This is a genomic window from Kitasatospora sp. NPDC057518 (assembly GCF_042802075.1).
In the GTDB taxonomy this organism is placed as follows: Bacteria; Actinomycetota; Actinomycetes; order Streptomycetales; family Streptomycetaceae; genus Kitasatospora.
This window is the reverse complement of sequence record NZ_JBHVEU010000016.1, coordinates 1-43903: the sequence shown is the minus strand read 5'-3', so window position 1 is coordinate 43903 and position 43903 is coordinate 1. Positions and strand designations below refer to the sequence as shown.

At 72.7% G+C, this 43903-nt stretch carries 39 protein-coding genes; 31 read left to right on the top strand and 8 right to left on the bottom strand.

Annotated features, from left to right (window positions below):
- The first annotated feature begins 351 nt into the window (after positions 1-351).
- The 21 genes from thrB to ACFU7Z_RS03150 all read left to right on the top strand — a co-directional run bounded on the left by thrB (position 352) and on the right by ACFU7Z_RS03150 (position 21641).
- The gene (gene thrB, locus ACFU7Z_RS03250) at positions 352-1290 is read left to right on the top strand and encodes a homoserine kinase (protein ID WP_049655887.1); all 939 of its coding nucleotides are present in this window, start codon (positions 352-354) and stop codon (positions 1288-1290) included.
- Between the two features lie 602 nt (positions 1291-1892).
- Positions 1893-3995, top strand: a complete 2103-nt coding sequence (rho, locus tag ACFU7Z_RS03245; RefSeq protein WP_181970680.1) for a transcription termination factor Rho — start codon at positions 1893-1895, stop codon at positions 3993-3995.
- A gap of 140 nt (positions 3996-4135) precedes the next feature.
- Complete coding sequence (locus tag ACFU7Z_RS03240; protein ID WP_380775616.1) at positions 4136-5248, top strand: LCP family protein; 1113 nt, start codon at positions 4136-4138, stop codon at positions 5246-5248.
- Positions 5249-5386: 138 nt separating this feature from the next.
- Positions 5387-5608, top strand: a complete 222-nt coding sequence (gene rpmE / locus ACFU7Z_RS03235) for a 50S ribosomal protein L31 (protein WP_030057539.1) — start codon at positions 5387-5389, stop codon at positions 5606-5608.
- A 132-nt stretch (positions 5609-5740) separates the two neighbouring features.
- On the top strand, positions 5741-6820 hold the full coding sequence (prfA, locus tag ACFU7Z_RS03230; RefSeq protein WP_049658075.1) for a peptide chain release factor 1: 1080 nt from the start codon (positions 5741-5743) through the stop codon (positions 6818-6820).
- A 63-nt stretch (positions 6821-6883) separates the two neighbouring features.
- Positions 6884-7750: a peptide chain release factor N(5)-glutamine methyltransferase gene (prmC, locus tag ACFU7Z_RS03225; RefSeq protein ID WP_049658073.1), complete on the top strand. Its 867-nt coding sequence runs from the start codon at positions 6884-6886 to the stop codon at positions 7748-7750.
- A gap of 158 nt (positions 7751-7908) precedes the next feature.
- Entirely contained in the window at positions 7909-8556 is a 648-nt protein-coding gene (locus ACFU7Z_RS03220; RefSeq protein ID WP_049658072.1) for an L-threonylcarbamoyladenylate synthase, read from the top strand.
- Positions 8557-8570: 14 nt separating this feature from the next.
- Positions 8571-9230, top strand: coding sequence for a protein-tyrosine-phosphatase (locus tag ACFU7Z_RS03215; protein WP_369808349.1), 660 nt, complete (start codon positions 8571-8573; stop codon positions 9228-9230).
- A 118-nt stretch (positions 9231-9348) separates the two neighbouring features.
- Positions 9349-10629 carry a serine hydroxymethyltransferase gene (glyA, locus tag ACFU7Z_RS03210; RefSeq protein ID WP_049651808.1) on the top strand — a complete coding sequence of 427 codons (1281 nt, stop codon included), beginning with the start codon at positions 9349-9351 and terminating at the stop codon, positions 10627-10629.
- Between the two features lie 172 nt (positions 10630-10801).
- On the top strand, positions 10802-12091 hold the full coding sequence (locus tag ACFU7Z_RS03205) for an MraY family glycosyltransferase (protein WP_049651812.1): 1290 nt from the start codon (positions 10802-10804) through the stop codon (positions 12089-12091).
- 296 nt (positions 12092-12387) lie between these two features.
- A complete protein-coding gene (locus ACFU7Z_RS03200) occupies positions 12388-12831 on the top strand; it encodes a hypothetical protein (protein WP_049651807.1) in 444 nt (147 codons plus the stop codon).
- 285 nt (positions 12832-13116) lie between these two features.
- Entirely contained in the window at positions 13117-13929 is an 813-nt protein-coding gene (atpB, locus tag ACFU7Z_RS03195) for a F0F1 ATP synthase subunit A (protein WP_049651806.1), read from the top strand.
- Between the two features lie 96 nt (positions 13930-14025).
- Positions 14026-14262 (top strand): ATP synthase F0 subunit C, encoded by a 237-nt coding sequence (atpE, locus tag ACFU7Z_RS03190; protein WP_031074289.1) that lies wholly within the window; start codon positions 14026-14028, stop codon positions 14260-14262.
- Between the two features lie 35 nt (positions 14263-14297).
- The gene (locus ACFU7Z_RS03185; RefSeq protein ID WP_107086439.1) at positions 14298-14858 is read left to right on the top strand and encodes a F0F1 ATP synthase subunit B; all 561 of its coding nucleotides are present in this window, start codon (positions 14298-14300) and stop codon (positions 14856-14858) included.
- Positions 14855-15670 carry a F0F1 ATP synthase subunit delta gene (locus tag ACFU7Z_RS03180; protein WP_049651805.1) on the top strand — a complete coding sequence of 272 codons (816 nt, stop codon included), beginning with the start codon at positions 14855-14857 and terminating at the stop codon, positions 15668-15670. The genes ACFU7Z_RS03185 and ACFU7Z_RS03180 overlap by 4 nt, the downstream gene beginning before the upstream one ends.
- A gap of 156 nt (positions 15671-15826) precedes the next feature.
- Positions 15827-17401: a F0F1 ATP synthase subunit alpha gene (gene atpA / locus ACFU7Z_RS03175; RefSeq protein WP_049651804.1), complete on the top strand. Its 1575-nt coding sequence runs from the start codon at positions 15827-15829 to the stop codon at positions 17399-17401.
- A gap of 32 nt (positions 17402-17433) precedes the next feature.
- The gene (locus ACFU7Z_RS03170) at positions 17434-18348 is read left to right on the top strand and encodes a F0F1 ATP synthase subunit gamma (RefSeq protein ID WP_049651803.1); all 915 of its coding nucleotides are present in this window, start codon (positions 17434-17436) and stop codon (positions 18346-18348) included.
- 2 nt (positions 18349-18350) lie between these two features.
- Positions 18351-19796, top strand: coding sequence for a F0F1 ATP synthase subunit beta (atpD, locus tag ACFU7Z_RS03165; RefSeq protein ID WP_049651802.1), 1446 nt, complete (start codon positions 18351-18353; stop codon positions 19794-19796).
- A gap of 186 nt (positions 19797-19982) precedes the next feature.
- Positions 19983-20366 (top strand): F0F1 ATP synthase subunit epsilon, encoded by a 384-nt coding sequence (locus ACFU7Z_RS03160; protein WP_030235805.1) that lies wholly within the window; start codon positions 19983-19985, stop codon positions 20364-20366.
- A gap of 148 nt (positions 20367-20514) precedes the next feature.
- Positions 20515-21015, top strand: coding sequence for a DUF2550 domain-containing protein (locus tag ACFU7Z_RS03155; protein ID WP_049651801.1), 501 nt, complete (start codon positions 20515-20517; stop codon positions 21013-21015).
- Positions 21016-21068: 53 nt separating this feature from the next.
- Entirely contained in the window at positions 21069-21641 is a 573-nt protein-coding gene (locus ACFU7Z_RS03150; protein ID WP_049651800.1) for a cob(I)yrinic acid a,c-diamide adenosyltransferase, read from the top strand.
- 65 nt (positions 21642-21706) lie between these two features.
- Here the strand turns inward: ACFU7Z_RS03150 and ACFU7Z_RS03145 are convergent, their stop codons facing one another.
- A complete protein-coding gene (locus ACFU7Z_RS03145; RefSeq protein ID WP_380775615.1) occupies positions 21707-22327 on the bottom strand; it encodes a hypothetical protein in 621 nt (206 codons plus the stop codon).
- 157 nt (positions 22328-22484) lie between these two features.
- On the opposite strand from ACFU7Z_RS03145, the gene ACFU7Z_RS03140 reads away from it, so the two are divergent.
- The 5 genes from ACFU7Z_RS03140 to ACFU7Z_RS03120 all read left to right on the top strand — a co-directional run bounded on the left by ACFU7Z_RS03140 (position 22485) and on the right by ACFU7Z_RS03120 (position 28618).
- A complete protein-coding gene (locus ACFU7Z_RS03140; RefSeq protein WP_049651799.1) occupies positions 22485-23693 on the top strand; it encodes a sensor histidine kinase in 1209 nt (402 codons plus the stop codon).
- On the top strand, positions 23690-24340 hold the full coding sequence (locus ACFU7Z_RS03135; RefSeq protein ID WP_074001453.1) for a response regulator transcription factor: 651 nt from the start codon (positions 23690-23692) through the stop codon (positions 24338-24340). Before ACFU7Z_RS03140 ends, ACFU7Z_RS03135 begins: the two co-directional genes overlap by 4 nt.
- A gap of 201 nt (positions 24341-24541) precedes the next feature.
- Entirely contained in the window at positions 24542-25411 is an 870-nt protein-coding gene (locus ACFU7Z_RS03130; protein ID WP_049651797.1) for a 3-hydroxyacyl-CoA dehydrogenase family protein, read from the top strand.
- Positions 25412-25764: 353 nt separating this feature from the next.
- Positions 25765-26094: an STAS domain-containing protein gene (locus ACFU7Z_RS03125; RefSeq protein ID WP_049651796.1), complete on the top strand. Its 330-nt coding sequence runs from the start codon at positions 25765-25767 to the stop codon at positions 26092-26094.
- Between the two features lie 247 nt (positions 26095-26341).
- Positions 26342-28618 carry an ATP-binding protein gene (locus tag ACFU7Z_RS03120; RefSeq protein WP_380775613.1) on the top strand — a complete coding sequence of 759 codons (2277 nt, stop codon included), beginning with the start codon at positions 26342-26344 and terminating at the stop codon, positions 28616-28618.
- A gap of 4 nt (positions 28619-28622) precedes the next feature.
- Here ACFU7Z_RS03120 and nucS read toward each other — a convergent pair whose 3' ends face one another.
- Positions 28623-29282, bottom strand: coding sequence for an endonuclease NucS (gene nucS / locus ACFU7Z_RS03115; RefSeq protein ID WP_049655746.1), 660 nt, complete (start codon positions 29280-29282; stop codon positions 28623-28625).
- 480 nt (positions 29283-29762) lie between these two features.
- On the opposite strand from nucS, the gene ACFU7Z_RS03110 reads away from it, so the two are divergent.
- Complete coding sequence (locus ACFU7Z_RS03110) at positions 29763-30155, top strand: SCO5389 family protein (protein WP_030282024.1); 393 nt, start codon at positions 29763-29765, stop codon at positions 30153-30155.
- Positions 30156-30244: 89 nt separating this feature from the next.
- Here ACFU7Z_RS03110 and ACFU7Z_RS03105 read toward each other — a convergent pair whose 3' ends face one another.
- Positions 30245-31393 (bottom strand): LLM class flavin-dependent oxidoreductase, encoded by a 1149-nt coding sequence (locus ACFU7Z_RS03105; RefSeq protein WP_049655749.1) that lies wholly within the window; start codon positions 31391-31393, stop codon positions 30245-30247.
- Positions 31394-31783: 390 nt separating this feature from the next.
- On the opposite strand from ACFU7Z_RS03105, the gene ACFU7Z_RS03100 reads away from it, so the two are divergent.
- Positions 31784-32107 (top strand): hypothetical protein, encoded by a 324-nt coding sequence (locus ACFU7Z_RS03100; protein ID WP_049655743.1) that lies wholly within the window; start codon positions 31784-31786, stop codon positions 32105-32107.
- A gap of 20 nt (positions 32108-32127) precedes the next feature.
- Here ACFU7Z_RS03100 and ACFU7Z_RS03095 read toward each other — a convergent pair whose 3' ends face one another.
- The gene (locus ACFU7Z_RS03095; protein ID WP_074001455.1) at positions 32128-32895 is read right to left on the bottom strand and encodes an ABC transporter permease subunit; all 768 of its coding nucleotides are present in this window, start codon (positions 32893-32895) and stop codon (positions 32128-32130) included.
- 1 nt (position 32896) lies between these two features.
- Positions 32897-33901, bottom strand: coding sequence for an ABC transporter ATP-binding protein (locus tag ACFU7Z_RS03090; protein ID WP_049655738.1), 1005 nt, complete (start codon positions 33899-33901; stop codon positions 32897-32899).
- Positions 33902-33994: 93 nt separating this feature from the next.
- Here ACFU7Z_RS03090 and ACFU7Z_RS03085 point away from each other — a divergent pair, with 93 nt between their 5' ends.
- Positions 33995-34792, top strand: coding sequence for an alpha/beta fold hydrolase (locus ACFU7Z_RS03085; protein ID WP_380775611.1), 798 nt, complete (start codon positions 33995-33997; stop codon positions 34790-34792).
- Positions 34789-35109, top strand: a complete 321-nt coding sequence (locus ACFU7Z_RS03080; protein ID WP_049655736.1) for a hypothetical protein — start codon at positions 34789-34791, stop codon at positions 35107-35109. Before ACFU7Z_RS03085 ends, ACFU7Z_RS03080 begins: the two co-directional genes overlap by 4 nt.
- A gap of 102 nt (positions 35110-35211) precedes the next feature.
- Here ACFU7Z_RS03080 and ACFU7Z_RS03075 read toward each other — a convergent pair whose 3' ends face one another.
- The 3 genes from ACFU7Z_RS03075 to mce form a co-directional block, all read right to left on the bottom strand.
- Entirely contained in the window at positions 35212-36141 is a 930-nt protein-coding gene (locus ACFU7Z_RS03075; protein ID WP_049655735.1) for a cellulose-binding protein, read from the bottom strand.
- A gap of 117 nt (positions 36142-36258) precedes the next feature.
- A complete protein-coding gene (locus ACFU7Z_RS03070) occupies positions 36259-41349 on the bottom strand; it encodes a hypothetical protein (protein WP_380775609.1) in 5091 nt (1696 codons plus the stop codon).
- Positions 41350-41858: 509 nt separating this feature from the next.
- Positions 41859-42299: a methylmalonyl-CoA epimerase gene (gene mce, locus ACFU7Z_RS03065; RefSeq protein WP_049651447.1), complete on the bottom strand. Its 441-nt coding sequence runs from the start codon at positions 42297-42299 to the stop codon at positions 41859-41861.
- Between the two features lie 280 nt (positions 42300-42579).
- On the opposite strand from mce, the gene ACFU7Z_RS03060 reads away from it, so the two are divergent.
- The gene (locus tag ACFU7Z_RS03060) at positions 42580-43773 is read left to right on the top strand and encodes an acetyl-CoA C-acetyltransferase (RefSeq protein WP_074001457.1); all 1194 of its coding nucleotides are present in this window, start codon (positions 42580-42582) and stop codon (positions 43771-43773) included.
- The last annotated feature ends 130 nt before the right edge of the window (positions 43774-43903 follow it).

Sequence of the window (43903 nt, the reverse complement as noted above, 5' to 3'; positions counted from 1 at the left end):
GTATAAGAGACAGCCCTTTCGAGGGTCGGCCCGTCGGAGTTCCCCCCTGACACTTTTGTGTCCATTGGGTTCCGCATTGCGATCCTTTTCCACCCCTCCCGTCGACGGGGAGGGGTGAGCATTTCCGGCCAGAACGGCAACACACCAGATCGAAGGCCCACGGGGTGTACCGCTCGGGAACCTCTCTTCGATACTCTGGCTTCGGCCGTGTGGCACATGCCCCGGGCCCGGCGGGTCCGGGCCGCGCCGACACCGCGACCGCCCGCCCCCCGGAGGGGCCGCGGTCCGTTCCCACCCTCGCACCGACGACGCGCTCCGCGCCGCCCGATTTACCCCAGGAGAGTCCACCGTATGGCCGGTCCCGCGTTCCGTGCCGCCGCCGTCCGGGTCAGGGTTCCCGCGACCAGCGCCAACCTCGGCCCGGGCTTCGACGCCTTCGGGCTCGCGCTGGGTCTGTACGACGACGTGGTCGTCCGGGTCGCCGACTCCGGCCTCTCCGTCGACATCGCCGGTGAGGGCGCCGAGACGCTGCCGCGCGACGAGCGCCACCTGCTGGTCCGCTCGATGCGCGCCGCCTTCGACCGGCTCGGCGGCCAGCCCCGCGGCCTCGAAGTGGTCTGCGCCAACCGGATACCGCACGGCCGCGGCCTCGGCTCCTCCTCGGCCGCCATCTGCGCCGGCATCGTGGCCGCCCGCGCGGTGACCATCGGCGGCCGGTCCGCGCTGGACGACGACGCGCTGCTGGCCCTCGCCTCCGAGCTGGAGGGCCACCCCGACAACGTCGCGGCCTGCCTGCGCGGCAACTTCACCATCGCCTGGACCGACGAGGAGTCGGCCAAGGCGGTCGTGCTGGAGCCGTCCGAGCAGGTCGTCCCGGTGGTGTTCGTGCCGGCCGGCGAGGTGCTCACCGAGACCGCGCGCGGACTGCTGCCGAAGACCGTCCCGCTGGCCGACGCGGCCGTCAACGCGGGCCGTTCCGCACTGCTGGTGGAGGCGCTGACCAGGCGCCCCGAACTGCTCCTCGCCGCCACCGAGGACCGGCTGCACCAGGACTACCGCGCCTCCGCCATGCCGGACAGCGCCGCGCTGGTCGGCGCCCTGCGCGCCGAGGGCTTCCCCGCGGTCGTCTCCGGCGCCGGTCCGACCGTCCTGGCCCTCACCGACGAGGCGGGCGCCGACAAGGTGCTCTCCTTCGCCGGACACCACGGCCACGGCGGCGACCCGGCGTTCGCCGCGCACCGGCTGGACGTCGACCGCACCGGGGCCGTCGTGCTCCCGCTGGACGTCTGAGCAGCCCGAACGGGCCGCTCGGGACCCGGCACCGGCACCCTGCCGAGCCGGGTCCGACGGACACGATTGGCAAGCGCAAGGCTGGGGAATGTCTGAGGGGGTCGGTAGTGTTAACCTCATTGCTGCACCAGGTGCCCTCCGGGGCTAGGTGCGCCGCGTCCCGATCCCAGCGCTCCACGGCAGTGGAGTCCCGGCGATGCACGGGGCGACGATTCTCCGGGAGCCCACCGCAGCGCGTACGCAGCCTGCCTGCGCGACATGCGGCCGCATCCCGAAGCCGTGACGGCACCTGACTCCCACCCGCAGCCTCCCACCTGAGGCCAGGACGGGCGGAGCACGGGCCACCGTCACGCGACGGGGGCCCGGGATTCGCAGGAAGCGTGGGGGTTACGCCCTCAGGGGAGGTCGACACACGACCGGCCCACGCGCCACTCAGCACCACCGTGCTTCACGCACCGCACCTCGCACGTAACCCTCTCTCGACAGGCTCCCGCCATTCGAGGGATCACCGCCTCGGACCGACGCAGTCGAGCGTTGGTCAGGACAGCACAACCGGTCGCCGAGCCAGACAGGCCGACGTCCGCTCCAGGGAAGGACCCTTAGTGAGCGACTCCACCGATCTGATGGGCGCGCGCCCGGACGCAGAGGCGTCGGACGCAGCCGCCGCCCCCGCTGCTCCGGCGCGGCGCCGCCGCAGTGCCGCCGCGGGCCTGGACGGCATGGTCCTGGCCGAGCTCCAGAAGCTCGCCGCGGACCTTGGCATCACCGGTACCGGACGCATGCGCAAGAGCCAGCTGATCGAGACCATCAAGGAGAAGAGCGGCGGGGACCCGCTGCTCGCCGCCGGCGGCACCGCCCCGGCCGCCAAGCGCACCGCCGCCAAGGCGGACGCCGAGGCCCCGGCCGAGAAGCCGGCCCGCCGCACCAAGGCCGCCGCCGCCAAGGCCGAGGCCCCGGCCGCCGCCGAGCCGCAGGCCCAGATCGAGATCCCGGTCCAGGCCGCCGCGGAGACCGCCGCGCCCGCCCGTACCGAGCGCACCCGCCGCCGGGCCACCTCGGCCGCCGGCGCGCCCGTCGCCCCGGTCGCCGAGGCCGCCGCCGAGCCCGCCACCGTCGCGGTCGCCGAGCCGAAGCAGGCCGAGGCCCGCCCGGCCGAGACCCGCGGCTTCGAGGGCCGCGAGGACGGCCGCGAGTCGCGTCGTGACCGCCGTGAGCGCCGTGACCGCCGCGAGGGCACCGAGCGCACCGAGCGCACCGACCGCCAGGAGGGCGGCGAGGCCCAGGACGGCGACAGCCGCGAGTCGCGCCGCGACCGCCGCAACCGCCGCGAGCGCGCCGACCGCCAGCCCCAGCAGGGCGGCGGCCAGCAGCAGGGCGGCCAGGCCGAGCAGCAGGGCCGTCAGGGCCAGCAGACCCAGCAGCCGCAGGCCCAGCAGCAGGGCGGCTACGAGGACGACGAGTTCGGCGAGGGCCGCCGCGGCCGGCGCGGGCGCTACCGCGACCGCCGCGGCCGTCGTGGCCGTGACGGCTTCGAGGCCGCCGGCGTGGCCGAGCCGCAGGTCGGCGAGGACGACGTCCTGATCCCGGTCGCGGGCATCCTCGACATCCTCGACAACTACGCGTTCGTGCGCACCTCCGGCTACCTGCCGGGCCAGAACGACGTCTACGTCTCGCTCGCCCAGGTCCGCAAGAACGGCCTGCGCAAGGGTGACGCCATCACCGGTGCGGTGCGCCAGCCGCGCGAGGGCGAGCGCCGCGAGAAGTTCAACGCCATGGTGCGCCTGGACTCCGTCAACGGCATGGACCCGGAGAGCGGCCGCGGCCGCCCCGAGTTCAACAAGCTCACCCCGCTCTACCCGCAGGAGCGGCTGCGCCTGGAGACCGACCCGGGCGTGCTGACCACCCGGATCATCGACCTGGTGTCGCCGATCGGCAAGGGCCAGCGCGGTCTGATCGTCGCGCCGCCGAAGACCGGCAAGACCATGGTGCTCCAGGCGGTCGCCAACGCGATCACCCACAACAACCCCGAGTGCCACCTGATGGTCGTCCTGGTCGACGAGCGTCCGGAAGAGGTCACCGACATGCAGCGGTCGGTGAAGGGCGAGGTCATCTCCTCGACCTTCGACCGCCCGGCCGAGGACCACACCACCGTCGCCGAGCTGGCCATCGAGCGGGCCAAGCGCCTGGTGGAGCTGGGCCACGACGTGGTCATCCTGCTGGACTCGATCACCCGCCTCGGCCGCGCCTACAACCTGGCGGCGCCGGCCTCCGGCCGCATCCTGTCCGGTGGTGTCGACTCGACCGCGCTGTACCCGCCGAAGAAGTTCTTCGGTGCCGCGCGCAACATCGAGAACGGCGGCTCGCTGACCATCCTGGCCACCGCGCTGGTCGAGACCGGCTCGCGCATGGACGAGGTGATCTTCGAGGAGTTCAAGGGCACCGGCAACATGGAGCTCAAGCTCGACCGGAAGCTCTCGGACAAGCGCATCTTCCCGGCCGTCGACGTGGACGCCTCCAGCACCCGCAAGGAGGAGATCCTGCTCGGCAGCGAGGAGTTGGCCATCGTCTGGAAGCTCCGCCGGGTGCTGCACGCGCTCGACTCGCAGCAGGCGATCGAGCTGCTCCTGGACAAGATGAAGCAGACCAAGAGCAACGCCGAGTTCCTGATGCAGATCGCCAAGACCACCCCCGGCTCCGGCGACTGACCGTAGCCGGACGGCTGTCGAAGCACGGAACCCCGGATCGCGCGAGCGGTCCGGGGTTCCGTGCGTCCTGGCCGCTTTGTTCCAGAGTCGGGACACCTTGGGGGCGTTTGGATCATGTTGTCCGATTTACTCTGGACCGTATGGCCGAGCACAAGAGGGTCCTGAGTCGCCGCCGCAGAATCCTGCGGACGGCCGCCTGCGCGTTCGCCGCGCTCGTCGTCCTCGGCGCCGGCGCGGGCCTCTTCGCCTACTTCAGGCTCAACGGGAACATCACCAGCGTCGACATCGACGCCCGGCTCGGCGACGCCCGGCCGCCGGCCGCCACCGACGGCTCCTTCAACATCCTGGTGCTCGGCTCCGATTCGCGGGCCGGCGACAACGGTTCGGTCGCCGGCGGGGACACCGGCGGCACCGCCCGCTCGGACACCGCGATGGTGGTGCACGTCAACCAGGCCCACTCCGGCGCCCAGATCGTCTCGATCCCGCGCGACACCCTGGTCGCCCGCCCCGACTGCGTCGACGCGAACGGCAAGCCGGTGCCCGGCGCCAAGCGCGCGATGTACAACAGCGCCTTCGAGAGCGGCGGCGCGGCCTGCGCGGTCAAGACCACCGAGCAGCTCACCGGGCTGCGGATGGACCACTACCTGCAGGTCGACTTCGCCGGCTTCGCCCGGGTCGTGGACGCGATAGGCGGGGCCACCGTGACCACCACGGTGGCCATCCACGACAAGGACAGCGGGCTCGACCTGCCGCCCGGCGAGCACCACCTGGACGGACAGCAGGCGCTGGCCTTCGTGCGCACCCGGCACGGCGTCGGCGACGGCAGCGACCTCGGCCGGATCGAGCTCCAGAAGCAGATGGTGAAGTCGCTGCTGCAGCAGGTCGGGGGGAGCGGGATGCTCACCAACCCGGTCAAGCTGTGGTCGGTCGGCGACACGGTGACCAGGAGCATCACCACCGACTCCGCGCTCGGCTCGGTGAACTCGCTGGTGGGGCTCGCCCAGGAGCTCAAGGGGATAGGCCCGGACCAGCTGAGCATGGTCACCCTGCCGGTGGAGACGGCCCCCAGTGACCCGAACCGGGTGGTCCCGCTGCAGCCGCAGGCGGGGCAGGTCTGGGCGGCGCTCAAGGCCGACCAGCCGTTCCCCTTCGCGATCGTCTCCGAACAGCCGGAGAACCCCGCCCAGGCGGCCCCCACGGCCCCCGCGCCGGCCGCGGGGAAGCCGTCCGCGAAGGCCACCGCCACCCGCTGAGGGGGGTCCGGAATATCCCGGAACGCGACCCGGTTTGGGAAGATGCGGCCGGTCCTGGCAGACTGGTCCGTCGGTCCCGGTTCACGTGCGGCGCCCCAGCCGCCGACCCGGTACCCTCCCGAAACCTAGGAGAACCCCTTGAAGCCCAACGTTCACCCCGAGTACGTGGTCACGCGCGTGACCTGCACCTGCGGCGCCGAGTTCACCACCCGCTCGACCGAGACCAGTGGCGAGATCCGCGCCGAGGTCTGCTCGCAGTGCCACCCGTTCTACACCGGCAAGCAGAAGATCCTCGACACCGGTGGCCGCGTGGCCCGCTTCGAGGCCCGCTTCGGCAAGCAGCACAGCGCGAAGGCCTAGCGCTCCCTCGGCGCCGGTTCCCGGTGCCCCCGTACTCGTTGTCGGGGGCGCTGGGGGCCGGCGCCGTTCGCGTCCCCCCGCGAATTCCCCACCCCCCACACGTTTCCGAGTCACCGGGAAGAAGGCCACCCCATGTTCGAGGCAGTCGAAGAGCTCCTCGTCGAGCACGCCGACCTCGAGACGAGGCTGGCCGACCCGTCCGTCCACGCCGACCAGGCCAACGCCCGCAAGCTGGCCAAGCGGTACGCCGAGCTGACCCCGATCACCCGGGTCTACCGGCAGTGGCGGCAGGCCGGCGAGGACATCGAGGCCGCGCGCGAACTCGCCGCGGAGGACCCGGAGTTCATCGCCGAGGCGAAGGCCTCCGAGGCCCGCAGGGACGAGCTCACCGAGGAGCTGCGGCTGCTGCTGGTGCCGCGCGACCCGAGTGACGACAAGGACGTCATCCTGGAGATCAAGGCGGGCGAGGGCGGCGAGGAGTCCGCGCTGTTCGCCGGCGACCTGCTCCGGATGTACCTGCGCTACGCGGAGCGGATCGGCTGGAAGACCGAGATCATCGACTCCAACGAGTCCGACCTCGGCGGCTACAAGGACGTCTCGGTGGCCGTGAAGACCAAGGGCAACGCCGAGCCCGGCCAGGGCGTCTGGGCCCGGCTGAAGTACGAGGGCGGCGTGCACCGCGTGCAGCGCGTCCCCGCCACCGAGTCCCAGGGCCGCATCCACACCTCCGCGGCGGGCGTGCTGGTCACCCCCGAGGCGGAGGAGGTCGAGGTCGAGATCGTCGCCAACGACCTGCGGATCGACGTCTACCGCTCCTCCGGCCCCGGCGGCCAGTCGGTCAACACCACCGACTCCGCGGTCCGGATCACCCACCTGCCGACCGGTATCGTGGCGTCCTGCCAGAACGAGAAGAGCCAGCTCCAGAACAAGGAGCAGGCGATGCGCATCCTGCGTTCGCGGCTGCTGGCCGCCGCGCAGGAGGAGGCCGAGCGGGAGGCCTCGGACGCGCGCCGCAGCCAGGTCCGTACGGTCGACCGCTCGGAGCGGATCCGCACGTACAACTACCCCGAGAACCGCATCTCGGACCACCGCACCGGATTCAAGGCGTACAACCTGGACCAGGTCCTGGACGGCGAACTGAACGCGGTGATCCAGTCCTGCGTCGACAAGGACGCGGAGGCCAAGCTCGCCGCCGCGGCCCAAGAGAACTGAGACCGGCGCGCCCCAGCCCGCGCTTCGCCCGAAGCCGGAGCGCAGAAACAAGAGGTCGTACGGATGAACCTGCTGCTCGCCGAGGTGGCCCAGGCCACCCAGCGGTTGGCCGCGGCCGGCGTGCCGTCGCCGCGCTTCGACGCGGAGGAGCTCGCCGCCTACGTCCACCGCGTCAAGCGCAGCCAGCTGCACACGGTGAAGGACGCCGACTTCGACGCCCGCTACTGGGAGGCGGTCTCCCGCCGCGAGGCGCGCGAGCCGCTCCAGCACATCACCGGGCGGGCGTTCTTCCGCTACCTCGAACTGGAGGTCGGCCCCGGGGTGTTCGTGCCCCGGCCGGAGACCGAGACGGTCGTCGAGTGGGCGATAGACGCGGTGCGCGACATGGACGTGGCCGAGCCGCTGGTGGTGGACCTGTGCTCCGGCTCCGGCGCGATCGCCCTCGCCCTGGCCCAGGAACTGCCGCGCTCCACCGTGCACGCCTTCGAACTGGACGAGGGGGCGCTGGAGTACACCCGGCGCAACATCGAGGCCAGCCCGGACCGCGCCCGGGTCACCCTGCACGCCGGTGACGCCACCAAGGCCTTCGAGGACGACCGCTCCTGGGACGGCCGCTTCGACCTGGTCATCTCCAACCCGCCGTACATCCCGCTCACCGAGTGGGAGTACGTCGCGCCGGAGGCCCGCGACCACGACCCGCAGATGTCCCTGTTCTCCGGCGAGGACGGCCTGGACACCATCCGCGGCATCGAGCGGGTCGCGGCCCGACTGCTGCGCCCGGGCGGCGCGGTGGTGATCGAGCACGCCGACCAGCAGGGCGGCCAGGTGCCGTGGATCTTCAACGAGGAACACGGCTGGACGGACACCGCCGACCACCGCGACCTGAACAACCGGCCCCGCTTCACGACCGCCCGGAGGGTCGGGTCGTGAACAGTCGGGCACAGGACGACCGCCCGGAGGGTCGGGTCGTGACCAGTCGGGCACAGGACGACGGCCCGGAGGGTCGGGTCGTGACCACCGAGCACCGTACGACGGCGCGCAAGGCTGCGCTGTAACGCCATGAGCCACTCCGGAAGGGGACCGCACCGATGAGCCGCCGTTACGACTGTGCCGATGCCGGGGACCGCGCCACCGGTCTGCGCGAGGCCGCCTCGGCCATCCGCCGCGGCGAACTCGTCGTGCTGCCCACCGACACCCTGTACGGGGTCGGTGCGGACGCCTTCTCCCCGGAGGCGGTCGGCGAGCTGATGGCCGCCCGCGGCCGCGGCCGCAACACGCCCTCGCCGGTGCTGGTCGGCTCGCCGACCACCCTGCACGGCCTGGTCACCGACTTCTCCGAGCAGGCCTGGGAGCTGGTCGACGCCTTCTGGCCGGGCGGGCTCACCCTGGTCGCCCGGCACCAGCCCTCACTGCGCTGGGACCTCGGCGACACCCGCGGCACCGTCGCGGTCCGGATGCCGCTGCACCCGGTCGCCATCGAGCTGCTGAACAGCACCGGCCCGCTGGCCGTCTCCAGTGCCAACCGGATCGGCGGGGTCTCCCCGCTGACCTGTGACGAGGCACAGGCCCAGCTCGGCGACGCGGTCTCGGTCTACCTGGACGGCGGGGCGGCCGAGGACTCCGCCACCTCGTCGATCGTGGACGTCACCGGCAAGGTCCCGGTCCTGCTGCGGGCCGGTGCGATCAGCGTCGAGCAGCTGAGGGAGGTCGTCCCCGACCTGGAGGCCGGCAGTTGACGCCCACCGCCTCGCTGCACGCCGGGCCGGGCATAGCGCCGTACCTGAGCGTGGGCCCCAGGCCGCTGGACCACTTCCGGATCCTGTTCGTCTGCACGGGGAACATCTGCCGCTCGCCGATCGCCGAGCGGCTGACCCGGCGTGAGCTGGACACCCGGCTGAGCCCCCGGGTGGCCGGCCGGATCCTGGTGGAGAGCGCCGGCACCTGGGGCCACGAGGGCGCGCCGATGGAGGACCACGCCGCGACCGTGCTCGACGAGTACGGCGCCGACAGCGGCGGCTTCACCGGCCGAGAGCTGCTGGACGAGCACGTGGTCGAGGCCGACCTGGTGCTCACGGCGACGCTGGACCACCGCGCCCAGGTGATCTCGATGGGCCACGAGGCGGGGCTGCGCACCTTCACGCTGAAGGAGTTCACCCGCCTGGTGCGGACGATAGACCCGGGCACCCTGCCGGACCCGAGGCGCGGCGCCGACGTCACCGAGCGGGCCCGCGCGCTGGTCCGGGCCGCCGCCGCGCTGCGCGGCTGGCTGCTGGCCGCCACGCCGGAGTCGGACGAGGTGGACGACCCGTACGGGGCGCCGATCGGCATGTTCCGCAACTGCGGCGAGGAGATATTCCACGCGGTCGACCCGGTGGTCACCGCGCTGACCGGCGTCCCCGCGCCGCGCTGACGGGCCGGGCCCGGGCAGGGCGCCGCACGGGGCCGTTCGGCCGCGGCCCGGCGGGCCGGGTGGCGGGAGCGGTCCTACGCTGGGTGACACAGTCCCCGCAGCGCCCGGGAGCCCCGCCATGACCGTCACCGATGCCGCGTCCGGCCCGACCGCCACGACCGGGCGCCCCTGGGCGTCCGAGGCGCTGCACCGGGCCGATCCGCAGCTGGCCGACCTGCTGGCCGCGGAGGCCGAGCGGCGCGCCGAGACGATCCAGCTGCTGGCGGGGGAGAACCTGACCACCCCCGCCGTCCTGGCGGCGCTCACCGGCCCGCTGATCGACAAGTACGCCGAGGGCTACCCGGGCCGCCGGCACCACACCGGCTGCGCGCTGGCGGACGCCGCCGAGCTGCTGGCGATCGACCGGGCCCGCGAGCTGTTCGCCGCCCCGCACGCCAACGTCCAGCCGCGGTCGGCGACTTCGGCGATGCTGGCGGCGTACGCGGCGCTGCTGCGGCCCGGCGACGGGGTGCTGGCGATGTCGCTGGAGCACGGCGGCCACCTCAGCTGCGGCTCGCGCGCCAACTTCTCCGGGCGCTGGTTCGACTTCACCGGCTACGGCGTGCGCGAGTCCGACGGGCTGATCGACCTCGACCAGGTCCGCGACCTGGCCCGGCAGCACCGCCCCAAGGCCATCGTGGCGGGTTCGATCTCGCACCCCCGGCACCCGGACTGGGCGGCGTTCCGCGAGATCGCCGACGAGGTGGACGCCTACCTGATCGCCTCCGCCGCGCAGACCACCGGGCTGATCGCGGCCGGGGTGGCGCCCTCCCCGGTGCCGTACGCGGACGTCACGGTGGCGGCCACCCACAAGCTGCTGCGCGGCCCGCGCGGCGGGCTGCTGCTGTGCACCGCGGAGCTGGCCGAGCGGATCGACCGGGCGGTGTTCCCGTTCAGCCAGGGCGGCGCGGCGATGAACGAGGTGGCCGGCAAGGCGGTGGCCCTCGCGGAGGCCTCGAAGCCCGCGTACCGGGCGTACGCGGAGCGGACGGTGTCCGGGGCGCGGGCGCTCGCCGCGGGGCTCGCAGAGGCCGGAATGCGCCCCCTGACGGGCGGTACCGACACCCATCTGGTGACCGCCGACGTGAGCCCGCTCGGCGTGACCGGCGCGGAGGCCGAGCGGCGCTGCGCGGCGGCCGGGCTGCTGCTCGGCAAGTGCGCGCTGCCGTACGACCCGGCGCCGGCCGCCGAGACCTCCGGCATCCGGCTGGGCACGGGCACGGTCACCAGCCAGGGGATGGGGGAGCCGGAGCTGGCGGAGATCGCCGGGCTGATCGCGCGGGTGCTCGCCGGGGACGCGGTCGTCCCGGCCGCGGCGCGGGTCCGGGAGCTGGCGGCGGCCTTCGCCGACCGGGCCTGACGGCGGCCTTCCGCGGGTATCCGGATCTCCTACCCGGGAGGGCGAACCGCGATGCACGGTCCGGGCGTCCGACTCAATAAGGTGTGTGCCGTGGCGACGCACCTCGAACCCCGGGAAGGCAGGGGAGTACCTTCGGTACTTCCCCGTTCGACAGTGATGCAGGAGGCCAGTGGTGCGTGAGTATCTGCTGGTGCTGTTCTGCACCGCCGCCGTCACCTACCTGTTGACGGGCCCGGTCCGGAAGTTCGCCATCGCGGCCGGCGCCATGCCGCCGGTGCGCGCCCGCGACGTGCACCGCGAACCCACGCCGCGGCTCGGCGGCATCGCGATGTTCGGCGGACTGTGCGCGGGCATCCTGGTCGCCTCGCAGCTGGACAACCTGAGCAAGGTGTTCTCCCAGGGCACCGACATCCGCGCGCTGCTCTCCGGGGCCGGGATCATGTTCCTGCTCGGGGTGCTCGACGACAAGTGGGGCGTGGACGCGCTGGTGAAGCTCGGCGGCCAGATGATCGCCGCCGGCGTGATGGTCTGGCAGGGCGTCACGGTGATCACCCTCCCGGTGCCCGGTGTCGGCCCGGTCGCGGTGAGCCCGACCCAGGGCATGGTCATCTCGGTCACCCTGGTCGTCGTCATGGTCAACGCGGTGAACTTCATCGACGGCCTGGACGGCCTGGCCGGCGGCATGGTGTGCATCGCCGCGATGGCCTTCTTCCTGTACAGCTACCGGCTCTGGTACGGCTACACGATCTCCGACGCGGCCCCCGCCGTGCTGTTCAGCGTGCTGCTGATCGGCATGTGCCTGGGCTTCCTGGCGCACAACATGCACCCCGCGCGGATCTTCATGGGCGACTCCGGCTCGATGATGCTGGGCCTGATGCTGGCCGTCGCCGCGATCTCCATCACCGGCCGGGTCGACCCGGACCTGATCAGCAACGAGGCCGGCTCGCAGACCGCCGCCGTGCACGCCCTGGTGCCGATCTACATCCCGCTGCTGCTGCCGCTGACGGTCATCGCGCTGCCGCTGGCCGACCTGCTGCTCGCGGTGGTGCGCCGCACCTGGGCGGGCCAGTCCCCGTTCGCCGCGGACAAGCGCCACCTGCACCACCGGCTGCTCCAGGTGGGGCACTCGCACAGCCGCGCCGTGATGATCATGTACTTCTGGGCCGCGCTGATCGCCTTCGGCTCGGTCGCCTTCTCGGTGACCAACACCGGCCGCACCGTCGTCCTGACGCTCGCCGGGCTCTGCCTGGTCGGCCTGGTGGTGCTGCTCACCCCGCGGTTCCGGCCGCGCGCCCCGCGGGCGGTGCAGTCCTTCGTCCCCCCGCGCTACCGCCGGCAGCAGAGCGGTCCGATGGCTGAACTGTCGGCCAAGGACAAGGAACTCCTGGGTGAAGCCGGGCGGGAGTCCGGCGTGGGCTCCACCGCGGTCGGCTCCCACCCCAAGGCCACCGGCCGCCACTGACAAGGGAGTTGATGCCACGACAGGTGGCCGTCACCCGAACGGCGGAATCGTTGCGCCGTTGGTGTGACAGGTGCCACACATTCATGGTAAAGCTCTCATCAAATAGTTTGTGATACCGTTCACGAGTATCGAGAACACGCCGAAAGACCTGACAGGTGGATGACTTCCGTCCCTGTCGGTCTCCCTCACCGGGCCCGTCGCTCACATGGCGGCCCGCGGCGATGCCTCGGTCCGGTGTCACCCGCCACCGCAGTGCCCGTCCCCCGCCACATCGACATGCCGCCGGAGCTGCCGACATGCCGTCCACCGACGCCCGGATCCTCCGAGGCGCCGCGATTCCCACTGCGGTCGCCGGAATCATCGCCATGGTGATCTCCTTTGCCGTTGCCGGTGGGAAGGGGCTGCTCGGCGCCCTCTTCGGCGCACTCCTCGTGATGGCCTTCTTCAGCTTCGGCCAGGTCGCGCTCGACCGGCTGACCAGGTCGAACCCGCAGATCATGATGGCCGCGGCGCTGCTGGTGTACACCACGCAGATCCTGCTGGTCGGCATCGTGCTCGCGGTCTTCAAGGACACCGAGCTGTTCAACCGGCAGGCCTTCGCGTTCACCCTGCTCGGCTGCGCCCTGATCTGGACGGGCTTCCAGGTGCGCGGTGCGCTCAAGGCCAAAACCTTCTACGTCGACCCCGACGCCTCCGAAAAGAAGGGCGACAAGCCCTCCGACAAGGGGCGTCAACAGTGACGAGGCCCAACTGTCCCCCCAACGAGGGGGGCGGTGTTTATGCCGCACTGACGGGCTGCTATCGTCCGTCGCAACAACGGAGTACGGGAAGAGGCCTGGTCTGTCCGGAGAGCGGACGGATCGCCCCCCTGATCCGCGCAGTCTTCGATGATCCCGCTGTGGTGCCGTGCACCGGCGCGCGGGGTCGGCGAGAAACCCATCAAGTTCCAGTGCCGCTCCGTGGTCGCAGGCCACGCCGACACACCGAGGTTGCCGTAACCATGCGTCACGACGAAGGAGTCCGCGGTGAGTGCTGAACTCACGTCCCTCGCCTCAGGCAGTTGCCACTTCGGGGACGCTGGCTGTGGCTTCCCGGCCCCGGGTCTGAACGAGTTCCAGTTCAAGCCGATCTTCTCGATCGGCAGCATCGAGTTCAACAAGCCGATGCTGCTGTCGATCATCGTCGCGCTCCTGGTCGTCGTGTTCTTCTGGGCCGCCTTCGCCAAGCCGCGCCTCGTCCCCGGCAAGCTGCAGCTGGTCGGTGAGATCGGCTACGACTTCGTCAAGCGCTCCATCGTGCTGGAGACGATCGGCAAGAAGGGCGAGAAGTACGTCCCGATGCTGGTCTCGATGTTCTTCTTCATCTGGTTGATGAACATCATGTCGATCATCCCGTTCGCACAGTTCCCGGTGTCGGCGGCGATCGCGTTCCCGGCCGGCCTCGCTGCGGTCGTGTGGATCACCTACATGACGCTGACCTTCAAGAAGCACGGCTTCGTCGGCGGTCTCAAGAACCTCTGCTGGCCGTCGGGCATTCCCGGCTGGGTCATGTTCATCCTGGTGCCGATCGAGTTCTTCTCGAACATCTTCGTGCGCCCCTTCACGCTCGCGGTCCGAGCCTTCGCGAACATGTTCGCCGGCCACCTGCTGATCGTGATGTTCTCCATCGCCTCCTGGTACCTGCTCAGCCCGTCCCTGGGCGCGCTGTACGGCTCGGCCTCGTTCATCGTGGCCGTCGGCCTGACCGCCTTCGAGCTGCTGGTCCAGTTCCTGCAGGCCTACATCTTCGTGATGCTGGCCAGCAGCTACATCGCCGGTGCCCTGGAAGAGGCGCACTGAGCCCCGGGGCCCCGGCCCCGCCGAGAACCACTTCCCGTCCCGGATCGCCCGGTGGCCAATCACCACCGGTTCACCACCCTGCAAAGGACAACGTCAATGAGCATCCTCGCTGAGGGCACTGTCTACGGTTCCGTCGCCTCCCTGGGCTACGGCCTCGCCGCCATCGGCCCCGGCATCGGCGTCGGTCTGATCTTCGGTAACGGTGTCCAGGCCATGGCCCGCCAGCCCGAGGCTGCCGGTCTCATCCGTTCCAACATGTTCATCGGCTTCGCGCTGACCGAGGCGCTCGCCCTCATCGGCATCGTCATGCCGTTCGTCTTCGGCAACAAGTAATCCCGCCGTAGACCCTTTCTGAGGAAGGTCCAGATATGAGCATGGCGATCGTCCAGCTCGCGGCCGAGGAGAAGATGAACCCTCTCCTCCCCGCGTGGCCCGAGATCATCATCGGCCTGCTCTGCTTCTTCATCGTCTTCGGTCTGCTCGGCAAGAAGCTCCTCCCCAGCATCGAGAAGGTGCTGTCGGAGCGCCGGGACGCGATCGAGGGCGGGATGGAGCGCGCCGAGGCCGCCCAGGTGGAGGCCCAGGCCCTGCTTGAGCAGTACCGCGCCGAGCTCGCCGAGGCGCGCCACGAGGCTGCCCGCATCGTCGAGCAGGCTCGCGAGCAGGGTGCCGCCCAGCTCGCCGAGATGCGCGAGGAGGGCCAGCGCCAGCGCGAGGCCATCGTCGCCGCCGGTCACGCCCAGATCGAGGCGGACAAGAAGCAGGCCACTGCCGCCCTGCGTCAGGACGTGGGCTCGCTGGCCACCCAGCTGGCGTCCCGCATCGTGGGTGAGTCCCTCGAGGACCACACCCGGCAGAGCGGCGTCATCGACCGCTTCCTGGACGAGCTGGAGGCCAAGGCCGCCGTTGCTCAGGGTGCGGCCAAGTGATCGGCGCCAGCCGTGAGGCCCTCGTCGCCGGCCGGCAGAACCTGGAGAGCCTGACCGACTCCACCTCGGTGGACGCGGCCAAGCTCGCCGAGGAGCTCACCGCCGTCACGGCCGTGCTGGACCGCGAGGTGTCGCTGCGCCGCGTCCTGACCGACCCCTCGCGGTCGGGCCAGGACAAGGCCCAGCTGGTCACCTCGCTGCTGACCGGCCAGGTCTCCGGCGAGGCCGTCGACCTGGTCTCCGGCCTGGTCCGCTCCCGCTGGTCGGGCTCGCGCGACCTGGTGGACGCGACCGAGGAGCTCGCCGCCTACGCGGAGATCATCGCCGCGGACAAGGCCGGCGCCCTGGACGACGTCGAGGACGAGCTCTTCCGCTTCGGCCGGGTGGTGAGCGGCTCGCACGAGCTGCGCGCCGCGCTGACCGAGCCGAAGGCCGGTGCCGTCGCGAAGGCCGGGCTGATCGGCAAGCTGCTCGGCGGCCGCGCCAACGCCGGTACCGTCCGGCTGGTCACCGCCCTCGTCAACGTGCCGCGTGGCCGTAGCCTGGAGCAGGGCCTGGAGTCCTACTCGAAGCTCGCCGCCGCGCGCCGCGGCCGCGTGGTGGCCCTGGTCACCACCGCGGTGCCGCTGTCGGACACCCAGAAGGAGCGCCTGTCCGGTGCTCTGGCCCGGATGTACGGCCGCCAGGTCCACCTGAACATCGACGTCGACCCCGAGGTCGTCGGCGGCGTCCGGGTGCAGATCGGCGACGAGATCATCAACGGCACCGTGTCGAGCCGCCTCGAGGGCGCTCGCCAGTCGCTCGAAGGCTGAGCACCCAAGCAGCACATCCGACCCTCGGTCGGGAAACCGGCTCCCCAAGGAGCCGGCACATCGTACGGCCGGTTCGGAAGACCCGGCCGAGAGTCGAATACTTGCGGCCCTCAATGGCGGGCCGAGGATCGCAAACTAGGAGAGCAGGGAAGCCTGATGGCGGAGCTTACGATCCGTCCGGAGGAGATCCGGGACGCGCTGGCCGACTTTGTCCAGTCGTACCAGCCGGACGCCGCTTCTGTGGAAGAGGTCGGCAAGGTCACTGACGCGGCGGACGGCATCGCGCATGTCGAGGGCCTGCCCTCGGTCATGGCGAACGAGCTGCTGAAGTTCGAGGACGGCACGCTCGGCCTCGCGCTGAACCTCGACACCCGCGAGATCGGTGTCGTCGTCCTCGGTGAGTTCGGCGGCATCGAAGAGGGCCAGACCGTGCGCCGCACCGGCGAGGTCCTCTCGGTTCCGGTCGGCGACGGCTACCTCGGCCGCGTCGTGGACCCGCTGGGCAACCCGATCGACGGCCTGGGCGACATCGCCGCCACCGGTCGCCGTGCCCTGGAGCTGCAGGCCCCCGGCGTCATGGCCCGCAAGTCGGTCAAGCAGCCGCTGCAGACCGGTATCAAGGCCATCGACGCGATGACCCCGATCGGCCGCGGCCAGCGCCAGCTGATCATCGGCGACCGCCAGACCGGCAAGACCGCGGTGGCCGTCGACACGATCATCAACCAGCGTGACAACTGGCGCTCGGGCGACCCGGAGAAGCAGGTCCGCTGCATCTACGTCGCCGTGGGCCAGAAGGGCTCCACCATCGCGTCCGTCCGCGGCGCCCTGGAGGAGGCCGGCGCGCTGGAGTACACCACCATCGTGGCCGCTCCCGCCTCCGACCCGGCCGGCTTCAAGTACCTCGCCCCGTACACCGGTTCGGCCATCGGCCAGGAGTGGATGTACGACGGCAAGCACGTCCTGATCATCTTCGACGACCTGTCGAAGCAGGCCGAGGCCTACCGTTCCGTCTCCCTGCTGCTGCGCCGCCCGCCGGGCCGCGAGGCCTACCCGGGTGACGTCTTCTACCTGCACTCCCGCCTGCTGGAGCGCTGCGCGAAGCTGAACGACGCCCTGGGCGGCGGCTCGATGACCGGTCTGCCGATCATCGAGACCAAGGCCAACGACGTCTCGGCGTACATCCCGACCAACGTCATCTCCATCACCGACGGCCAGTGCTTCCTGGAGTCCGACCTGTTCAACGCCGGCATCCGCCCGGCCGTGAACGTCGGTATCTCGGTCTCCCGCGTCGGTGGCTCCGCCCAGATCAAGGCCATGCGCTCGGTCGCCGGCCGCCTGCGTCTGGACCTCGCCCAGTACCGTGAGCTGGAGGCCTTCGCCGCCTTCGGTTCCGACCTGGACGCGGCCTCCAAGGCCCAGCTGGAGCGCGGTGCGCGCATGGTCGAGCTGCTGAAGCAGGGCCAGTACCAGCCGTTCCCGGTCGAGGAGCAGGTCGTCTCCATCTGGGCCGGCACCACCGGCAAGCTGGACGACGTCCCGGTCGCCGAGATCCGCCGCTTCGAGCGCGAGTTCCTGGACCACGTCCGCCTCCAGCACAAGGACCTGCTGGCCGGCATCGTGGAGACCGGCCTGCTGGCCGACGGCACCGTCGACGCGCTGACCAGCGCCGTCGAGGCCTTCAAGCAGGGGTACCAGACCGCTGACGGCAAGCTGCTCTCCGAGCAGGCCTGAGTCCGGTAGCGAGGGAAAGGACGTAACGACCCATGGGAGCACAGCTTCGGGTCTACAAGCGCCGGATCCGCTCTGTCACCGCGACGAAGAAGATCACCAAGGCGATGGAGATGATCTCCGCGTCGCGCATCGTCAAGGCGCAGCGCGCGGTGGCCGCCTCCACTCCGTACGCCGATGAGCTCACCCGGGCGGTGACGGCGGTGGCCACCCGGTCCAACGCCAAGCACCCGCTCACCACCGAGAACCCGGCCGCCAAGCGCGCCGCGGTCCTGCTGATCACGGCGGACCGCGGCCTGGCGGGCGGCTACTCGACCAACGCCATCAAGGCCGCCCAGGTGCTCAGCGAGCGCCTGCGGTCCGAGGGCAAGGACGTGGTGACGTACATCATCGGCCGCAAGGGCGTCTCGTACTACACGTTCCGCGGCCTGACGGTGGCGGACTCGTGGACGGGGTTCTCGGACAAGCCGACCTACGGTGACGCGAAGACCGTGGCGGCCGACCTGATCGAGGCCTTCACGGCCGAGACCGGCGGCGTGGACGAGCTGCACCTGGTCTCCACCGAGTTCGTGTCGATGCTGACGCAGAACGCGGTCGAGGCGCGGCTGCTGCCGCTGAAGCTGGACGAGGTCCAGCTCAGCGACCAGTCGCCGGCCAAGTCGGAGATCTTCCCGCTGTACGACTTCGAGCCGTCGGCGGAGGGCGTCCTGGACGCGCTCCTGCCGCGGTACGTCGAGAGCCGGATCTACAACGCGCTGCTGCAGTCGGCCGCTTCCGAGCACGCCGCCCGCCGCCGCGCGATGAAGAGCGCGACGGACAACGCCGGCGAGCTCATCAAGTCGCTCACGCGGCTTGCCAACTCGGCCCGTCAGGCCGAGATCACCCAGGAAATCAGCGAGATCGTCGGCGGCGCCAACGCCCTCGCCGACGCTAGCCGCGGGAGCGAATGAGTATGACCACCACTGTTGAGCCGACCACGGCGACGGGCCGCGTCGCGCGGGTCATCGGCCCGGTCGTCGACGTGGAGTTCCCCGTCGACGCGATTCCGGACATGTACAACGCCCTGCACGTCGAGGTGGACAACCCCGACGGCACGGGCAAGAAGATCCTGACCCTCGAGGTCGCCCAGCACCTCGGCGACGGCATGGTCCGCGGCATCTCGATGCAGCCGACCGACGGCCTGGTCCGCGGTTCGCAGGTCTCCGACACCGGTGCGGCGATCTCCGTCCCGGTCGGCCAGATCACCAAGGGCAAGGTGTTCAACGCCCTCGGTGACGTGCTGAACGTCGACAAGGCGGAGTTCGACAAGCAGGTCGAGGTCCGCTGGCCGATCCACCGCAAGGCTCCCGAGTTCAAGGACCTCGAGTCCAAGACCGAGATGTTCGAGACCGGTATCAAGGTCATCGACCTGCTCACCCCGTACGTCACGGGTGGCAAGATCGGTCTGTTCGGTGGTGCCGGTGTCGGCAAGACCGTTCTGATCCAGGAGATGATCTACCGCGTCGCCGAGAACTTCGGTGGTGTGTCGGTGTTCGCCGGTGTCGGCGAGCGCACCCGTGAGGGCAACGACCTCATCGACGAGATGGTCGACTCGGGCGTTCTGGACAAGACCGCGCTGGTCTTCGGCCAGATGGACGAGCCGCCGGGCACCCGTCTGCGGGTCGCGCTGTCCGCGCTGACCATGGCGGAGTACTTCCGTGACGTCGAGAAGCAGGACGTGCTCCTCTTCATCGACAACATCTTCCGGTTCACCCAGGCCGGTTCCGAGGTGTCGACCCTGCTCGGCCGCATGCCCTCCGCGGTGGGCTACCAGCCGAACCTGGCCGACGAGATGGGCCTCCTCCAGGAGCGCATCACCTCGACCCGCGGTCACTCGATCACCTCGATGCAGGCGATCTACGTCCCCGCGGACGACCTGACCGACCCGGCGCCGGCCACCACCTTCGCCCACCTGGACGCGACGACCGTTCTGTCGCGCCCGATCTCGGAGAAGGGCATCTACCCGGCCGTCGACCCGCTGGACTCCACGTCCCGCATCCTCGACCCGCGGTACATCGCGCAGACCCACTACGACACGGCCATCCGTATCAAGGGGATCCTGCAGAAGTACAAGGACCTCCAGGACATCATCGCGATCCTCGGTATCGACGAGCTGTCCGAAGAGGACAAGATCACGGTGCACCGTGCCCGTCGCATCGAGCGCTTCCTCTCGCAGAACACCTACGTGGCGAAGCAGTTCACCGGTGTCGAGGGTTCGACCGTGCCGCTGTCGGAGACCATCGAGGCCTTCAACGCGATCGCGGACGGCAAGTACGACTCCGTCCCGGAGCAGGCCTTCTTCATGTGCGGTGGCATCGAGGACCTCGAGAAGAACGCCGCCGAGCTGGCGAAGAAGTAATCGCGGCCGGTAGCAGCTGAGCGTGACCGTGAGGGGTGGGCCCCAGCCCTGGGACCCACCCCTCGCGTCGCATCGGCTGTGATTCCGGTCAAATCCGTGCCGCCGGTTTCATGCCGGAGGCGCGGGGCCGTTATTCTTACCGAAACTCCCGAGTAATCGGGCGTTGCATGAGCCTAGGAGCCCACGTTGGCTGAGCTGCACGTCGAGCTGGTCGCAGCCGACCGCAAGGTGTGGTCCGGTGCGGCCACCATCGTCGTCGCCCGTACGGCCTCCGGTGACACCGGCATCATGCCGGGCCACACCCCGGTGCTGAGCGTGCTGGAGACCGGTCCCGTCACCATCCGCACGGTGGACGGCGGCACCGTGATCGCCGCGGTGCACGGCGGCTTCATCTCCTTCGCCGACAACAAGCTGTCTCTGCTCGCGGAGATCGCCGAGCTGGCGGACGAGATCGACGTCGCGCGTGCCGAGCGCGCGCTGGAGAAGGCCAAGTCGGGCCTGGACGAGCACGCCGAGCGGCGCGCCGAGGTCCGTCTGTTCGCGGCGCGCGGCCTCAAGGCCCACGCCTGAGTGCGCCGGACCCCGGTTTAGCGGGGTCGACCGACGGTCCCGGGGACGCGCGAGCGTGACCCCGGGACTGTCGTCGTAGTTGGTAGGTCAGCGCGGTCGCTTGATACGACCGTTACGGGGAACGCGGGTAGCGAGGAGGTAGGTGAGCATGGTCCTCGCGCTTGTGGTGTGTGCGGCGGTCGTGGCCCTGGGAGTGATCGGGCTGATGGCCTTCGCCGTCCGACGCCGCCTGATCCAGCGGGTCGGCGGCACCTTCGACTGCAGTTACCGGCTCAAAATGCCCGCCGACGCCTCGACGCAGCCCGACCTCGACGAGAACGGCAAACCCACCTCAGCCCCGGTCCCCCCGACCGACGGCAAGGGGTGGGTTTTTGGTATCGGCCGCTACAGCGGTGACTCGATCGAGTGGTTCCGGGTCTTCTCGTACGCCCCGCGCCCGCGCAAGATGCTTCCGCGCCGGGAGATCGAGGTGCTCGGCCGGCGCTACCCGGAGGGCCAGGAGGAGCTGGCGCTGCTGTCCGGCTCGGTGGTGCTGCGCTGCCTGCACAACGGGGCGCCGCTGGAACTGGCGATGAGCGAGGACGCGCTGACCGGCTTCCTGGCCTGGCTGGAGGCGGCCCCGCCGGGGCAGAGGGTGAATGTCGCGTAGCGGCCTCTCCAGGCGGGGTTAACGCCGCCTAACCCGGCGGCTACGCTGGCCGCATGGTCAATCTGACGCGCATCTACACCCGTACCGGCGATGACGGCACCACCGCGCTCGGCGACATGAGCCGGACCAGCAAGACCGATCCGAGACTGATCGCGTACGCGGACGCCAACGAGGCGAACGCGGCGATCGGGGTGGCCCTCGCCGTGGGGGAGCTGCCGGAGGACATGACGGCGGTGCTCGTCCGGGTCCAGAACGACCTGTTCGACGTCGGCGCCGACCTGTCCACCCCGGTGGTGGAGGACCCGAAGTACCCGCCGCTGCGGGTGCTGCAGTCCTACATCGACCGGCTGGAGGCGGACTGCGACGACTACCTGGCGCGGGTGGAGAAGCTGCGCAGCTTCATCCTGCCCGGCGGCACGGCCGGGGCGGCCCACCTGCACCTGGCCTGCACGGTGGTCCGGCGGGCCGAGCGCTCCACCTGGTCGGCGATCGCGGAGCACGGCGACAGCGTCAACCCGCTGACCGCGAAGTACCTCAACCGGCTGTCCGACCTGCTGTTCATCCTGGCCCGGGTGGCCAACAAGGAGCGCGGCGACGTGCTCTGGGTCCCGGGCGAGAACCGCTAGAACGCGTCGAGGGCCCGTCCCCGGACTCCTCCCCCGTGGGGGTCCGGGGACGGGCCCTCGACGGTTCAGGGCCGGTCGGCGGGCGTGCCGCCGGGGGCGGTCCCGGCGAGGGTCTTCCCGGTGACCACCCGGCCGTCCTCGACCAGCACGCCGGCCGGCGGCTGCTTGGGCCAGAGCGAGTAGCAGCCGGCCACGATCACGTTGACCACGGCGGCGATGCCCAGCTTGAGGTACCACTGGAGGAAGGTGCCGAAGTGGGCGGAGCCCGCGGAGAGCGGGACGAGCAGGGTGATCAGGCTCAGCGTGACGGCGGCGGACACCACGGTCCGGCCGGCGATCTGCCACTCGTACCTGGTCCGCTCGGGCCCGTACTTGGGCGAGGGCAGCGGCTTGGGGCCGCCGGCGAAGCGGTGCAGGAAGTGCCGGTCGGCCCAGCGGACCAGCGAGGGGCCGTAGCCGATCGAGAAGCCCGCGTAGCTCGCGGCGAGGGCGTGCGTCCAGCTCGCGGTGGAGCCGCCGCGCAGGTCGAGGACGGTGAGGGCGTAGAGGGTGAGGTCCACCAGCGGCAGACCGACCAGCAGCGCGGTGCTGGTGCGGCGCCACCGGAGCAGGTAGCGGGTGGCGAGGCCGAGGCCGAGCAGGATCCAGAAGGAGATCTCGGCCGCGACGATGAGGGTGACGATCACGTTCTGCTCCCGGGTGTTTCGGCGGTGCTTCCAGCCTGGTGCGCGGGCGCGCCGCTGTCGTCGTCGCGCGGTGCCGTAGCGGCCTGCACCTTTCGATGTAGCGGGCTCCTCCGTGGACCGGAGCCGGGCCGGCCGCCGGGGGTGGTGAGATGGGAACGTGCCCCTCCCGTTCCCCGCCCTCTCCCCGCGCCGGCAGGACCAGCTGATCGCCCTCTGCGGGCTGCTCGGCGGTTCGGTGCTGATCGTCTTCAAGGTGTACGACCGGGCCGACCGGGTGCCGCTGTGGGCGGTGGTGCTGCCGCTGGTGGTGCTGGCGGGGCTGGAGCTGGTGCGCCGGACCAGGCCGGTGCTCGCGGTGTCGCTGGGCGGGCTGGCCTTCGCGGGCAGCCTGTTCGCGGGCAGCCTGCTGGCGACGCTGATCATGTACACCGACCTGCTGTACGCGGCGGTGATCTACGGGACCCCGCGGATGTCCCGGGTGCTGCACCTGAGTGGCGGGGCCACCGTGCTGGCGCTCTCCACCCTCGCGGCGATCTACGGCGGGACGTCCGGCGCGCTGCTGGTGGTGGTGGTCAGTTCGCTGGTCTTCCTGGCCCCGGTGTGGACCGGGGACGTGGTGCGCAAGCACCGGGAGGAGGCGGAGACCGAGCGGCTGCGGGCGGAACAGACCGCGCTGCTCTCGGAGATGGACCGGCGCGAGGCGATCGGCGCCGAACGGGCCCGGATGGCACGGGAGTTGCACGACGTGGTGGCCAACCACCTGTCGGCGATCGCGATCCACGCCACCGGCGCCCAGTCGGTGGCCCGGCGCCGGAGCCTGCCCGAGGACGATCCGCTGGTGGAGGTGCTGGCGGTGATCCGGGAGAACAGCGTCCAGGGATTGGCCGAAATGCGACGCATGATCGGGCTGCTCCGGGACAGCGGCGGGGGAGAGGTGGACGAGTCCTACGCGGCGCCCGACCTGGCCGCGGTGGACGCCCTGCTGGCGAAGGCCCGGGCGGCCGGCCAGGACGTCGGGCTGGACTTCGAGCTGTCCGAGTCCGGCGAGCGCGGCGACCTGCCGGTGCCGGTCGGGCTGGCCGCGTACCGGATCGTCCAGGAGTCGCTGACCAACGCGCTCAAGCACGCCGGGCCCGGACTGGTGAGCCTGCGGCTGGAGTTCGCGCCCGAGGAGCTGCGGATCGCCGTGGACAGCCCGTACCGGGGCGGGCCGGGCCGCGGGCTGCCCGGCGCCCGGGCGGGGCTGGTGGGCATGGCGGAACGGGCCGGGCTGCTCGGCGGCAGCTTCGAGGCCGGGCCGCGGGACGGGTACTGGAGGGTGCGCGCGGTGCTGCCGCGCGCCCAGGGGAACGAGGGGCGGGCATGACGATCCGGGTACTGGTGGCCGAGGACCAGGCGGCGGTGCGGGCGGCGCTGGTGATGATCCTGCGCGCCGAGCCGGGCTTCGAGGTGGTCGGGCAGGCCGCCGACGGCGAGGAGGCCGTCCGGCTGGCGCTGGAGCTGCGGCCGGACGTGGTGCTGATGGACGTGCAGATGCCCCGGCTGGACGGCGTCTCGGCGACCCGCGAGGTGGTCGCCGCCGGGGCCGGGCAGGTGCTCGTGCTGACCACCTTCGACCTGGACGAGTACGTCTACGGCGCGCTGCGGGCCGGCGCGTCCGGCTTCCTGCTCAAGGACCTGGAGGCGGACACCCTGGTCGAGGGCATCCGCACGGTGGCGCGCGGGGACGGCATGCTGGCGCCCTCGGTGACCAAGCGTCTGATCGGGGCCTTCGCCCGCCCCGAGCGGACGGTCGGACCGGAGGCCCGGGCGGCGGTGGGGGCGCTGACCGGCCGCGAGCGGGAGGTGCTGGCCTGCATCGGCTCCGGGATGTCCAACGGGGAGATCGCGGCCCGGCTGGAGATGGCGGAGGCGACCACCAAGACGCACGTCAGCCGCATCCTGGCGAAGCTGCGGCTGCGCAGCCGGGTGCAGGCGGCGATCCTGGCCCAGGACCTCGGGCTGACCATCTGATCACCCTCTTGTCGCCCTCCGGTCGCCTTCTTGGGCGACCGACCAGGTCGGTTGCAGATCACACTCCCGATTGCTATTGCACGGGGGATTTGGGCATTAGAGTCCGGCCAGAGCGATGCGGCTCCTACGGCGGGTGACCCCTGTCCTGAGCCGCCTTCAGGGCCCGCCCGCAGGGCGGCGACGGCATCGGGAGACCCAGCCATGAGCAATGCGTCCAGCAAGCAGATCGCCGTGATCGGTGCCGGCCTGATGGGCGCCGGCATCGCCCAGGTGTCCGCGCAGGCCGGCCACCCGGTGGTGCTGCGGGACGTCACCGAGGAGGCGCTCCAGCGGGGCCTGGCGGGCATCCGCGCCTCGTACGGGAAGTTCGTCGCCAAGGGCAGGCTGAGCGCCGAGGACGCCGAGGCCGCGCTGGGCCGGATCACCACCACCACCGACCTGGGCGCCGTCGCCGAGGCCGACATCGTGGTCGAGGCCGTGTTCGAGAAGCTGGAGGTCAAGGAGGGCGTCTTCCGCGAGCTCGACAAGCTCGCCAAGGACGGCGCCGTGCTGGCCTCCAACACCTCCGCCATCCCGATCACCCGGATCGCCGCCGCCACGGAGCGCCCGGAGTCGGTCGTCGGCGTCCACTTCTTCTCGCCGGTCCCGATGATGAAGCTGGTCGAGCTGGTCCGCGGCTACAAGACCAGCGACGAGACGCTGGCCACCGCCCGCGCCTACGCCGAGGGCGTCGGCAAGGAGGTCGTGGTGGTCAACCGCGACGTGGCCGGCTTCGTGACCACCCGCCTGATCACCGCGCTGGTCGTCGAGGCCGCCAGCCTGTACGAGTCGGGCGTGGCCACTGCCGAGGACATCGACACCGCCTGCCGGCTCGGTTTCGGCCACGCGATGGGCCCACTCCAGACCGCCGACCTGACCGGCGTGGACATCCTGCTGCACGCCGCCCGCAACATCTACGACGAGACCCAGGACGAGAAGTTCGCCGCGCCGGAGATCATGGCCCGCATGGTCACCGCCGGTGACCTGGGACGCAAGAGCGGCCGCGGCTTCTACCCGTACGAGGGCAAGTGAGCCGGCGGGGCTGAACGACCGGCGGGCCGTGCGATCGGAGCATCGTACGGCCCGCTCCGCCGGGCCGGGTGAGTTTCCTCACGCAGCGTGCCGCAGACGGGTGATTTGGGCGGTAATCGAGCGTAGGTGTGGGGCCGACCTGCGTATATTCCCTCGGACGGGTGAAGTTGCTTCAGATCTGGCCGGAACCAGCAACCTGCGGAGCCGGTTCACCGTCAGATGAGGGAACCCGGCATTCCGCCCGGGGCCGGGTGAGGGGCTGCGGCCCGCCCGGACGAACCCCCCGCTCCCGTACCCGGCACGGCCGGGGCGGACCCGCCCCGCACCAGGCCGTCCAGGCGAAGGAGGAGAGCGTGCGCATCACCGGCGACCACACGGCGCTGGCCATCGAAGGCCGCCTCGACGTGCGCACCGCCGCCGACGCGCGGGTCCGGTTGCACCAGGCCGTGGACGGCGGCCTCGGCGACCTCGTGCTCGACCTCGCCCGGCTGGAGTTCTGGGACGCCACCGGGCTCGGCGTGATCATGGGCACCCACCGGCGGGCCGGCCGGATCGGCCGCCGCCTGGTGCTGCGCTCCGTCCCGGCCCAGCTCCAGCGGCTGCTGGTGGCCACCAAGCTGCACCGCATCCTGGCCGTCGACGGCGCCGCGGGCGTCGCCGAGGCGCACGGGGTCGCGCTCTAAAGACGGTCGCTCCGCGCGCCGGACCGCACGCCCGCGTACGTCCGACCCCGCCCGCGCAACGCCCCTGGTCAGCGCCGCCGACCGGTCGTCAGCCACGGACCGCTCTGCACGGTCGGGGCCGGATGTGCAAGAGTCTGCCCGTCAGAAGACGGCCGCCGGGGCTGCCTCCAGCCCGGCCGCGGCCGCGAGCGGGACGTCAGCCGGGCGGCGCGGGGCGCCGACGGCCGAGCACGATGCGGAGCAGAACGTGTCACAGCCATCCGGTGAGTTCCGGCAGGAGGCCGTCCGCACCCGTGGCGGTGAACTGGTCTCCGGCGGCCTGCTGGTGGGCGTCGGCGCACCGGACGGCTCCGAGGCCAGGACCTGTCCCGAGGAGTGGCGTCCGCGTCCGCGCCGGACCGGACGCAGCGAGCCCGCCCGCGGTCCGGTCGGCGGCGTCGGCCGCGCGGTCGGCCCGCTCGCGCTCGGCGCCGGGCCCGCCGACCTGCCGATGCTGGACCGCGAGGTCGACGTCGTCGAACTGCTCGGCCTGCTCTCCGAGGGCCGCTCGATACGCCTGGTCGGCCAGGCCGGCTCGGGCCGCAGCGCGCTGCTGTCGGCCGTCGCCGAGGCCGCCGCCGACCTCGCCCCCGGTGGAGTGGTGCAGCTCTGCGGCCACCGCCGGACCCTTCCCGACCTGCTCCAGGACCTCTTCGCGGCCACCCACCACGCCCCCGGCTACCGCCCCGACCCCGGGCAGCTGGCCGCCCACCTCGCCGAGGTCGGCGCGATCGTGGTGATCGACTCCGCCGAGCCCGCGGGCGCCGAGCTGGAGCAGCTGCTCGCCGCCGCCCCCGGCTGCGCCTTCCTGATCTCCGCCGCTCCGGACGGCCCGCCGCTGCCGGCCGGCTCCCGGCTCCAGGACCACCTGGTGGCCGGGCTCTCCCGCTCCGCCTGCCTCGCCCTCACCGCCCGGCTGGCCGGGCGGCCGCTGGACGTCGACGAGAAGGCCTGGGCGGTGGACCTCTGGTTCGAGTCCGAGGGCCTGCCGCTGCGCTTCGTCCAGGCCGCCGCCCTGCTGCGCCAGCGGGACGTCGCGGTGGACGCGCTGGTCGCCGCCGAGGACGACCGGATGGACGTCTTCGGCGCCGTCGAGGGGCCCGTCCACGACCCGGACCCGGCGATCCGGGAGGACGCGCTGCGCCGCACCGTCCCGCTGCCCTCGGTGGCGGAGACCGCCTCGCCCGCGGTCCGGCTCGCCGAGGGGCTGAGCGAGCCCGCGCAGGCCGTGCTGCGGCTCGCCGTCGCGCTCGGCGGCGAGTGCCCCACCGCGCCGCACCTGCCGGCGCTGATCGACGTCGGGCAGGGCGAGGCCGCGCTCGCCGAACTCGCCGACGCCGGACTGGCGGTGTCCATCGGCGGGCACCACCGGCTGACCGCCGGCGCGCAGGACCTGCTCGCCCCGCACTGGCCGGCCCGCGGCTGCGTCGACGGCGCCGCCCAGCACTTCGCCTGGTGGGTCGGGCACAGCTCGGTGACGCTGGAGCAGATCGCCGCCGAGGCCGAGGTGATGATCGGGGTGCTGCTCGCCGACCGCACCGCCGGGCGGCACGACGCGGTGGTCCGGCTCGCCCGTGCGGCGGCGCCCGCGCTGGCGCTGTCGCTGCGCTGGGGCGCCTGGGAGCGGGTGCTCCAGCTCGGCCTGGAGGCGGCCCGCCAGACCGGTTCGGCGGTCGACCAGGCCTGGTTCCACCACGAGGCGGGCGTGCACGCGATCTGCCTCCAGCAGCCCTCCCGGGCCATCGCCGAACTGGAGACCGCGCTCACCCTGCGGGCCGCCGCGGGCGACCAGCGCGGGGTGGCCGCCGTCGGCCGGATGCTCGACCTGCTGCGCGCCGAGGGCCGGCAGCTGCTGGCCGCCGCGCCCGCCGTGGCGGGGCCCGGCCGGGCCCCGGTGATCCGCAAGATCGCGGCCCGGGTGCCGGCCCGCCTGAAGTCCAGCCGGCGGCGGCGGGCGGCCGTGGTCTCCACGGCGGTGCTGACCCTGGGGGTGCTCGGCACGGCGGTGGCGATGAGCTTCAGCGGGCCGGACGAGGTCAAGGGGAAGGACCCGTACAGCGGCCGGATGGACGGCGGCGGCGACACCCAGGAGGCGCCGTTCCCGCAGCCCTCCGGCAGCACCGGGCCGGGGACGGCCGGTGCCGGGCCGGGCAGCCCGGCGGGGCAGGGGAGCGGCCCGCAGCCGTCCACGAGCGGCAGCGCCTCGCACGCGTCGAGCGCCTCGCCGACCAGGCGGCCGAGCTCCTCGCCGGGGGCGGGCGAGTCGCAGGCCCCGCAGCAGTCGCAGCCGCCCGCACCGGGCCAGTCGCAGCCGCCGGTCCAGCCGCCGGGTCAGTCGCCGCCGCCCCAGCAGACGGGGCAGCCCTCGCAGCCGCCGACGACGGGCCACAGCTCGTCGGCCCCGGCGTCCACCGCGAGCTCGCCGCCGCCCACGTCAGGGTCGCCGACGGCCCCGAGCGGGACGGCGAGCGCGAGCCCGCCCTGAGCGGTCAGAACAGCTTGAGCTTGTCGTCGTCGATGCCGCGCAGCTCGTCGTAGTCCAGCACCACGCAGCCGATGCCGCGGTCGGTGGCCAGCACGCGGGCCTGCGGCTTGATCTCCTGCGCGGCGAAGACGCCCTTGACCGGGGCCAGCAGCGGGTCCCGGTTGAGGAGTTCGAGGTAGCGGGTGAGCTGTTCGACACCGTCGATCTCGCCGCGGCGCTTGATCTCGACGGCCACCGTGGAGCCGTCGGCGTCGCGGCAGAGGATGTCGACCGGGCCGATCGCCGTGGGGTACTCGCGGCGGATCAGCGACCAGCCGGCACCGAGCACCTCCATCCGGTCCGCGAGCAGCTCCTGGAGGTGTGCCTCCACGCCGTCCTTGATCAGGCCCGGGTCGACCCCGAGCTCGTGGGACGAGTCGTGCAGCACCTCCTCCAGCGTGATGATGAGCTTCTCGCCGGCCTTGTTCTCCACCGTCCAGACCCCGTCGGCCTCCTTGAGGACGCACGGCGGGGACATCCAGTTGAGCGGCTTGTAGGCGCGGTCGTCGGCGTGGATGCTGACGCTGCCGTCGGCCTTGACCAGGATCAGCCTGGTGGCGGAGGGCAGATGGGCGGAGAGCCGACCGGCATAGTCGACTGAGCAGCGGGCAATTACGAGACGCACGGTCGACCACGCTAGCCCACCGGGGCCAGTTGATGCGATTCCGCGACGGCTGGGTGAAGAAAGCGCGAACCCGGCCAACATTGAGGTCCTGCGGTCCGGCTACCGCCCGTCGAGGCCTGGCGCCCCCACCCTCGGGTCGCTACGGTGTGTGACGACACGCTCGCGGGATCGCTGTCAACGGGGATGGAGACTTCAGATGAACGATCCGACGGGATCCGGCCAATCTGGTGCACCGCACTGTGTTTCCGAAGCAATCCACAGGAATGACGGGCCCGCCGCTCCGTTGACTGCCACGCTGTTGTGAGCGCGTTCGGTGTCCGGGACGTCACGTCCCGTGGCGCCGCCGCCGTCGCGAAGGCGCCGGAAACCCCTGTCCCTCGGTGTTCCGGACGCCCCATGCGAAACCACCACCCTCACTGTGAGCTTGACCTACGCACGACCACCCGGGCGCCGCGCGGGTGGACCGCGAGAGGAGAATCCATGTCGCTCGACGTCTCACCGGCCCTGCTGGAGAAGGCCGAGCGGGGCGAGGTCGACGAGCGGGAATTCGTCGACTGCGTCCGCGTCTCGCTGCCGTACGCCTGGGACCTGATCAGCTCGCTGGTCGCCCAGGCGAAGGTCGACGGCACCGACTTCGCCGACAACCAGGTGCCACCGCCCAGCGAGCAGGCCCGTGGCCAGCTGCTGCGCGCCCTCGCCAGCGACGCCATCCGGGGCGCCCTGCAGCGCCACTTCGGGGTCCGGCTGGCGTTCCAGAACTGTCACCGGGTCGCGGTGTTCCTGCCGTCGGAGGCCAACGCGGCGCGGTACGACCGCTTCACCTCGGTCCGGGAGCAGCTGCTCAACCAGTCCGAGGAGCTGCGGGACTGCTGATCGCCTTCCCGCGGTGCCGCGGCGCCGGCCGCCCCGTTCCCCGGTGCGGGGGGAGGGGCGGCGGCCCGGGCCCGTGACCCGTACGGGGCTCAGCCCAGTTGCGGCAGCACCTCGGAGCCGAGCCGGGCGATGTTGTGCAGGGTCGTCTCCTCGTCGCCGCTGCCCTCGGCGAGCAGGGCGAAGCGCCGGATGCCGGTGCGTTCGGCGGTGGCCAGCAGCCGGTCGGCGCACTGCCGCGGGGTGCCCACCGCGTGCAGGTCGCAGAGCAGCTCGGTGTACTGGCGCGGGTCGCGCATCCTGCGCTCTCGGCCGTCCACGGTGCGGTGGGCGCCGAGCCCGTACTCGAACCAGCCAGGCATCGCGTTCAGCAGCGTGGACCGGGCCGCCGCGGCGCGGTCGTCGACCTGGGCCACCCCGGCCGCGACGTGCCGGCGGCCGATCCGGCGCAGCTGCTCCTCGGACCGCCCGGCGGCCAGCCAGGCGGACCGGTAGAGCTCCAGCATCCGCAGCTTGTCCTCGTCCCCGGAGTGCATGCCGAGCAGCATCGGCAGGCCGCGCTCGGCGGCCATCCGCACCCCGCCCGGCGAGGTGCAGGCGACCACCACGGGCGGGCCTGACACCGGCCGCCCGGAGGCGGTGAGCTCCTCGCCGAGGCCCCCGTCGTCCCGGCGCTGGCGCGGGAAGCGCACCGGGCCGGACCGTTGGCCCAGGCCGAGCCAGCTGCTCAGGCCGGGCCGCCGCACTGGCTCGGTGGCCCGCGGCACCACCGCGACCTCGGGGAAGGCGAACTGCGGGCCGTCCGCGCCCACCCGGGAGCCGCGCAGCCAGCGCAGCAGCAGGTCCAGCCGCTCCGGGAAGCCGTTCTCGAAGGCGTCCACGCCGCCGCCGAACACGTCCAGGTCGATCCACGGGCCGCCGCGGCCCACCCCGAGCGTGAACCGTCCGCCGGAGGTGAGGTGCAGCAGCGCGGCCTGCTCGCCGAGCCCCACCGGGTGGCGGGTGGAGAGCACGCTGACCGCCGTGCCGACGCCGATCCGGCGGGTGCGGCCGAGCAGCAGCCCGGCCAGCGTGGCGGCGTCCGGGCACACCCCGTACGGCACGAAGTGGTGCTCGGCCAGCCAGACGCTGTCCAGGCCCGCGCGTTCGGCCTCGACGGCGGAGTGGACGGTGCGCTCCAGCGCCTCGCCGTGGCTCTGCCCGGGGAACTGCGCGGACAGCAGGAACAGGCCGACCCGCACCGGACCGGTGGCCGGCGGCAGCGCGCCGGCCCACTGGGTGGCCGGCAGCGGCTCGCCCGCGACGGCCGTCACCGGGGGGACGGAGGTCAGCGTCGGGCCGGGGGCGGGTGACCGGACCCCGACGGGCCGGCCGCTCTCGGCTCGGGCGCTGGTCTTGCTCATCGTGGGGCCTCCTCGGGTGCGCGCAGGGTCTGCGGGCCCCGCCTTCTCCCCCTGTGGGTATCGGATGTCATGTGCCAATGGCACGCCGAACCCCGAATTTCCCCGATGATCGGGTGGATCTCGGCAAAAACGCCGAAGTGCCGGACGGAGCCGTGGTAGTGGCCGTACGGGGCCCCGGGCGGCCGTAGGCTGGAACGACCCAGAGGCCAGCAGGAGAGGGAGTCCGCCGTGTCGCCGCGCCGCAACCGGATCAAGAGCGCCGCCCCCCACGAGAGCGCAGAACCGGCCGCCCCGCTCGGCGGTTCGCTGCGCCGCACCGAGAGCTACCAGGGCGACGACTGGGTGGTCCAGACGGTCGCCGGGACGGCCGGACGGTTCTACCGCTGCCCGGGCTGCGACCAGGAGATCCCGCCGGGGACGGGCCACGTGGTGGCCTGGCCGATGCACGGCGCGGGCGTGGACGACCGGCGGCACTGGCACCGCGCCTGCTGGGGAGCGCGGGAGCGCCGGGCCTCCAACCTGCTGCGGGGCCGCGGCGCTCCGCGGTACTGACGGCCGGGCCGCCGGGACGGCTACGCGTCGCGCTTCTTGAGCACCAGCGCGCCGCCGACCAGCGCGGCCGCCGTCCAGGCGAGGCAGATCAGGAAGCCGGTCCACGGCCCGTACGGCTGGCCGTGCTGCTCGTACACCAGCAGCATCCGGGAGCCCGCGTAGTCGGGGAAGTAGTGGGCCAGGGTCTTGACCTTCGGCACCGCCGAGAGGATCGGCGAGAGCAGGAAGAAGAACGGCACCAGCACGCCGAGCGCGAGCGTCTGGTTGTGCAGCATCGTGGTGACGCCCGCCGAGAACAGGCAGAGCAGCGTCAGGTACAGCGCCGCCCCGAACACCGCCCGCAGCACGTTCGGTTCGCCGATCGTGGTGGAGTGCTCGCCGAGCAGCGCCTGGCCGGCGAAGAAGGTGGCGAAGGCCGTCACCAGCGAGACCGCGAGGGCCAGCGCGCCGAGCACCACGGCCTTGCCGGTGAGCAGGGTGCCGCGCTGCGGGACGGCGGCCAGGGTGACCCGGACCATGCCGCTGCTGTACTCGTTGCCGATCGCCAGCACCCCGAAGACGATGATCGCCAGCTCGCCGAGCATGATGCCGGAGAAGGACGTCCCGGTGGCGTCGAACGGGGACTGGTCGCCGCGGCGGAACTCGGTGAAGTTGTTGTTGGTGAGCAGGGACAGCAGCGCGCCGATGCCGACCGTGACGACGAAGGTCAGCGCGAGCGTCCAGACCGTCGAGCGGACGCTGCGGATCTTCGTCCACTCGGAGCGCAGGACCGCCGGGAAGGACGCCATCTCAGTTCTCCTCCTGCCGTGCCGTGGTGTTCTGCGGGGCGCCGTCCGCCTTCCAGCCGGCGCCCCACTCGGTGGGCGCGCCGGCCGCGTCCAGGCCCGGTCCGTCGCCCGCGTGGTACTCCACCGAGTCGGCCGTCATCTGCATGAAGGCCTCCTCCAGCGAGGCCTGCTGCGGGCTGAGCTCGTGCAGCACCACGCCCTGGCCGGCGAACAGCTCGCCGAGCCGGGCGATGTCCCCGTCGACCACCTCGTAGGAGCCGTCCGGGCCGGGTTCGTGCCGCAGGCCGGCCCGGGCCAGCACGTCGAGCAGCCGCTCGGGCTCGGGGCCGCGCAGCCGTACGGCGGAGCGGGAGTTGCGCCGGATGAACTCCGGCATCGGCAGGTCGGCGAGCAGCCGGCCCCGGCCGATGACCACCAGGTGGTCGGCGGTGACGGCCATCTCGCTCATCAGGTGGGAGGAGACGAAGACCGTCCGGCCCTCGCCGGCGAGGCGCTTCATCAGGTTGCGGATCCAGAGGATGCCCTCCGGGTCCAGGCCGTTGACCGGCTCGTCGAACATGACGATCTCCGGGTCGCCGAGCAGCGCGGAGGCGATGCCCAGGCGCTGGCCCATGCCGAGCGAGAAGCCGCGGGCCCGCTTGCGGGCCACCGGGGTGAGGCCGACCAGGGCGAGCACCTCGTCGACCCGGCGCTCGGGGATGCGGTTGCTCTGGGCGAGCCAGAGCAGGTGGTCGCGGGCGGTGCGGCCGGGGTGGACGGCCTTGGCCTCCAGCAGTGCGCCGATGTACTTGAGCGGCTCGCTGAGCTGGCCGTAGCGCTTGCCGTCGATGGTGACCCGGCCGGAGGTCGGGCGGTCGAGGTCGAGGATCATGCGCATGGTGGTGGACTTGCCGGCGCCGTTGGGGCCGAGGAAGCCGGTCACCACGCCCTGGGGGACCTGGAAGCTGAGGCGGTCCACCGCGAGGGTCTTGCCGTAACGTTTTGTCAGGTCGTGCAACTCGATCATTCGCGCTCCCTCAGGTCTTTGCCAGGCTAGGACAAAGGGGGTATCGCGGCCCGCTGAGTGGGCCCGCCGGGCGTGCCGGAATAGGTTGGTGGCATGACCCAGCTCCCCTCCGCAGTGTCGGTCCGCGAGAGCGGTACCGGAACACCACTCCTGCTGCTGCACGCCTTTCCTCTGAACGCCTCGATGTGGTCGTCCCAGCTGGACGCGCTGCCCGGCCTGACCGGGGACGAAGCGCGGGTGCTCGCCCCCGACCAGCGGGGGTTCGGCGGCACCGGGCTGGGCGACGACGAGCCCTCGCTGGACCTGGTCGCGGATGACCTCGCGCTGCTGCTGGACGCCGCCGGAATCGAACGCGCGGTGGTCGCCGGGCTCTCCATGGGCGGCTACGCGGCGCTGGCCCTGGCCCGCCGCCACCCCGACCGGCTGGCCGGCCTGCTGCTCGCCAACACCCGGGCCACCGCCGACACCGACGCGGTCCGGGCCAACCGGGAGCGGATGGCCGCCGCCGTCACCGCGCGGGACAGCGTGCGGCTGCTGCTGGACGAGCGGGTCGCGGCCGGGCAGCTCGGGCCGGACTCGCAGCACCTGGTGGAGCGGGTGGAGGCGATGGTCGCCGCCGCGGCGCCGGCCTCCGTCGCCTGGGCCCAGCGGGCCATGGCGGCCCGCCCGGACTCCCTGGACGTGCTGGCCGGCCTGCCGGTGCCGGTCGCGGTCGTGGCGGGCGCCGAGGACGCCCTGGTGGCGCCGGAGGAGGCCGAGGCGATGCTGCGGGCCCGGCCGGACGCCGAGCTGACCGTCCTGCCCCGGGTGGGCCACCTGAGCGCCCTGGAGGCGCCGGAGGCCTTCGACGCCGTCGTGCGCGCCCTGCTCGCCCGGGTGGCCGCCGGATGAGCCAGGAGAGCCAGGACGCGGCGGCCTGGGACTTCTCGGCGCTGGAGGTGAGCGGCCGGATGCCGGTGACCAACCGGGGCGAGGGGCTGGTCGAGCTGACCCTGGAACCGCTCGGCGAGGACTACTGGATGCGCCCGGGGGAGACCTTCATCGTCACCTCGTACGGCGACTACGGGCCCGGGCACCCCTTCGAGGTGCAGTACTGGCCGGACTCGGTGTCGGTCTGGTGCACCTCCTGGTTCGGCACCGTCTCGGACGACGAGGGCAACCAGCTCAGCAGCGGGTACCAGCGGCCGGACGGCGCCTACCCCCGCTAGGGACCCTTCGTCAAGCCGCGCCGGAGGCGATGACGGCGCGACAAGCCGACAGGCCCTCACCCGGGCGGGTGAGGGCCTGCGGTGCGGCTCGGCCGGTGTGCGTCAGCGCGACTGCTGGGCGGGCACGCCCAGGGTGTCGTCGGTCGGCAGCGAGGCGGCGGCGACGGCCGCGCCGGTCAGCGTCGCCAGCATCTCGCGGACGTTGGTCAGCTGGGCGTTGATGCTGTCGCGGCGGTTGGTGAGCGCCGCCAGCTCGCGCTCGGATTCGCTGCGGATGCGGTCGGCCTTGGCGTTGGCGTCGGCCACGATGTCCTCGGACTGGCGCTGGGCCGTCTCGACGGTCTGGCGGGCGCGGCGCTCGGCGTCGGTGCGCAGCTTCTCGGCCTCCAGGCGCAGCTGCTCGGCCCGGTGCTCGATCTCGGCCAGGCGCTTCTCGGCCTTGGCCTGACGGGCGGCCAGGTCGCGCTCGGACTGCTCGCGGCGCTTGGCCAGGTTGGTCTCGAACTCCAGCGCGGCCTGGGCGGCCTTGGTGCGGGTGTCCTCGAAGAGGGCGTCCGCCTCCTCGCGCTTGTTCTGGGCGTCCTTGTTGGCCTCGGCGCGCAGCTGGGCGGCGTCGCTCTTGGACTTGTCGACGATCCGCAGCCCCTCGTCCTCCGCCTTGGCCTTGCGGTCCTTGGCGTAGTTCTCGGCCTCGGTGCGGACCTGCTGGGCGGCGGCCTCGGCGAGCTCGCGGTGCTGCTCGGCGGCGCGGTGCGCCTCGTCGCGCAGGTCCTTGGCCTCCTCCTCGGCGAGTCGCAGGATCTTCTCGACCCGGGCGCCGAGACCGGCGTAGGAGGGCTCCGCCTCGGTGACCGCCGCCTGGGCGGACTGGGTCTCGAGGTGAAGCTCCTCGATGCGCTTCTCCAGCGCGCTGATCCGGGTCAGGGCACTGTCACGGTCGGCCACCAGCTTGGTGATCCGCTCGTCGACCTGGGCGCGCTCGTACCCACGGCGCACCAGGTCGAAGCCGTGAGGGGAGTGACTGTCGCTCATGGGGTTCTGGGCTTCCTGTCGTCAAACCGCTGAGGTGGTTGAGGGAATCCTGACACGGTACCGGAGTGTCGACGGCGTTATGCCGTTCTCTCACGGACAATGACCGCCAATGTCCGCTCAATCGGGTGGTGAGCTCTTGGAGCGATTGCCACCCGACCGGGGGGAGCCAACTCCGGCACCGGCCTTGGCGCCCCCGTCCTTCTTGGTGCTGCTTCCCCCGTTGGCCTGGGCGACCGGTGACGGCGCCTCGAACGCCTCCAGGGCGGACAGCACGTCCTGGACCCTGGAGATCTCGGTGTTGATGTCCTTGCGGCGGCGCACCAGTTCGTCCAGCTCGCGCCGGCCCTCGTCGGTGACCCGCTTCGCCTCGGCCTTCGCCTCGGCGAGCAGCCGCTCGGCCTCCGCCTTCGCCAGCTCGACCTGCTCGTCCGCGGACTCGTCGGCGTCCCGCAGCCGCTTCTCCGCCTCGGTGGAGGCCCGGTCCAGCCGCTCCTCGGCCTCCGCCTCGGACGACCGGAGCTTGGCCTCGGCCTTCTCGATGAGCGCCTCGGCGCGGTCCGTGGAGTTGGCGAGCTTGGTCTCCGCCTCCTTGAGCAGGCCCTCGGCCTTGCGGACGGCGGACAGCCGGACCTTGCTGGCCTCCGCGGAGGCCTCCGAGGTCAGCTCGGCCGCGCGGTCCTCGGCCGCCGCGACCAGGGCCGCCGCGCGGTCCTCGGCCTCGGCGACGGTGGCCACCGCCTGCTCCTCGGCCTCGGTCAGCTGCTCCTGGGCGGCCGTCACCAGCGCGTCCACCCGCTCGCCGGCCGACTTCATGGCCGCCGCGTTCTCCTTGCGGGCGCGCTCGTGCAGGGCCTCGACCTCGGCGTCGGTGCGCTCGCGCAGCTCCTCGGCGCGCTCGCGGATCGCGGTCGCGTCCCGGCGGGCCTCGGCGAGCAGGGTGTCCGCGTCGGAGCGGCCCTTCTCGACCTCGGCCTGACCGGCCGCCTCGCCGGCGGCGACCAGCCGGTCGGCCTCCTTGCGGGCGGCCGCGACCATGGCGTCCGCCTGCTCCTCGGCGGCGGCGGTGGTCGCCAGCGCGGTGGTCTGGGCGTCCTCGCCGAGCGCCTCGGCGTCCGCGAAGGCCTTCTCCAGGACGGACTTGGCGTGCTCGCGGGTGGCCTTGTCGAACTGCTCGGCGGCCTCCCGGGTCTCCGCGTCGTAGGCGTCGGCGCGGGAGTGGGTGGCGGAGTCGTAGTCGTCGGCCAGGGTGCGGGTGGCGAGGGCGTACTCGTCGGCCTCGGCGCGCAGGGCCGCGGACAGCTCCTCGGCGTCGGCGATGCTCCGGGCGCCCTGGGCCTCGGCCTCGGCCACCGTACGGGCGGCCTGCGCCTCCGCGTCGGCGCGCAGCTGCTCGGCGGCCTCCTGGGCGGCCCGCAGCTCGGCCTCGGCCTCCGTGCGCAGCTGCCCGTCGTAGGCCCGGGCCTCGGCGCGCTGCCGGCCGAGCTCGTCCTCGACGGCCTCCCGCTCGGCGGCCAGCTCCAGCTCGGTCTGCTCGCGCAGGGCGGTGGTCTCGGCCTCGGTGCGGGCCCGCAGGTCGGCGGTCTCGCGGTCGACGAGCTCGCGCTGCTCGGCGCTCTCCCGCTCGACCAGGCCGCGCAGCTCGGCGGCGTACGCGTCGGCGGACTCGCGCTGCTCGGTGCTCTCCCGCTCGGCCAGCTCCCGCTGCTCGGTGGTCTCGTACTCGGCGAGGGTGCGCAGCTCGGTGGCGTCCTGCTCGGCGGCCTCGCGGAGTTCGGTGACCTCCTGCTCGGCGGCGGCCCTGAGCGCGGCGATCTGCTCGGCGGCGGCCTCGTGCATGCCGGCCACCGACTGGCGGACCTCGGCGGCCTCGTCCTCGGCGGCGGCCACCAGCTCGGCGCCCTCGGCCTTGGCGGCGGCGATCAGCTCGGCGCGGTCGGCCCTGGCTTGCTCCAGCTCGGCGCCGGCCTCGGCGCGGATGCCGTCGGCGGTGGCGCGGGCCTCGGACAGCTCGCGGCCGGCCTCGGCCCGGACGGTCGAGGCCTGCTCGTTGGCCAGGGCCAGTTCGGCGGCGGCCTTCTCGCGGGTGGCCTTGGCGTCCTTGGCGGCCTCGGCGCGGCGCTGCTCGGCGGTGGCCTCGGCGCGCTCCAGCGCCTCGTCGGCGGCGGCGCGCTGCTCGGCGGTGTGGGCGTCGGCCTGCTCGCGGACCTCGGCGGCGTAGGCGTCGGCGGCGGTCTGCTGCTCGCCGGCGTACGTGTCGGCGGCCTCGCGGACCTCGACGCTGTGCTTCTCGGCGGCCTCGCGGACCTCGACGCCGTACCGGTCGGCGGTCTCGCGGACCTCGGCGCCGTACCGGTCGGCCGCCTCGCGGACCTCGGCGGTCTCCGCCGCGGTGCGCTTGGTGAGGTCGGTGGCGTGCTGTTCGGCCTCGGTGCGGACCCGGTCGGCGTGGGCCTCGGCGGCCTCGCGCTGCTGGGTGGTCTCCTGCTGGGCCAGGGCCCGCAGCTCCCCGGCGGCCTGCTCGGCCTCGGCCCTGGTCTCCGCGGCGTAGGCGTCGGCCGCGGTGTGCTGCTCCGTGGCGTACGTGTCGGCGGCGGTGTGCTGCTCGGTGACGTACGTGTCGGCTGCGGTGCGCTGCTCGTCGGCGTACGTGTCGGCGGCTTCGCGGACCTCGACGCTGTGCCGGTCGGCCGCTTCGCGGACCTCGGCGCCGTACTGGTCGGCGGTCTCGCGGACCTCGGTCGTCTCCGCCGCGGTGCGTTCGGTGAGGTCGCCGGCGTGCTGTTCGGCCTCGGTGCGGACCCGGTCGGCGTAGGCCTCGGCGGCCTCGCGCTGCCGGCTGGTCTCGCGCTGGGCGAGCGCCCGCAGCTCTCCGGCGGCCTGTTCGGCCTCGGCCCTGGTCTCCGCGGCGGCCTGTTCGGCCTGCTCGCGGGCGGCCTCGGCCGCGTCCAGGTGCTCGGAGGTCTCCTCGCGCTCGCGCCGCAGGCCGTCGGCGGCCTCCTCGCGTTCGCGCCGGCTCTCCTCGCGCAGCGCGTTCGCGGCCGCCTCGGCCTCGGCCCGGGCCCGGGCGGCCTCGGTGTCGGCCTCGGTGCGCACCCGCTCGGCGTCGGCCACCGCGGCGTCCCGGACGGCCTTCGCCTCGGCCTGTGCCTCGGTGGTCGTAGCCTCTGCCACGGCGGTCGCCTCGGCGCGCACCCGCTGGTCGAACTCGGTTGCGTCGCGCCGGAGTTCGGCGGTCTCGCGCTCGGCGGCGGACCGGTTCTCGGCGGCCGCGGCCTTGGCGGCGGCGAGCGCGTCCTGGCCCTGCTGCTCGGCGGCCTCGGTGATCTTCCCGGCCTCGGCCCGGGCCCGGGTCAGGGTCTGCTCGGCCCGGCCCTGGGTCTCGGCGGCCTGCTCCTGGGCCTGCTCGCGCAGCCGCTCGATCTCCCCGGCGGCACCCGCGCGCAGCTCGTCCGCGTCGGCCTTGGCCTTGGTGAGCAGCTCCTCGGCGTTCTTCGCCGACTCCTCGATCTGGACCACGGCCTGGCGGCGGGCCTCGCCGCGCACCCGGTCGGCCTCGGCGGCGGCCTGGGCGCGCAGCTCCTCGGCCTCGGCCCGCAGCCGGGCCGCCTCGTCCTGCATCTGCTCGATCCGCTCGCGGATCGCGGCGGCGTCGTCCAGGGCGGCGTTCTGGGCCTGCTCGACGGCGGCCTGGGCCTGCTCGCGCAGGCGCTGCGCCTCGGCGGCGGCCTCGGCGCGGATCCGCTCGGCCTCGGCGGCGGCCTCGCCGCGCACGGTCTCGGCGTCCTGGTCGGCCCGGCCGAGGACCTCCTCGGCGGTCTTGGCGGCCTTGGCGAGGTGGACGGTGGCGTCCTTGGCACCGGCCGCCCGGCCCGCCTCCTCGGCCTCGCCGCGCAGCCGCTGGGCGTCGGCCTCGGCGTGCGCGCGCAGCTCGGCGACGTCCCGCTCGGCCAGGGCGCGGAGTTCGGCGATCGCCGCCTCGGCCTCGGCCTTCAGTTCGGAGGCCACCGACTCGGCGGTGGCCCGCAGCCGCTCGCTCTCCTCGGCGGCGGCGGCCCGGGCGGCGTCGGCCTCGGCCTGCTTGGTGGCGGCCTCGGTGCGGACGCCCTCGGCCTCGGCCCGGATCGCCGAGGCCTCCTTGGTGGCCTGGGCGACCATCCGGGCCACCTCGGCCCGGGCGGTCTGCGAGCGCTGCTCGTTGGCGGCCTCGCCGTCGGCGACCCTGCGCTCGGCGGCGGCCTCGGCGTCGGCCTGGAGCTGCTCGGCGGCCTGCTCGGCCTGGGCGCGCAGTTCGGTGGCCTCGTGGCGGGTGCGCTCCGCCTCGGCGATCGCCTCGGCGCGCAGCCGCTCTATCTCGGCCTTGGCGGCGGCGAGCTGCTGCTCGGCCCGGGCCTGCTCGTTGGCGGCCTGCGCCTTGAGCCGGCCGATCTCGGCCTGGGCGGCGACCAGCTGGCCCTCGGCGGCGGCGTGCGCGGCGGCCAGCTGCTGCTGGGCCTCGCCGCGGGCGGCGTCCACGTCGGCGGCGGCCTGGGCGCCGGCCTGCTGGGCCTGCTCGGAGGCGGCGCGCAGCAGGCGCTCGGCGTCGTTCTGGGCCCGCTGCAGGGCGGCCTCGGCGGCGGCCTGGGCCTCGCCGCGGGCGGCGTCCACGTCGGCGGCGGTCTGGGCGCGGGCGTGGTCGGAGAGGGCGACGGCCTCCGCACGGGCGGCGGCGACCATCCGCTCGGCCTCGGCGCGGGCGTCCTGGAGCAGCCGCTGGGCCTCCTGCTCGGAGCCGGCCCGGGTCTGCTCGGCCCAGCCGTTGACGTGCTGCTCGGCGGAGCGGCGCAGCTCGGCGAGCTCGTCCTCCAGCTGGCGGCGACGGGCGGCGAGGTCGGCTTCCAGCCGGGCGGTGCGCTCGGCGGCCTCGGCCATGATCCGCTGGGTGGCGGCCTGGGAGTCGCGCAGCTGGCGCTCGGCGTCGGCGCGCAGCTGCTGGGCCTGCATCTCGGCGGTGCGGAGCATCTGCTCGGCCTGGCCGGAGACGGCGTCGAAGGCGCGCGGCTGGGCCAGCATCCGGCGGGACTCGTGCAGTTTCGCCCGCAGGACCTCCACCTGGTAGGCGAGGTCTTCGGCATGCTCGACTGCCTTGTCGCGCTCCTTCCGAGTCCGACCCATCTCGGCCTCGAACTGGGAGAGGTGATCGTCAGCCTCGTAGCGGTCGTTGCCCCGCACTCCGCGGTCCCATCCATCTCCTGGTCGCGTCCTCGACCCGGCCGGTTCCGGGCTCCGGTATCCCGGGCGCCGGTCCGACTGGTCCTTGCATCCGCAGCCGGTGGACGGTCCCCCGCCATGCCGGGGCCGCCCGCCGCGGTCGTCGGAATCCGGGGCGCGGGAGCGCGGGGGTGCCGCGTTCCCCCGTCCGAGTGGACTCCTGGGCGAACTCTTGCCTTGTGGAGAATGGTGACAGATCCGTCTTGCGACTGTTCAGCCGTGCCCGCGTAATGGACTCCCCTTGCGACGGGCCGACCGCCGGAGGGCGGACAGGCCTGTCTTCGGCCGTGCCCGTCGCCTCCGTCCCCCGGAGCCTTCGCGCACCTGGGCATTGTAGTGGGAGCGCACTGCGGGGGAATGGCCGCAGGGGTGTTTTCCGGCTCTTCCCGCCAGGTTACTGACGGGTCATGACCGACGGACCGTCGGCTGCCCCCGGGACGCCGCGCGCCCGGGGGCGGGCCGGGAGGGGGTCAGTGCCCGTCGTGGCCCTGCTGCGCGGAGGTGACCAGCTCGGTCAGCACGCCGCCGCAGTCCTTGGGGTGCAGGAAGGTGATCCGCGAACCCATCGAGCCGATCCGCGGCTGGTCGTAGAGGACCCGGACGCCCTTGTCCCGGATGGCCTCGGAGTCGCCGTCCACGTCGGCGGTGCCGAAGGCGATGTGGTGCACGCCCTCGCCGTTCTTCTCCAGCCACTTGGCCACGGTGGAGTCGGGCCGGGTGGGCTCCAGCAGCTGGAGGTACGAGGCGCCGCCGTCGTCGGTGCCGTTGATCCGGAGCATGGCCTCGCGGACGCCCTGCTCCTCGTTGACCTCGGAGTGGAAGACCTCGAAACCGTAGGTGGCGCGGTAGAACTCGACCGTCTTGTCGAGGTCTCGGCAGGCGATGCCGATGTGGTCGATGCGGGTCAGCACGACGGCCTCCGGGAGGTGGGGAGAAGGTGGTGGGGCTAAAGGTGCACCCAGTGCAGCGCATGGCCCGCGACGGGCGCCAGTGCCGGGCGTGCGAGCCTGCTCACACGGCGGGCCGCCCGGCGGGCGGCCCGCGGGCGGTTCACCCGGAGCGGGTCGGCACGGTGTTGACTGGATGGTGCCAGTGCGCTCGATCACACCGTCGCTCCGGTGACGGGCGGGTAACGGGTCAGTACATTGAGCGCATCCTCACCTGGCCACGACGTGCGAAGGGGCCCGTCCCATGACCAACACCACCTCTGTGATCGTTGCCGGTGCGCGGACCCCGATGGGTCGCCTGCTGGGTTCCCTCAAGGGCTTCTCCGGCGCCGACCTCGGCGCCGTCGCGATCAAGGCGGCCCTGGAGCGGGCCGGGATCACCGGCGAGCAGGTCCAGTACGTGATCATGGGCCAGGTGCTCCAGGCCGGCGCCGGCCAGATCCCGGCCCGCCAGGCCGCCGTCAAGGCCGGCATCCCGATGAACGTCCCGGCGCTGACCGTCAACAAGGTCTGCCTCTCCGGCCTCGACGCCATCGCGCTCGCCGACCAGCTGATCCGGGCCGGCGAGTTCGACATCGTGGTGGCCGGCGGCCAGGAGTCGATGACCAACGCCCCGCACCTGCTGCCGAAGTCCCGCGAGGGCTTCAAGTACGGCGCGATCGCGATGCTCGACGCGATGGCCCACGACGGCCTCACCGACGCCTACGAGAACATCCCGATGGGCGAGTCCACCGAGAAGCACAACACCCGCCTGGGCATCCCGCGCGAGGCGCAGGACGAGATCGCCGCCGCCTCCCACCAGCGGGCCGCCAAGGCGCAGGCCGACGGGGTCTTCGACGCCGAGATCGTCCCGGTCGCCATCCCGCAGCGCAAGGGCGAGCCGGTGCTGTTCAGCCAGGACGAGGGCATCCGCGCGGACACCACCGTGGAGGGCCTGGCCAAGCTGCGCCCGGCCTTCACCAAGGACGGCACGATCACCGCCGGCACCTCCTCGCAGATCTCCGACGGCGCCGCCGCCGTGGTCGTGATGAGCAAGGCCAAGGCCGAGGAGCTGGGCCTGACCTGGATCGCCGAGATCGGCGCGCACGGCAACGTGGCCGGCCCGGACAACTCGCTCCAGTCGCAGCCGTCCAACGCGATCAGGCACGCGCTGGCCAAGGAGGGCCTGGAGGTCGCCGACCTCGACCTGATCGAGATCAACGAGGCCTTCGCGGCCGTCGCCCACCAGTCGATGAAGGACCTGGGCGTCACCTCGGACATCGTCAACGTCAACGGCGGCGCCATCGCGCTCGGCCACCCGATCGGGATGTCCGGCGCCCGCGTGGTGCTGACCCTGGCGCTGGAGCTGCAGCGCCGCGGCGGCGGGGTCGGCGCGGCCGCGCTGTGCGGCGGCGGCGGCCAGGGCGACGCGCTGATCGTGCGCGTCCCGAAGGCCTGACCGGCTCCGACCCGACTTCGGGGCGTGTCTGACAGTTCCCGCCGGGTGCGCGACGCCGGTGCACGCACCTCGCCGCGTTGTCGTCGGTCGCCGATGCTCCGCATGGACTCCCTCCTCCGCCTTGCGATGC

Coding starts and splice junctions, on each gene's coding strand:
- ACFU7Z_RS03060 (WP_074001457.1), top strand. CDS start 42,580: ATGACCAACACCACCTCTGTGATCGTTGCCGGTGCGCGGACCCCGATG.
- ACFU7Z_RS03075 (WP_049655735.1), bottom strand. CDS start 36,141: ATGAGCGACAGTCACTCCCCTCACGGCTTCGACCTGGTGCGCCGTGGG.
- prfA (WP_049658075.1), top strand. CDS start 5,741: ATGTTCGAGGCAGTCGAAGAGCTCCTCGTCGAGCACGCCGACCTCGAG.
- ACFU7Z_RS03095 (WP_074001455.1), bottom strand. CDS start 32,895: ATGGCGTCCTTCCCGGCGGTCCTGCGCTCCGAGTGGACGAAGATCCGC.
- ACFU7Z_RS03080 (WP_049655736.1), top strand. CDS start 34,789: ATGAGCCAGGAGAGCCAGGACGCGGCGGCCTGGGACTTCTCGGCGCTG.
- prmC (WP_049658073.1), top strand. CDS start 6,884: ATGAACCTGCTGCTCGCCGAGGTGGCCCAGGCCACCCAGCGGTTGGCC.
- ACFU7Z_RS03240 (WP_380775616.1), top strand. CDS start 4,136: ATGGCCGAGCACAAGAGGGTCCTGAGTCGCCGCCGCAGAATCCTGCGG.
- atpD (WP_049651802.1), top strand. CDS start 18,351: ATGACCACCACTGTTGAGCCGACCACGGCGACGGGCCGCGTCGCGCGG.
- atpA (WP_049651804.1), top strand. CDS start 15,827: ATGGCGGAGCTTACGATCCGTCCGGAGGAGATCCGGGACGCGCTGGCC.
- ACFU7Z_RS03200 (WP_049651807.1), top strand. CDS start 12,388: ATGCCGTCCACCGACGCCCGGATCCTCCGAGGCGCCGCGATTCCCACT.
- ACFU7Z_RS03150 (WP_049651800.1), top strand. CDS start 21,069: ATGGTCAATCTGACGCGCATCTACACCCGTACCGGCGATGACGGCACC.
- ACFU7Z_RS03155 (WP_049651801.1), top strand. CDS start 20,515: ATGGTCCTCGCGCTTGTGGTGTGTGCGGCGGTCGTGGCCCTGGGAGTG.
- ACFU7Z_RS03220 (WP_049658072.1), top strand. CDS start 7,909: ATGAGCCGCCGTTACGACTGTGCCGATGCCGGGGACCGCGCCACCGGT.
- ACFU7Z_RS03185 (WP_107086439.1), top strand. CDS start 14,298: ATGAGCATGGCGATCGTCCAGCTCGCGGCCGAGGAGAAGATGAACCCT.
- ACFU7Z_RS03085 (WP_380775611.1), top strand. CDS start 33,995: ATGACCCAGCTCCCCTCCGCAGTGTCGGTCCGCGAGAGCGGTACCGGA.
- ACFU7Z_RS03135 (WP_074001453.1), top strand. CDS start 23,690: ATGACGATCCGGGTACTGGTGGCCGAGGACCAGGCGGCGGTGCGGGCG.
- ACFU7Z_RS03170 (WP_049651803.1), top strand. CDS start 17,434: ATGGGAGCACAGCTTCGGGTCTACAAGCGCCGGATCCGCTCTGTCACC.
- glyA (WP_049651808.1), top strand. CDS start 9,349: ATGACCGTCACCGATGCCGCGTCCGGCCCGACCGCCACGACCGGGCGC.
- ACFU7Z_RS03130 (WP_049651797.1), top strand. CDS start 24,542: ATGAGCAATGCGTCCAGCAAGCAGATCGCCGTGATCGGTGCCGGCCTG.
- thrB (WP_049655887.1), top strand. CDS start 352: ATGGCCGGTCCCGCGTTCCGTGCCGCCGCCGTCCGGGTCAGGGTTCCC.
- ACFU7Z_RS03110 (WP_030282024.1), top strand. CDS start 29,763: ATGTCGCTCGACGTCTCACCGGCCCTGCTGGAGAAGGCCGAGCGGGGC.
- ACFU7Z_RS03090 (WP_049655738.1), bottom strand. CDS start 33,901: ATGATCGAGTTGCACGACCTGACAAAACGTTACGGCAAGACCCTCGCG.
- atpE (WP_031074289.1), top strand. CDS start 14,026: ATGAGCATCCTCGCTGAGGGCACTGTCTACGGTTCCGTCGCCTCCCTG.